Raw genomic sequence first — 57,127 nt, 5'->3', positions numbered from 1 at the left:
ACGGCCACAGCGGCGCCAGTGTGGTCAGCCATGTCGGCAGCAGTTGCAGCGGGATCCACAGCCCCGACAGGAACGCCATCGGCAGGTAGATCAGGTTGACCAGCGCCGGCGCACCGCTGCCGCCGGCATAGGCGCCCAGCGCCAGCCCGATCGCGCAGAACGGCAGCGTCCCGAGCACGTCCACCAGCAGCAGCCAGATCCGCTGGCCCGGGGTCAGCACGACCCCGCCGAGCAGCGCGGCCAGCGCCTGCAGCAGCACCCCGATCGCCAGGGCGAACAGCATCGCCAGCGCGGTGCGCGCCAGCAGCAGCGCCAGCGGCGGCACCGGCATCGCGCGCTTGAGCGCCAGCAGCCCGCGTTCGCGGTCCAGCGCCAGGCCGACCCCGAACCCGAACAGGGCCGGGGCCATCACCCCGAACACGCTGTAGCTGGCCATCAGGTACACCGCCGCATCGTGGCGCCCATGATTGAGCAGCACCCCGAACAGCAGGTAGAACAGCGGCGGGAACAGCAGCGTCGGCACGGCGAACGAGGGCGTGCGTAGCCAGCGCAGCACCTCGTAGCGGATCTCGCGCAGCAGCAGCGCGACCTGGTCGCGCAACGACCAGGCGGCCGCCGGCGGAGCAACGGAAACATCGATCCGGTTCATGCGGCCTCCGCACGGGTGATGGCGAGAAAGGCGTCGGCGAGGCCGGCGCGGCGGACTTCCAGCGCCTGCAGCGCCGGATCGCTGGCGAGCAGCCGCGCCACCACCGGCTCGGCCAGCTCGGCGACCACCTCCAGCACGCCGTCGCGGATGTCGGCGCGGCGCACCTGCGGCCATTGCGCCACCTGCGCCGCCGGCAGCGCGCTGCGGCAGCGGATGGTGCATTGCTCGAAGCGCGCCCGCAGCTCGGCGACGCTGCCCTCGGCGATCAGCGTGCCGCGCTGCAGCACCGCCACCCGGTCGGCCAGCGCCTCGGCCTCTTCCAGATAGTGCGTGGTCAGCAGCACCGCGCAGCCGTCGGCGACCAGTTCGCGGATCGCCCGCCACAGGCCCTGCCGCGCCTCGATGTCCAGGCCGGTGCTGGGTTCGTCCAGGAACAGCACCCGCGGCCGCCCGCAGATCGCCATCGCGAACTGCACGCGCCGCTGCTGGCCGCCGGACAACTGGCCGTAGCGGCGCGCCATCAGCCCGTCCAGCCCGGCCAGCGCCACGCAGTCGGCGACGCTGCGCGGCTGCGGGTAGTAACCGCGCGCCTGCAGCAGCAGTTCGCCCACGCGCAGCGTCTCCGGCAACCCGGCGGTCTGCAGCATCGCCCCGGCCTGGCGTCGCGCCGCCAGCGCCCGCGGATCCTGCCCGCACAGGCGCACGCTGCCGGCGTCGGGCGTCTGCAGCCCGAGCAGCAGGCTCACCGCCGTGCTCTTGCCGGCGCCGTTGGCGCCCAGCAACGCCAGCAACTGGCCGCGGCGCAGCTGCAGGTCGACCCCGTCCAGCGCGACCAGCGCCCCATAGCGCTTGTGGACGCCGCTGAGCTGCGCCAGCGGCAACGCATCGTGGTCAGGCATGGACAACTCCAGTGATGGCAGGCAGTGCCTAGGCTGCGCCGCGGCGGGGACGGCGCCCAGTGCGGCGCGTCAACTGCATCGAATGACATCTGTCACTGGCAGCCCCGGCACGATTGCCGCATGCTGCGATCCACGCCGAGGGGCGGCGTTCTCCCGCTACAGCGCATCGCAGAAAGTGACTTCCGGCCATGCCCACGGCAGCCGGCGGCTCGCACACTGCAGCGCGCCGACCGTTTCGTTCAAGGACACGATGAGTACTTCCTCCGACCTGCTCAAGGAACTCCGTATCGACCGCAAGGCGCCGCCGAGCGCGCCGCCGTCGCGGCGCGGGCTGTGGATCGCGTTGGTGCTGCTGGTGGTGCTGCTCGCCCTGGGTGCCGGCGGCTGGTGGCTGTTCGGCCGCAGCAAGCCGCTGGAAGTGCGCACCGCGGCGGTAGTGGCGATCGCCCCCGGCAGCAGCAGCGCCTCGGTGCTGGACGCCAGCGGCTACGTGGTGGCGCGACGTATGGCCACGGTGTCGGCCAAGATCACCGGCAAGGTCCGCGAGGTGCGCATCGAGGAAGGCATGCGCGTCGAGCAGGGCCAGGTGATGGCGACGCTGGACCCGATCGACGCCAACGCGCAGCGGGTGCTGTCGGCCTCGCAACTGGATGCGGCGCGCAGCCTGGTCGCCAACATGCAGGCACAGGTGCGCCAGGCCGATGCCGATGCGCAGCGCCTGCAGACCCTGGCCGGCCAGCAACTGGTCTCGCGTTCGCAGTACGAGCAGGCAGTGGCGCAGCGCGACGCCCTGCGCGCGCAGTTGCAGAACGCGCAGCGCAACGTCGCGGTGGCCGGCAACCAGCTGTCGATCTCCGATCTCAACGTCGACAACACCATCGTGCGTGCGCCGTTCTCCGGTGTGGTCACCGCCAAGGCGGCGCAGCCGGGCGAAATCGTCTCGCCGCTGTCGGCCGGCGGCGGCTTCACCCGCACCGGCATCGGCACCATCGTCGACATGGATTCGCTGGAGATCGAGGTCGAGGTGGGCGAGTCCTACATCGGCCGGGTCAAGCCGGGCATGCCGGTGGAAGCCGTGCTCAATGCGTATCCGGACTGGAAGATCCCGGCCGAGGTGATCGCGATCATCCCCTCCGCCGACCGCGGCAAGGCCACGGTGAAGGTGCGCGTGGCGCTGAAGCAGAAGGACGCGCGGATCGTGCCGGAGATGGGCGTGCGGGTGAGCTTCCTGGAAGCGCCGCAGCCGCAGGCGCAGAACACGCCGCAGGGCGTGCGGGTGCCGGGCGCGGCGATCGTCAAGCGCGCCGGACAGGACGTGGCGTTCGCGGTGAAGGAAGACAACACGGTCGAGCAGCGCGCGCTGAAGACCGGCATCGCCCTGGGCGACGACCGCCAGGTGCTGTCCGGCCTGGCCGCAGGCGACACGGTGGTCCTGGATCCGCCGGAGGCCTTGCATGCCGGCATGCAGGTAAAGATGGCGGAGGCCGCGGCACAGTAGCGCAACGCACAGGGGCGCGCGGCGCACTGCACCAGCGCCTCGACGTCGCAGCTGTCTGATGTACTCAGTTCCAGCTGCGCCTGCCGCAGCCGAACCGCTCAAGTTCCAGTTGTTGCAGTTGCTGTTGCTGTGTTTCTGCTTCTGCTTTCTCGATCCCCTCGGTGCAGTTGCCAGGGGGAACGAGTACCTAAGTGTTGCGTTGCTTCTGCTTCTGCTTCTGCTGTTGCTTCTGTTTCTGCTTCTGTTTCTGCTGTTGCTTCTGCTGTTGCTTCTGTTTCTGCTTCTGCTGTTGCTTCTGTTTCTGCTGTTGCTTTACCGCTGTTGCGGTTGCTTTTGATTTACCGGGTTCCCTTCCGCAGCGGCGGATGGATCGGGGAAACACCCGAAGGGCGGCGTACATGGATGTACGCCGTTCGCGGCAGGGGCAGGATGCCCCTTCCGCGAATCCCCGGTGCATCCGCGGACCCGGAGCGCGCAGCGCGGAGGGCGCAAGGCAGGGCGCGCTTTCTTTTGGTTAGCTTTTCTTTGCGCGAGCAAAGAAAAGTAACTCGCCCGAAAGGGCGAAAGCCTTTGCTGTTGCTTCAAGTTTTCGTGTCGGACAAGAAGAACTGTAGGAGCGGCTTCAGCCGCGACCAACGTACTCGGTCATGCATGTCGCGGCGTAAGCTGCTTCTAAAATCCAACCGTCGCAGCAGCAAGAGCAGGAGCAAAGGCTTTCGCCTTGCGGCGAGTTACTTTTCTTTGCTTGTGCAAAGAAAAGTAACCAAAAGAAAGCACACCCTGCCTCGCGCCCTCCGCGCTAACGCGCTCCGGGTCCGCGTCCAGCCCAGGGATCCGCGGAAGGGGCATCCTGCCCCTGCCGCGGACGGCGTACATCCATGTACGCCGCCCTTCGGGTGTTTCCCCGCGCTGGCCGCCGCTTCGGAAGGGAACCCGACAAGTCAAAAGCAAGAACAAAGGCAACGGCAGAAGCAACAACAACAGCAAAAGCAAAAGCAACAACTGCACTTGCAACCGCAACCGCAACGGTCATCCCTCGCCGCCACCGGCGACCGCATCGCCTCCACCTCGTCCACCGCCAGGAACACCACCATGTCCACCCTCGTCACCCTGCGCAACGTCACCAAGACCTACCAGCGCGGCCCCGAGAAAGTCCAGGTCCTGCACGGCATCGACCTGGATATCGCCCGCGGCGACTTCGTCGCCCTGATGGGACCGTCCGGCTCCGGCAAGACCACCCTGCTCAACCTGATCGGCGGGCTGGATTCGCCCAGCGGCGGCGAGATCGAGATCGAAGGCCAGCGCATCGACCGCATGAGCGGCGGGCAGCTCGCCACCTGGCGTAGCCACCACGTCGGCTTCGTGTTCCAGTTCTACAACCTGATGCCGATGCTCACCGCGCAGAAGAACGTCGAACTGCCACTGCTGCTGACCTCGCTCGGCGCCGCCCAGCGCAAGCGCAACGCCGAGATCGCGCTGACCCTGGTCGGCCTGGCCGACCGCCGCAACCACAAGCCCAGCGAACTGTCCGGCGGCCAGCAGCAGCGCGTGGCCATCGCCCGCGCCATCGTCTCCGACCCCACCTTCCTGATCTGCGACGAACCCACCGGCGACCTGGACCGGCGCTCGGCCGAGGACGTGCTGGGCCTGCTGCAGGAACTCAACCGCAGCCACGGCAAGACCATCGTCATGGTCACCCACGACCCCAAGGCCGCCGAGTACGCCACCCATACCGTGCACCTGGACAAGGGCGAGCTGGCCGACGCGCCGGCCGCGCACTGAGCGAGGCGATGCCATGAAGTATTTCTCGTTGATCTGGGCGCAACTGTTCCGCAGCAAGACGCGGACGCTGCTGACCCTGTTCTCGGTGATCGTCGCGTTCCTGCTGTTCGGCCTGCTCGACTCGGTGCGCGTGGCGTTCACCGCCGGCGGCTCGGTGGAAGGGGTCAACCGCCTGGTCGTGGCCTCGCGCCTGTCGATCACCCAGTCGCTGCCGGTACGCCTGGAATCGCAGATCCGCAGCGTGCCGGGCGTGCGCGACGTGACCTATGCGATGTGGTTCGGCGGCATCTACAAGGACCCCAAGGACTTCTTCCCCAACTTCTCGGTCGCGCCGAACTTCTTCGACGTGTACAGCGAATACGCGATGCCGCCGGAGCAGCTCAAGGCCTTCCGCGACACCCGCACCGGGGCGGCGGTGGGCGAAGCGCTGGCGAAGAAGCACGGCTGGAAGGTCGGCGACGTGATCCCGCTGCAGGCCACCATCTTCCCGCGCGGCGGCAGCAACGACTGGCCGCTGGAGCTGAAGGCGATCTTCCGCGCCAAGGACCGCGCCAACGTGCAGGCGGAGAACCAGTTGATGATGAACTGGAAGTACTTCGACGAGAGCAACGACTACATCAAGGGCAAGGTCAGCTGGTACACGGTGCGGCTGGACAACCCCGAGCATGCCTCGCGAGTAGCGCAGGCGATCGATGCGCTGTCGGCCAACTCCGACCACGAAACCAAGTCGCAGACCGAGTCGGCGTTCCAGCAGGCCTTCGTCAAACAGTTCGCCGACATCGGCCTGATCGTCACCTCGATCATGGGCGCGGTGTTCTTCACCCTGGTGCTGCTGACCGGCAACACCATGGCGCAGGCGGTGCGCGAACGCATCCCGGAACTGGCCACGCTCAAGACCCTGGGCTTCCAGGACCGCACGGTGCTGACCCTGGTGATCGTGGAGTCGGTGCTGCTGATCGTGCTCGGCGGCCTGCTCGGCATGGCGCTGGCGGCGGCGGCGATCCCGGTGCTGGCCAGCGCCAGCCGCGGCGCGCTGCCGGTGCACGCGGTGCCGGCACAGACCTGGCTGATCGGCGCGGTGCTGATGCTGGTCATCGGCGTGGTGGTCGGCCTGCTGCCGGCGCTGCGCGCGCAGCGCCTGAAGATCGTCGACGCCCTGGCCGGGCGCTGAGCCCACGCCTTCTCTCCAGCACAGCGATGCCACGGACGGCGACGCAGACCCGAGGAACAACGCAATGAAGATGCAATGGTTATGGAATGTCCTGGCGATCGTGGCGCTGGCGCTCGGCCTGGGAATCTGGATCGCCCTGCCCTGGTTCCTGGTGCTGGCGCTGGTGGCGGTGCTCGCCGTACTGCTGCTGGCCACCCGCAGCGGCCGGCTGTCGCTGGCGGCCGCGCGCATCGGCATCGCCAGCCTGCCGCAGCGCTGGGGCGCCAGTTCGGTGATCGTGGTCGGCATCGCCGGCGTGGTCGGCGTGCTGGTGGCGATGCTGGCCATGGGCCAGGGCTTCCAGGCCACCCTGGACAGCACCGGCGACGACACCACCGCCATCGTGCTGCGCGGCGGCTCCCAGGCCGAGACCAACTCGGTCATCATCCGCGACCAGGTGCCGCTGATCGCCAGCCTGGCCGGCGTGGCGCGCGGTGCCGACAACCGTCCGCTGGTCTCGCCGGAACTGTCGCAGGTGGTGAACCTGCAGTCCAAGTCCGACGGCACCGACGTCAACGCGCAGTTCCGCGGCGTCGGCGAGCAGGGCTGGGCGGTGCACGACAAGGTCAAGATCGTGCAGGGCCGTCGCTTCACCCCCGGCCTGCGCGAGATCGTGGTCGGCAAGGGTGCGCAGTCGCAGTTCCGCGGCCTGCAGCTCGGCCAGACCCTGACCCTGGGCAACCAGGCCTGGACCGTGGTCGGCGTGTTCGCCAGCGGCGACGCGCACGACTCGGAGCTGTGGACCGACACCCAGACCCTGGCCACCACCTACAACCGCAGCGCCTACCAGTCGATCAGCGTGCGCACCCAGGGCCAGGACGGCTTCCGCCAGTTCAAGGCGGCGATGGACGCCGACCCGCGGCTGAAGCTGGACGTGTTCACCACCCGCGAGTACTACCGCAAGCAGGGCGGCAACCTCAGCAAGGTGTTGGAGGTCCTGGGCACCTTCATCGGCACCATCATGGCGATCGGCGCGGTGTTCGGCGCACTAAACACCATGTACGCCGCGGTCGCCACCCGCGCCCGCGAGATCGCCACCATGCGCGCGCTCGGCTTCCGCGGGCTGCCGGTGGTGGTGGCGGTGATGCTGGAGACCATGCTGCTGGCGCTGCTCGGCGGGGTGCTGGGCGGGCTGATCGCCTGGGCGATCTTCAACGGCTACAGCGTCTCCACGCTGGGCAGCAACTTCAGCCAGGTGGTGTTCCAGTTCAAGGTCTCCCCGCCGCTGCTGTGGACCGGGCTGAAGTGGGCGCTGGGCATCGGCCTGGTCGGCGGCCTGTTCCCGGCGCTGCGCGCCGCGCGCCTGCCGATCACCACCGCCCTGCGCGCGCTGTAGCGCCAGGGCGGAACGCGCCGGGCCGGGACCGCCGTCCCGGCCCGGCCCAATGGCCGCTGACGCGTCATCGTTTCGTCATCGAAACGCGGTAGAACGGCCGCCGCCGAGGCGCTAGCCTGCGCGGCCATTTGGTTCCACGCCGCCAACCGCCCATGTCCTCGCGCCTGCGCCTGTTGCTCGTCCTCTGCGCCAGCCTGTGGCTGAGCGCCTGCTCCTCCACCTCGCTCAGCGACCGCCTGGTCGCGCCGGGTGGCGTGTCGCCGCTGATGGACGAGGAACGCATCCAGAGCCTGCTGGCGACCCTGCCCAACCGCAGCGGCCACGTGGTGGTGCCGGGCGGCATCCCGATCTTCTGGCGCGCCATCGACCCGGGCGACTACCACATGCGGTATCGCTACGAACACGCAGGCCGCGACGCCGGCGGCCACGAGCATGCCGACTTCGCCATGGACGTGGCGACCCCGGTGCCGGCCACGCATGCCGCGCCGCGCGGCACCGTGGTGCTGCTGCACGGCTGGATGATGGACGGCGACTCGCTGCTGCCGTGGTCGCTGGACCTGGCCCAGGCCGGCTACCGCAGCATCAGCATCGACCTGCGCAACCATGGCCGCTCCGGCGGCGGCCCGGCCGGCTACGGCACCCGCGAGTCCGACGACGTGGTCGCGGTGATCCGCGCCCTGCGCGCCAGCGGCGAGGTGCAGGGCCCGGTGTACCTGTTCGGCGTGTCCTACGGCGCGGCCACCGCGCTGTTCGCCGCGCAGAAGCTCGGCGACCAGGTCGACGGCGTGGTCGCGATGGAGTCCTTCGCCAACGCCGGCCGCGGCATCCGCGACATGATCCCGCACATGCTCGCCAGCCGCCCGCGCGGCTGGATGGCCAGCGCGGCGATGGACCTGGCGCGCTGGCGCTACGGCGGGCAGAACCTGGACGCGGTGATCGCCAACGCCAACCAGCGCCTGGCGCTGAACCTGGACCAAGTGGACGTCACCGCCGCCGCACGCGCCGCACCGGCCTGCGTGCTGCTGCTGCACGGCAGCGCCGACCAGCACATCCCGGTGGCGCACGGCCGCCTGCTGGCCCTGGATGCGCCGCGCGCGCACTACCTGGAGATGCCCGGCGAGAACCACCTGAGCCTGCCGATGCGGCTGGACCTGCTGGCGCCGACCGTGGAGGACTGGTTCGCCGACCTGCCGGCGCAGCGCCACGACGGCCGCTGCCCGCAACCGCTGCCGCCGCGCGCAGACCCCGAGCTGCAGCTGACGGTGAAACGGGATTCGGGAGTCGGGATTGGGGATTCGTAACAGCGGGCTGCGCTGCTTCTGCTCTTGCCAATCTCCAATCCCTAATCCCGACTCCCCGCTCGTCGCCAAAGACTCTCACCGGCGAACAACAGCAATCCGATCCAGATCGCGGCGAAGCCGATCGCCTTGCCGGCGTCGAACGGCTCGCGGAAGAACCACACCCCCAGCAGCAGCTGCAGGCTCGGCGCGATGTACTGCAGCAGCCCCACCAGCGACAGCGGGATGCGCCGCACGCCGTAGGCGAAGCCGATCAGCGGCACCGCGGTGACCACGCCGCCGAACGCCAGCAGCAGGTCGTTGCGCCAGCCCCACGCGCCGGCGAAGCCGCCGCCGTGACCGGCCTCGCCCCACAGCACGAAGCCCAGCGCCGGCAGGAACAGGTACAGGCTCTCCACGCCCAGCCCGGCCACCGCGTCCACCTGCACCAGCTTGCGCAGCAGGCCGTACAGGCCGAACGAGCCAGCCAAGCCCAGCGCGATCCACGGCAGCGTTCCGGCGTCGACGGTGAGCCAGGCCACGCCCAGCGCGGCGCAGGCCACCGCCAGCCACTGCAGCGGGCGCAGCCGCTCGTGCAGTACCAGCACGCCGAGCAGCACATTGACCAGCGGATTGATGAAGTAGCCGAGGCTGGTCTCGATCACATGGCCGGCATTGACCGCCCAGATGTACAGGCCCCAGTTGAAGGCGATCGCCAGGCTGCTCAGCGCCAGCGTGGCCAGCGCGCGCGGCTGCGCGGCGATGCGCCGCCACCACTGCAGGCGTGCGCTGTACACCAGCCAGGCCACCACCAGCAGCGTGCTCCAGACGATGCGGTGGGCGATGATGTGCGGCGACGGCACCGCCTGCAGCAGGTGCCAGTACACCGGCACCACGCCCCACAGCGCGAAGGTCGCGGCGGTGATCCACAGGCCGCGCCGCGCTTCCTGCCCGGCGGCCGCGGTCATCGCCGGGTCCTCGCCACGGTGATCACCACCACGCCGGCCAGGATCACCGCCATCGCACCGAAGTCGCTGGCGCTGAAACGCTCCTGGCCGAGCCAGCTGCCCAGCGCCACCGCGATCACCGGATTGACGTAGGCATAGCTGCCCGCCAACGCCGGGCGCACGTGTTGCAGCAGCCACACGTAGGCGGTGAACGCGACGATCGAGCCGAACACGCACAGGTAGGCGACCGCCAGCATCCCCTGCGTGCTCGGCAGGGTGTGCAGGCGCTCGCCGCTGAGCAGGCCGATCGCCACCAGCATGACCCCGCCGCACAGCATCTGCCCGGCGGCGGCCATGAACGGCATCGGCAGGTCGCGCCCGCGCGACCACACCGAGCCGAACGCCCAGCCGACCGGCGCGATCAACAGCAGCACCAGGCCCAGCGGGCTGGCATTGAGGCTGCTGCCGGCATTGAGCCACACCACGCCGGCGAAGCCGACCACGATCCCCAGCCATTCGCCGCGGCTGGCGTGGTGGCCGCGCAGCGTGCCGAACAGCGCCATCCACAGCGGCACCGAGGCCACCGCCACCGCCGCCAGCCCCGAGGACACCTGGCGCTCGGCCAGCACCACCAGGCCATTGCCGCAGACCAGCATCAGCGCACCGAGCAGGGCCAGCGGCCGCCATTGCGCGCGCGTGGGTGCGGCCACCCCGCGCCAGCGCAGCACCGCGTACAGCACGCTGCCGGCGATCACGAAGCGGGTCCCGGAGACAACGCTCAGGGGCGGCGCGCCGCCTTCCAGGGCGAAGCGGATCGCCAGATAGGTCGAGCCCCAGACGACATAGACCAGGAACAGGGCGAGAACGACGAAGCCACCGCGCGTAGGTGCGGCGGCGACCTTGGAAGAAGGGGAAGACATGCGTGCACGCGGAACGGGTATGGCGCAATTCTAGGGCAGCGGCCACGGGCGGCGACAGCCACGCGCGGCGCCGCCGGCGGCACGCTGTTTTGCGCAATCCCGATGCGGGACGGCTACCCATGCTTCGTCCAGTCCTCGGCGGCAGCCGCGTTCACCCCATCAGGTCGTCCCATGCCCATGCCACGCGCCGGCAGGGAACTGGAATCGACTTCGCGTCCGCAGCGTGCCGGGGGATGCGGTTTGGATGCTTTCGCGCCGACTGCGCCGGGACGTCCATGGCAGCACAGCCGTCGCCGGTGCAGGCACGTCGCGACACACGGAAAACACCTAAGAGTCCGTTCAGCCGGATGGGCGTATCAGTGCGCCAATACCTCTGCGCGCTGGGCCCCACCATGGCCATCGATACTGCACTGTCGCCGCTCGGCACCGTCAATCCTTACGGCGCATCGCCTTATGGTTTTTCTGCGGCGGGCGCCTCCAGCGACGCGGGTCAGGCCGGCAATCCGGTCGTGAGCAGCAACGACCCGGCAGCCGTGCAGCAGGCCGTGGAATTGTCCGGCGAGGCCTCGGTGATCTTCAGCCTCGGCGGCCTCGCGGGAACCACCCCGGCCGACACGGGCTTGACCTACAACGCAGCCGGCCTGTTCAACAGCATCGTCAGCGCCGGCCCGACCGATGCGGCCTCGGCCAACGGCACCGCCGGTTCCACCACCGGCTCTTCGACGCCGACCACCGGCACCCGCACGTCGACCTCGACGGCCACCTCGCCGTATCCCACCCTCGACCAGGCCACCCAGACCTACGACCAGGGCCTGCTCGGCACCATCACCGCACCGCCGTCGACCCCGGGCCTGTACAACGCCTCCGGCGTCTTCAGCAGCCAGGGCCTGACCCCGCAGCTGTCGTCGCTGCTGCAAGCCAATCCCAGCCTCAGTGGCACGGTGACCGGCGACCTGCTCAACCAGGGCATCATCGGCGGGTTGATCGACGCCACCGCCTGAGCAGTGCTGCATGGTCGCCTTGCGGCGACCGCATGCGCCTGGCTCGTAGAAACGGCGCCAGTGCACTTCTGGCGTGCGCTTTTCGCGGCCTCGCCGAACAGCAGGTTGTTCTCTTGTGGGCGCGGCTTCAGCCGAGACAGGCATTACCGGTAACGCTCCGTCGCGGCTGAAGCCGCTCCTGCAGGGCCTTGATCCGCCAACAGAGACCCTTCTACCGCAACGCCCAGCGTAGCCGCATGCACCACCGGCCATCGCCACCAAGCGCCGGTGCTACGCAACCAACCTGCCGTGGTGGCACGTCATGCCGCGGCACCACCTCCCCGGCGCCGCTCAGCCGGGCATCGCCGGACCACAGGCCTCGGAGGGATCGCAGGACGCCGGCAATGCGTGCCGCTCCAGCGCGTCGGCATCGCCGCCCGCATCGCCGGCCAGCGCATCGTTGGCCGCCTGTGCCGCACCTCCCATGAACAGGGAAGCGGACAGCAGCAACATGCGCATCGGGTTCACGGTCACGACCTGGCAACAAGCGGGCCGCACAGTGTAGAGAATGACGTCGTGCCGAGACAGCGCGGCGACGCAGCCGCGTGCGTGGGATCGAAGCGCCGTTCAGCGCGCGGGACGATCCAGCCAGCAGGCCAGGCCCTGCGCATTGAGCTCGATATCCATGTGCAGCACGCGCTCCACGCCGGCATCGTCCAACGGGCAGCCATGCAGCCGCGCCCGCTCCAGATACAGCGCGGTCAGCGCCGCGACAAGGCAGCGATGGCGGTCGGAGCGGCCGTCGCAGCCGCGCGCGATCGCCACCATCGCCTCCAGTTGCTCCAGCAGTTCCGCCGCCAGCGTGTCGGCGCCCTCCACCGGACCGTAATGGGTGAGATACAGCGTCTGCGGCGCGTAGCCGAGCATGCGCTGGATCGAGGCCTGCATCGCCTCAGGCTCGAACTGCACCGGCGACGAGGTCGGGATCGCGAACGCGCCGCGCGCGCTGTCCAGTTCGCGGTAGGACAGGCCGAAGGTGTCGCCGCTGAACCAGCTGCGGCTGCGTGCGTCCCACACGCACAGGTGATGGCGAGCGTGCCCGGGTGTGTCGATGCACAGCAGTTCGCGCCCGGCCAGCGCCACGCGATGGCCGTCCTCGGCTACCACCACACGCTCTGCCGGCACCGGCTCGATGCTGCCATAGCTGCGCGCCATCTCCGCTTCGCCGTACACCGCGGTCGCGCCGGCGATCAGCCGCGCCGGATCGATCATGTGCGGCGCGCCGCGCGGATGCACCAGCAGCCGCGCGTTCGGCAGGTGCTGCAGCAGCGCCCCGGCGCCGCCGGCGTGGTCCAGGTGCACGTGGGTGAGGATCAGCCAGTCCACGTCGCCCGGCGCCAGGCCGGCGCGCGTCAGCGCGTCCAGCAACAGCGGCACCGCATGGCTGGTGCCGCAGTCGACGAAGGCGCCACGTCCGTTCTCCACGACCAGGTAGGCGGCATCGAACTGCGCGCGCTGGAAGCCGGTATCGACGAGATGGATGCTGGGATCGCGTGGCATGGCGCAGAGCGTGGCTGGGCGAGGCTCCATTCTAGGCGGTATGGAGGGCGCTGCCAGTGCTGCGCGGCAAGGGCCGGACAAGGGCGGATGCCGGAACCGCCGGAGACCGCAACAGTCCACTGTGGGAGGGACTTCAGTCCCGACTGCATGCGGCCGGCAAACACACGCGCTTCGGATGTCGCGATAGAACGCGTCATTTGTCTGTAGGAGTCAACTGTCATGCAGCCGCGACAAGCGGAGCCGAAAGCCGACTGACACACTCCGTCGTCGGGACTGAAGTCCCTCCCACAGTGCAGTCCTCCGACAAGGCGAGTGCCGCACCTGTGGGAGCGGCTTCAGCCGCGACAGGCATTCCTAGGCGACAAGCATTCCTAGGAATGCCTGTCGTGGCTGAAGCCGCTCCTACGAAAAACCGCCGAGCGAGCGCTCAGCCCGCCTCGCGCAGCCGCGCCAGCGCTGCCAGCACCGTCTCGGCCGGTGCTTCCAGGGCCACCGGCGCCGCCTGCAGCACGTCCGCCCGCGCGGCCTGCTTGAGCGCGGCGATGGTCTGCCCGGCGTCGCGCGGCGAGGCGAAGCCGCCGCTCTGCAACAGCAGCACGCCCTCGCCATCGAGCAGCTTGAAGTAGAACTGGCCGTCGGCCTCGCGGTACTGCTTGAAGCTCGGCAGCGCCTGCTTGGTCGCCGCCGCTGCGGTGGCGCCGCCAGCCTGCGCCGACAGGTCGCGCAGGCCCACCGCGTGCCGCAGCTCGGCCAGGAACGGGATCGCATAGCGTTCGCGCAGGCGCTGCGCGTTGTCGCGCAGGATCGCCTCGATGTCCTGCGGGCGCGCCATCAGCGCTTCGTAGCGCACCCGCATCGGCGCGATCTCGGCATCGATGCGCTCGAACAACTGCTGCTTGGCCTCGCCCCAGCCGATGCCGGCCGCGAACGCCTGCGCGAACGCGGCCGTCTCCTCGGCGTTGGCGAAGGCCTGGTACAGCTGGAACAGCGCCGAGCCCTCGGTGTCCTTCGGCTCGCCGGGGGCGCGCGAATCGGTGACGATGGCGAACACCCGCTTCTTCAACTCCTCGCGCGGGGCGAACAGCGGAATGGTGTTGTCGTAGCTCTTGCTCATCTTGCGCCCGTCCAGCCCGGGCAGCGTCGCCACCTGCTCGTCGATCAGCGCGTCGGGCAGGACGAAGTGCTCGCGGCCGTAGACGTGGTTGAAGCGCTGCGCGAAATCGCGCGCCATCTCGATGTGCTGGATCTGGTCGCGGCCGACCGGCACCTGCTGCGCCTTGAACAGCAGGATGTCGGCGGCCATCAGCACCGGGTACATGAACAAGCCGGCGGTGACCCCGGCATCGTCGTCCTCGCCGTCGGCGCGGTTCTTGTCCACCGCGGCCTTGTAGGCGTGCGCACGGTTGAGGATGCCCTTGCCGGCGACGCAGGTCAGGAACCAGGTCAGTTCGTTGGTCTCCGGCACGTCCGACTGGCGGTAGAACCACACCTGCTTCGGATCCAGCCCCGCCGCCAGCCAGGTCGCCGCGATCTCCAGGGTCGAGCGCTGGGTCCGCGCCGGGTCCTGCGCCTTGATCAGGCTGTGCAGGTCGGCCAGGAAGAAGAAACTCTCGATGCCAGGGCGCCGGCTGGCCTGCAGCGCGGGACGGATGGCGCCGACGTAGTTGCCCAGGTGCGGCGTGCCGGAGGTGGTGATGCCGGTGAGAACGCGGGTGGTCATGCGGAATGGACGGCTCGGGGGAAACCCGGCGAGTTTACCCGCTGCGCGACAACCCCGTTCCGGCGCGTGGTGCGTTCAATCCGGCGTCCCCGTCCTGGAGTCACCGCGATGCATGCTCTTGCTCCGTCCTTGCCCCGTCGTTCCCTCGCCGTGCTCGCCTTCGCCCTGGTGTGCATCGGCGGGCTGTGCGGCTTCCGTCCATGGCCTGCGCCGCCGACCTCGGCGCCGGCGGTGCAGCTGCAGGTGATCGATCGCGATGCCGGCGACGACCCGCTGCCCGCGCATGCCTGGCGCGGCGAGCGCTGGATCGCCGCCACGCCCGGCCACCGCTATGCGCTACGCCTGACCAACCTGACCGGTGCGCGGGTGCTGGTGGTGCTGTCGGTGGACGGCGTCAACGCCGTCAGCGGCCAGACCGCGGCCAGCGACCAGCGCGGCTATGTGCTTGCGCCGTGGCAACAGACCGAGATCGCCGGTTGGCGCAAATCGTCCGAGGACGTGGCGCAGTTCGTATTCACCGACCTGGAGGACAGCTATGCGGCACGTACCGGGCGCCCGCGCAATGTCGGCGTGATCGGCATGGCGGTGTTCGACGAAGCGCGGGCGTGGCCCGAGACCGCCTTGGGCGAACCGGGAATCGACGCCGCGAAGGTCGCCGCCGAGACCGCGCGCGCGGCAAGGCCGAGTGTCCCCGCTTCGGATGCCATGCCTGCACCGACATCGGCCGCCGACGTCCCGCAACGCAGTGCGGCCGCGCCGCTCGCGGCAGCGCCGGCGGCCGACGCGCGGGCATATGCGCGCGAGGAAAGCGCCACTCCTTCCGTGCAGCAACGTCTGGGCACCGGCCATGGCGCGCGCGAGTGGTCGCCCTCGCGCGTCACCGAATTCGAGCGCGCCAGCGACGTGCCGATGCAACGGACCGAGCTGCGCTACGACAGCCGCGCGCGGCTGATCGCACGTGGCGTCCTGCCACGCGGGCCGACGCCGCGCGTGGCGGTCGCGCCGAACGCCTTCCCCGGCGACTACGTACCGGATCCGCCGGCGCGCTGAATCGGCAGGCCGCAAAAAAACACGGGCCGCAAGGCGGCCCGTGTCGCGGACGCTGCCGCGGCGGGCGCCTCAGTCGTGGTATTCCTTGCCCAGGCTGTCGCGGAATGCGTGCACTTCCTTCTCGGCGCGATCGCGCGCCCAGCCGTAGCGCTCCTGCAGCTTGCCGGCCAGGTACTGGGTGTTGCCTTCGGCGACGTCGAAGTCGTCGTCGGTCAGATCGCCCCACTGCGCCTTGATCTTGCCCTTGAGCTGGGTCCACTTGCCGGCAATGATGTCTTTGTTCATGGCATCTCTCGTGATGTGTGAGCGGCGCCGTACGCCGCCCGCGCAGCATCGCGCGGCGCTCGTCGCGAACCGATCAACGCAATGTCAGCGATGCATGAGCATCGTGAACCGTTACGCCGTGGACGGTAGCCGCGCAAAAAAACGGGCCGGCAAGCCGACCCGTTTTTCGCAGCTGAGACGAGGCTCAGTTCTTGGCGGCGTCTTCGACCTTCTCGCCCGCCTTCTGCACGTCCTTGCCGGCACCGGCAACGGTGTTGCAGCCGGACAGCAGGCCCACCGAGAACATCGCCAGCAGCATCCACGCAAACGTACGCTTCATAGGTTCACTCCTTCATGGTCATGGAACGCGGCCACCACGGCCGCACGAAACTCGTGGATCGGTCGTGCGCGGGGCGTGTCGCCGCCGCGATCGACCGGGGCGCTCAGCACTTGCCAGCGCTGCAATCGTCCGCCTTGTTTTCCACCTTCTGGCCCGCCTTCTGCATGTCCTTGCCGGCGCCGGCAACGGTGTTGCAGCCGGTCAGGACGCCAGCGCAGAACAGGGTCAGCATCAACAGGGTGGTCAGTCGCTTCATCGTGGTCGTCCTCGGCAATCGCAGGTGGTCGGGTGGGCGGCGATAGGCGTCGCCGCGCTACCGTCTGGCGGTGAATCTGCCGTCACGACTGTGGATTTCACGTGAATGAACCGGCACTCCATTCAGGCAAAGAGCAAGCGGCGCAGGCCGGCCGGCGCTCAGTCCCGCATCAACGTCGATTTGCCGAACAGGCTCTCCACCAGGTCCACCGCCAGTTCCGCGGTCAGGTTGCGGTGGTCCAGCACCGGATTCAGCTCCACGATGTCCAGCGAGGCCATGCGCCCGCTGTCGGCGATCATTTCCATCACCAGCTGCGCCTCGCGGTAGTTGGGGCCGCCCGGCACGGTGGTGCCCACGCCCGGGGCGATGCTGGGGTCGAGGAAATCCACGTCGAAGCTGACGTGCAGGTGGGTGTCGGCGTCGAGCCCGTCCAGCGCCGCCTCCATGGTCCGCTTCATGCCCATCTCGTCGATGTAGCGCATGTCGTACACGTCGACGCGGTGCTGCTTGATCAGGCGCTTCTCGTCCGGGTCGACCGAGCGGATGCCGATCTGCCGCACCTGCTCCGGCCGCAGCGCCGGCGCGCTCCCGCCGAGTTCGGTCAGCGCCTGCGGCCCCAGCCCGCACAGGCAGGCCACCGGCATGCCGTGCACGTTGCCCGACGGGGTGACCTCGCTGGTGTTGAAGTCCGAGTGCGCGTCCAGCCACAGCACGCGCAGCGTGCGGCCCTGCTCGCGGCAATGCCGCGCCACCGCGGTGATCGAACCGATCCCCAGACAGTGGTCGCCGCCAAGCACGATCGGCATGCGCCCGGCGCGCAGCTCGGCATAGCTGGCCTCCATCAACGCACGGTTCCAGGCCACCACCTCGTCCAGATGACGGTAACCGTCCACCGGCGCCTGCCAGGGATTGCGCGGGCCATCGATGTTGCCGATATCGCGCACCTCCACGCCGCGATTGGCTAACGCCTCGTGCAATCCGGCGATGCGCAGCGCTTCCGGCCCCATGCGCGCACCGCGGTGGCCGGCCCCGATGTCGGTGGGAACGCCGATCAGGGACACTGGCAGAAAAGACGACTTCATGCGCATACGCTCCAGCCAAAAAAGTGACCCAGTCTAGCGGGACAGGCATGACACGACCCGCCGCGTCGCAGCAGTGCGGTGCGCATGTGTGCGGCAACCGCCGTGCTGGTTCGACGTACGAGCAAAAGCCGACACCGTCATTGCGCCTCAGACGAGAAACCAGAGCCAGCGCCTGAAGAAGCACGCACAGGTCCACGCGCTACCGACGCATCCATGAATGTGGCGCGTCCCGCGCACGCAGCTTCGCTCGCTCCTCTCCGCGGAGGGCTACGCCAGCCTGGTCGGATCTCCCGGCAAAGGACGCGCACACGCGACCAGCGCTGCATCTGCCCGAAGCGCACGGTTGGACGTCGACGGCGCTGGCTGGCTAAGCTCCTTCGCCGTTTCTGGAGATTGCCTTGGAAAAGCCCTTGATCGTGACCCTGGAGGCCGCGTTCGCCGGGTTCACGTTCCTTCCCTGGTTCGCGTGGGCGCACAACAGCCTCAACCCCGCGCTGATCCTGCACGCGGACCACGTGGAGTATCGCGTCCTGCGCACGCGCACCCGTCCGTACCATGAGATCGCCAGGGTGGACTATCGGAAGGCGTGGGGAACCGAGAACGTCGTGCTGGAGTTCCAGGGAGCGAAGACGACCTTCATCGCGAACACCGGGCTGCTCCGGCGCACCAGAGAGGCCATCGCCTTCTTGCAGCGGCAGGGTTGTCCGCTTTCCGCGCGCGCGCAGTCCTTGCTCATACCGCGAAGCCCCTAGCGCAGCTCGCGACAACACGCGGCGACCCAACCGCGCTTCGGTTGGCCGGCTGTTGCTTCGCGGGTTTGCTGCTGCGTGCGCCCCATCCGCCACGCCACCTACCCCGCTCGCGTAGCGCGCAGTTGCTCCCTGCTCGAATGAAGGCTCGTGAAAACTCGCAACAGAAAGCAAAAACCCGCTATTTCAGCGGTTGATTGCATACCGCGGACATCTGCGGATGCCGGCGGATCGAAAGATGGTGCCGCTTATCCGAATCGAACGGATGACCTACTGTTTACAAGACAGTTGCTCTACCGACTGAGCTAAAGCGGCAAGGTGCATGACGCCTGCGGGCGGGCCGGGGCAGTCTACCTGCTGACGCGGGCCTCGACACGTCCAAAGGCGAGGCGCTGAACACCGGCAGGCGCGGCATTCTAGCGCAGCGTGGCGCAGTCGACGCTGCGCTGGCGCGCCGCACCGAGCTGGCGGCGCAGGGCGGTGGCCTGCGCCGCGGAGTCGGCGCGCAGGTCCAGCCACCAGCGCGACTGGCCATTGCCGCCGCTGGGGATCAGGTCGGCGTTGAAGCCGGCACGGGCCAGTTCCTGGCGGCGGCGCTCGGCGCCTTCGCGGCTGCGGTACTGCCCCAGGGCAATGGCATTGCCGGCCTCGCCCTGGCGCAACGGGTAATAGTCGCGGATGCCGGCGGCGACGATGCGCTCGGTGGCCTGCCTGAGGCCATCTTCGCCGCCGATGGTCGGCAGCACCACGCGGAAGCTGGTGACGCCGCTGTCGGCGTCCTCGCGCAGGCGCGGACGCGGCCCCCCGGGCGCCAGCGCGGCGACGACCGCCTGCGCCGCATCGCGGTCCGCGTACGGTCCCACGCTCAGGCACACCGCCGCGTCGGCGGCGGGCTTGGCCGCAGGATCGGTCTGGGTCTGGGTGGGAGCGGGCGCAGGGGCGGCGGCGGCGGGTGGCGTGGGCGCGGTTTCGGGTGCGACGGTGGTGGGAGCCGCTGGTGCGCTGGCCGGTGCCGGGATGGACATGGAGTCGGCCGCATCAGCGGCGACGGCGCTGTCCTGCGCCTCGGCAGGCGCGGCCGCCGGTGGAGACGGCGTAGCGTCCGGTGCCGGCGCCTCGTTGACCAGTTGCAGCGTCGCCACCCCGGCCAGCACGGCCGGCATCGGCACCGCTGGCGGGGTCGGCGGCTGCATCGCCCACCACACCGCGACGCCGAGGTTGAGGATGGTCAGGACGACGAGCAGGGCGCGAACGAGCATGGCCGGATTCTAGAGCGTGCGATGCAGCTTGGGAGAGACAGTGGCGTCTGCGTGGGGCCTGACCAGCTCGGCGCACTGTCTGCCTCGGCCACGCCGCGCCGCATCGCGGCAACCAGCGCCGGTCCGCTCAGGCGGCACCGGCACCGGCCGCAGCGTGCGCCTGCGCCCACAGCGCCAGCCCGTCCAGGACCAGCGCGGGGCGCTGCTCGGCAGCCGGCAGCGCGTGCAACAGCGGCGGCACGCCACCGCCATGCAGCAGCAGCCGCGGTCGCCGTCCCAGCAAGGCCTCGCCCTGCTGCAGGCTGCGCTCGATCAGCGCCACCGCAGCGCCGTCGCAGCCGGAGGCCAGCGCGTCGCCGGTGTCGGCAGCGAACTCGTGGTAATCGCCGCCCTCGGCCGGCAGCTGTGCCGCCTTCTGCTGCAGCGCCTGGCGCATGACGGTCGGCGACGGCGCGATGCGGCCGCCGTGATGCAGCCCGTCGCGATCGAGCAGGTCCACGGTCAGCGCCGTTCCCACGCCCACCACCAGCACGTCGCCGCCACCATGGGCGGCGAGCAGGGCCAGGAACCGGTCCACGCCGAACGCCTGCGGTCGCGCATAGGCGATCCGCACCCCGGCGCACACGGCCTCGGTGCGCACCACCTGCACCTGCGCGAAGCGGCTGCGCAGCGCCTCCAGCACGGTGGCGGTCAGCGCCGGCGCGGCGACGCTGGCGACGTAGGCGGTGCCGCCCTGCGGCAGCGCCGCGACCGCCGCCGCGTCCATCGCCTCGGCACCATGCGGCCAGGCCTGCACCGCGCCCACCTTTCCGTGTTCCAGCGCGGCGAACTTGAAGCGCGAGTTGCCCAGGTCGAACAGCCAGTCACTCATGCCGGCCTCACGCTGACGTCGCCCGCATGCACCGGCTGCTCGCCGTCGGCGAAGGCCACCCGCAGCGCGCCGTCCTCGGCCAGCCCCAGGGCCGTGCCTTCGCGCACCTGGCCGCCCTCGTCGATGCGCACCGCGCGTCCGGCCAGCAGATCCAGCGCGGCGTAGCGCGGCAGGAACGGCGCCAGGCCTTCGGCGTCGAACAACGCCAGCGCCGGCAGCAGGTGCGACAGCACCGTGGCGGCGATGGCGTTGCGCGACACCGGGCCACCGGCCAGCCGGGTCAGGTCGGTCCACGGCTGGTCGATGTCCGCGGCGCTGGCCGCCGGCATCGTCACGTTCAGGCCCAGGCCGATCACCGCCCGCGCCGGTCCGGCGAACTCGCCGCCGCCTTCCACCAGCAGGCCACCCAGCTTGCGCCCGTCGGCCAACAGGTCGTTCGGCCACTTCAGCCCGACCGTGGCGAAGCCGGCCGCGCGCAGGGCTTCGGCCACGGCCACGCCGGCGGCTAGGCTCAGGCCGCCCAGTCGGCCCAGCCCACCCTGGAAGCTGCGCGCCACCGATAGGTATAGATGCGCCGCCAGCGGCGAGGCCCAGACCCGGCCCCGGCGGCCGCGGCCGCCGGTCTGACGCTCGGCCAGCAGGACCTCGCTGCCCTGCGCCGGCGCCGGCCGCTGCAACAGCGTGGTGTTGCTGGAGACCAGGCTCCAGGCGATCTCCAGCCCGGCCAGCTCGGCAGCGGCCGACCCACTCAGCCCGGCCCGGATCGCCGCGGCGTCGAGCAGTTCCAGCGGCCGCGCCAGGCCATAGCCCTCGCCCGCCCGGCCCTCGATCTCCACCCCGGCCGCGCGCAGTGCCTGAATGCGCTTCCACACCGCCGCCCGGGTCAGCCCGCAGGCGCGCGCCAGGGCATCGCCGGACAGGGGCCCCTTGCTGAGCCTGGCCAACAGTTCGCGCTCGTCCAACGCCGGTTCCATCGCCTCGTTCCGCCCCTGGGCGTGCGGTGGCGCGCCCTCGTGAACCGAAAAGTATGCGGCAACGCCCGCCGGGCGCCCAGGGCCGGGGCCCTGCATTGGGTGAAAACCGCGTTAGAATCGGGATTCACCGCCGCTCGCCCTGGATGCCGACGATGCGCCGCTCCCTGCCCTGCCTGCTCCTGTTGCTGCTGCCACTCGCCGCCGCCCACGCGTCCAACGTGCTGGCGGAGAAGCCGCACACCGACTGCACCTACGGCGACGCGGCCGATGCCGACAGCACGCCGACGCGTGCGCCGGCGACACATGCGCCATCCTCCACCAAGCCGGCCTCGACCACCACCGGCGGCGGTAGCGACAGCGACCTGGTGCCGCGCATGCGCATGCCGAAGTGGCACAGCTTCCTGCCGGGGATGTTCCGCTGATTCCACGCTGGCTGCGCGGGCTGTGGTCCAAGCCTGCTGCCATCGATGACGCCACCTGGCACGCCGTGCGCCGCGACTGTGCCTGGGTCGCCGCCCTGGATGCGCCGCGCGAGCAGCGCCTGCGTGCGTTGGCCAGCGAGTTCCTGCACCGCAAGACCATCTCGCCGCTCGGCGGCCTGCAGCTGAATGCCCGACAGTGCGGCCTGCTCGCCGCACTGTGCTGCCTGCCGCTGCTGGAATACGGCGTCGGCGGCATGAGCGGCTGGTCGCAACTGCTGGTCTACCCGGACGCGTTCCGCGTGCAGCGCAGCCATGTCGACGCCGCCGGCGTTTTGCACGAGTGGGAAGACGAACTGATTGGCGAATCCTGGGACAGCGGCCCGTTGATCCTGTCCTGGGCCGACGTGCAGGCCGACTTGGACGATCCGCGTGCCGGCTACTGCGTGGCGGTGCACGAGATGGCGCACAAGCTCGACGTCCTCGACGGCGCCCTGGACGGCACACCGCTGCTGCCGCGTGCATGGCAGCGAGCATGGGCAACCGATTTCCAGCGCAGCTACGACGCCTTCTGCGCGCGCGTGGATCGCGGCCGCGCCAGCGAGATCGATGCCTACGCCGCCGAGGCGCCGGAGGAGTTCTTCGCCGTGGTCAGCGAATACCACTTCTCCGCGCCAGAGCGGCTGCAGCGCGAAATGCCCGAAGTGGCCGCGCATTTGGCTCGGTTTTACGGGCCGTCGCCGTTCGCTGCGGCCTGAACCGCGCACGCCTCTGGCGACACTGTGTCAGCGACATGGTCTCCGCCGCAATGGACGCGCGATGAAGCATCGCGATACGGCAAGCAGAGCGCGGAAAGCGTCGGGACTGAAGTCCCTCCCACAGTGCACTCTTCGCACAATCGGCGCACGCCTGTAGGAACGACTTTGGGCACCTCTATGCGGCGCCTCGGCGTGATACATCGTCGCGATTGCAGGAGCGGCTTCAGCCGCGATGGGCGTTACCGAGAGTGCTCGTCGCGGCTGAAGCCGCTCCTACAATTGCCTTTCGTCGCTGTTGGAGTTGCCCTGAAGCCGCGACGAACGACGTTGGGAACGTCGCCAGTTCGGAACGGGACGGCTAAGCACCTGCCGTGCGTGCACAGGCTTGGCGCACGTCCCTTGCGAGAGCGGACTCCAGTCACCTGGACGCTTCCACTCATCACAGCGCATGACGCGGCGATCCGAAGCAAGGGTCTCAGACCAACTTCAAATCCCGCGCATGCGCCTGCGGGAACACCTTCTGCAGTTGCGTCGGCGACAGGCCCCACATGCGGCCGAGCAGGCCGGCGAACATGTCGCGGTAGTTGGTCAGCACCGGGTAGTCGCGGTCCTGGAACAGCTTGTCCTTGCTCACCGCCACCTGCTCGCCGGCGATGCGGCCGCCGTTGACCCCGCCGCCCAGCACCCAGTACGTGGTGCCGTGGCCGTGGTCGGTGCCCTTGTCGCCATTCTCGCGGAAGGTGCGGCCGAACTCGGACAGCACCACCACCACGGTGTTGCGCCACTCCGGCCCCAGTGCCTCGGCATAGGCCGACAGCCCTTCAGAGAGATTGGCCAGGTTGTTGGCCAGCGCGCCGTCGGTGCTGCCCTGGTTGACGTGCGTGTCCCAGCCGCCGACATCGACGAAGCCGAGCCGGTAGCGCTCGCGCATCAGCGTGGCGATGCGGCGGGTCTCGTCGGCGAAGGTGCGCGCGCTGGCGGCGCCACGGTTGGCCTGCTGCATCTCGTCGCGCAAGGCCTGCGAGACCTGCTGGCGCAGCGCCAGACCGTCGTGCGCGGCGCTGGCCAACTGGGTGCCGTGGTACATGCCGGCGAGAATGTCGGCCTGGCGCTGGTCGAAGGCCGGGGTCGGATTGCGCTTGAGCGAGAGATTGGGAATGTCGCCACCGCCCTGGAAGCTCAGCGGCAGCGAATCGGTGAAGGCGATCGATGGGGTGCCGGTGGCCACCTGCGACAGCCGCGCCAGGAAGCCGGTGCGATAGTCGCTGCGCTGCCCGGCCGGCTGCCCGGCCTCGATGCTGTCCTGGGTCTCGAAGTGGCTGCGCGACAGGTCGTCGGTGCCGGCGAAGGGCACGAACGCCAGCTGCTTGTCGCTCCACAACGGCATCAGCGTCTCGCGCAGCCGCGGGTTCAGGCCCCACTGCGTGTCCAGCGCAATGGCGCTGTTGGGATTGGCCGGATCCGGCTTGGCGATCGCCAGGCTCGGCCGCGAGGCGTAGTAGAAATCGCTGGCGTACGGCACCAGCAGGTTGTTGCAGTCGTAGCCGCCGCGCAGGAACACCACCAGCAGACGCGGCGACGGCGCAGGCGCAGCGAACAGGCGCCCGGCGAACGGCAGGCTGGCCGCGGCAGCGGCGGATGCGAGCAGGAAGCGGCGACGGTGCATGACGGATCTCCGTGCGGCAAAGGCCGCGGTCAGCGGTAATTGAAGTCGGGGGACGCCAGCAGGTAGCCGTTCCACTCCTGCTGCGAGCGCGCCTGCGCCAGCGCCTGGCGCGTGGTGTCGCTCAGTTGCGGCTCGATCGCGTGGTAATACAGCGGCGTGCTCAGTTGCGGGAAGCCGCCGCGCTGTTGTCCGTCGACGGTGAACAGCTGGGTGTTGCCGTTGCCGATCGCACGCGCGATCTCGAAGCGCTGCGCCATCTGCCCGGAGCTGTTCCAGGCACTGGACTGCAGCGACCAGCCATCGGGGGTGATCCGCCCGAAGCTCGGCTCGCCCATCTGGTTCAACCAGCCCAGCAGCGGCTGCGGATTGACGATGGTCTGTCCGTCGTAGGCCAGGCGCAGCGCCGAGACCAGGAACCGGTACGGATCCTTGAACTTGTGCGGCGCGCCGGATGCCATCTCCGGGGCAGTGAACATCACCTGCAACACTGCGGCAATGTCGCCATCGCTGCGCTGGAAGGTGCGCGCCATCTTCTCCACCAGCGCCGGCGGCGGATCGTCGGCGACGAAGTATTCGGCCAACTGCCGCGAGATGAAGTGCGCGCATGCCGGCTGGCGCACGATCAGTTGCACCGCGCGCTCGACCTCGTCGAAGCCGCCGCCGGCGATGCGCTGGCCGAGCAGGGTCTTGTCGCCAGGCTCGTGCCGTGCCGGATTGAACTCGAATGCGCCGCGGCGCACATACTGCCCCTGCAATGCCGGCGGCAGCTTCGGCGGCCCGTCGCGGTCGACCGGTGCGATGCCGACGCCGGTGAGGATCAGCGCCAGTTGCTGCACGTCCTTCTGCGTGTAGCCGGCATCGACCCCGAGGGTATGCAGCTCCATCAGTTCGCGCGCGTAGTTCTCGTTGACCTTGCCCTTGGCGTTCTGCGCGTTGTCCAGGTACTCCAGCATCGCCGGGCTCTCCAGCGTCGCCATCACCAGGTCGGAGAACTTGCCCAGCGCGTGCGGGCGGATCGCATTGTCGGCGTAGTCGGCCACGGTCCAGTGCAGGCGGCCCTTGTCGGCAAACACGCTGAAATGGTTGAGCCAGAACCACACCATCTGCTCGCGCAGTTGATCTGGCGCATAGATGGACCGCAGCAGTTGCGCCTGGCGCGCCTGGTTGAGCAGCAGATCGCCGCGCTGCTGCGCGGCCTTCTTCGCGGCGACCTTGGCATCGCCGTCCGGCATTGCCTTGATCGCCTGCTGCGCGGCGGCCTGCTGCTTGAGCAATTCCTGCACCGGCGTATGCAACGCCGCGTAGCCGTCCAGCTGCGCGCGCACCGGCGCCGGCAGGGCGGCATCGCCCGTATCGGCCTGCAGTTGCTCGCGCAGGAAGCGCTTGCGGCCATCGCGCTCGAACTGCGCCACGCTGGCGCTGTCCAGGCCGAGGGTCATCGACTGCAGCCAGCGTGCGTCGTCGCGCTTGATCACCTTGTCGGTGGCGGCGATGGCGCCAACGGTGAACAGCACCAGCAGCAACGACAACAACAGTCGCTGGGTGTTGCGCAACACACGCCGGCCGCGCACGCGCAGACGCGTTGCTGCAGGACGATGCCGGGATGCGGACATGCGGGGCTCCTGGACGAAAAGCGGCGTGAAGACCGGCGCAGTATCGCCAGCTGGGCGCCGGTCGCGTTAAGCCACTGTCGGAAACCTCCCGGTCATTTGCACGGGATTCACCTGCTGCTGCGGCGCAGCGGCGCCAGCGGCGGCTCGATCCGTGCAGGTAGCCGCTGGCGTGGCGGGATGCCGGTCCCAGACCGGCGCAGGAGCGCTGCTGGGCTCAGAGCCCCGGCGGCAGGGTGACCAGGAAACGCGCCCCGCCCAGTTCCTCGGAGCGGCTCACCTGCAGCTCGCCGCGGTAGCCCTTGACCAAGTCCTGCACGATCGCCAGGCCGATGCCGTGGCCGTGCACGCGCTCGTCGCCGCGCACGCCGCGCTGCAGGATATGGGCGACCTCGTCCGGCGCGATGCCGGGGCCGTCGTCCTCCACCGAGATGATAAGGCCTGCGCGGCGGCTGCCGGCGGCCGGTTCCGGGCGCACGCTCAACAGCACCCGCCGGCGCGCCCACTTGAAGGCGTTCTCCAGCAGGTTGCCGAGCAGTTCCTGCAGGTCGCCGGGTTCGCCGTGGAAGCGCGCGCTCGGCTCGATGTCGAACTCGCACAGCACGCCCTTGGCCGCGTAGACCTTCTCCAGGCCGCGCACGATCTCCTCGGCGTTGGGCTCGATCGGCAACGGCGCGGCGAACAGTTTGTGGCCGCTGGAGGCGGCGCGGGCCAGCTGGTAAGACACCAGGTTGTTCATGCGCCGCAGCTGCACGTCCAGTTCCTCGCGCAGCTCCGGTCCCTGCGCGCCGCTGTCGAGCTGGGTGCGCAGCACCGCCAGCGGCGTCTTCAGGCTGTGCGCCAGGTCGGCCAGGGTATTGCGCTGGCGATCCAGGTTCTCGCGCTCGCTCTCGATGAAGGCGTTGATGCTGTCGGTCAGCGGCTCCAGCTCGCGCGGATGGCGATCGCCCATGCGCATGGCTTCGCCGCGCTGCACCTTGGTCAGTTCGTTGATCACCCGGCGCAGCGGGCGCAGGCTCCATTGCAGGATGAAGGCCTGCAGCACCAGCAGGATCAGGCCGGCGCCGCCGAGGTTGAACCACACCCGGCCGCGGAACACGCGCAGCTGCGCGCCCAGCGCGCGGGTGTCCTCCATGATGTAGATGGTGACCGGGGTTTCCTTGTCGCGGCGCACGTAGGCAAGGCCGATGCCGTAGCGGTAGACCTCGCCCTCGCTGCCGTCGATCTGAGTCATCGGCCAGGGCCCGTCGAAGGTTTCCTGGCGCGGTTCGAGCATGCCACCGCGCGGCGGCAGCGGGCCCTCGCTGGACATCGAGATCCAACGCTCGTTGGGCATCACGATCTGCGCGTACAGGCCGCTGCCGGGCCGGTCGAAATGCGGGTCCGGCGGCGGCTTGTCGTTGTTGATGTACAGCGAACCGTCGCGGGCGACGTCGATGTTGTTGGCGTAGGCGGTGGCGTAGCTCTTCAGGCGCTCGCGCAGGTTGCTCAGCGCGGTGTCGGCGAACGCCTGATCCAGCGCGTAACCGGCGGCGGCCAGGAACGCCAGCAGACTGAGGCTGGCGGCAAGCAGCTGGCGCGCCTGCAGCGAACGCGGGCGCCAGCGCTTGTACCACCTGGGTCGTGCCGCCACGCGCTCGCTTCCTCGGTGTGCTCGCCGGCGCCTGCGATCAGCCTTCGGTGCGCGGAATCGCGAACCGGTAGCCGCGGCCGCGCACGGTCTCGATCGGCTTCAACTCGCCATCCGGGTCCAGCTTCTTGCGCAGGCGGCCGATGAACACTTCCAGCACGTTGGAGTCGCGGTCGAAATCCTGCTGGTAGATGTGCTCGGTCAGGTCAGCCTTGGAGACCAGTTCGCCGGCATGCATCATCAGGTACTCGAGCACCTTGTACTCGTAGCTGGTCAGGTCGACGTTGCTGCCGCTGACGCTGACGGTCTGCGCCGCCAGATCCAGCGCGACCGGACCGCATTCCAGGGTCGGCTTGCTCCAGCCGGCGGCGCGGCGCAGCAGCGCGTTGACGCGCGCCAGCAGCTCTTCGACGTGGAACGGCTTGACCAAGTAGTCGTCGGCGCCCTGCTTGAGGCCTTCGACCTTGTCCTGCCAGCTGGAACGCGCGGTGAGGATCAGCACCGGAAACTTCTTGCCTTCGTCGCGCAGCGCCTTGATCAGCTCCATGCCCGACATCTTCGGCAGGCCGAGATCGATGATGCCAACGTCGAAGGGCACTTCGCGGCCCATGTACAGGCCTTCCTCGCCGTCCTGCGCCGCATCCACCGCAAAGCCTTCGCGCTTCAGGCGAGCGGCCAGGGTCTCTCGCAGCGGAGCTTCGTCTTCGACCAGAAGGATACGCATGAACTCTCCCTAGTAACTTACAGGTGGCCGGTGGCCGGGGCGGTGTGTGGAACCTGAACCGAACTATCCGGACTCACGGGTGATCGTCGCGTGGTGGCTCTGGAGGCTCGCCCGACCGCGGCGCCCGCGGCGGTGCCGCACGGCCAGGCTGCGGATCGTCCATGTAGCGTACCCGCCCACGGCCGTCCATGTACTTGACGCGGTTGATATCGCGTCCGTCGAACGGCACGCGCTCGGCGCCCAGGATCTGCCCGCCGGTGGAACGCTGCACCCGGCGCACCGCGTCGGACAGCGAGCTGCCGGCATAGTCGCGATTGCGGCCCGCGTCGCGCTCTGGCGGCGCCATCGCGCCCGGCATGGGCGGCTGCTGCGCACGGCCATGCCCAGCCGCGACCGACGCCAGCGCGAGCGCGAATACGGCGGCAAAGCGGTAGTGGCGGGAAGCGGGAGAAGTCACGACGGGCATCCTAACGGACTGATCGGAAACGTTCAAAACTTGTGAAGCGCGACACCTCGTGGAAACGAAGACGACCTCGAGAAATCGAGGCAAATTCTTGATTTTTCGGGGTGAATCCGGTCTGAACTTTTCCGGACGCCACGGGCGACATTCAGTCAAATGAACCTGTGGAGAGCCGATGCAAGGGCCGCGCCAGTGGCCTGGAGAGGCCTTTCGGCAGGTGCTTCGCAGCGTCTCTTGACGGCTAGAGACTAGCGCCCAGATCCTGAACGGCTTCCCTGAACGATGTGGCGGAATCGGGAGACAGATCCGTCGCCGATCAAGCCAATACCCCCAAGCGCGCTCGTCAGGAAGCGCTATCCAGCCGACTAAGACCAGAGCACGGCGCCCCGCTAGTTTCCGACTGAACCCGCCGGATCACGCGGCCGCGCGCGCCGCCCCGTCGGTGACCGCCAGCGCCCGCTCCAGCAGCGCCCAGTCCGCGCCCGGCCGGTGCGCGCCTTCGCTGAGCACCTGGCGGAAGGCACGACCGCCGGGCTGACCGTGGAACAAGCCGAGCAAGTGGCGGGTGATGTGCTTGAGCGCCAGGCCCTCGGCCAGGCGCGCCTCCACGTAGGGCCGCAGAGCGCGCAGCAATTCGGCGCGCGGACGCAGCGCAGCGCCGGTCAGGGCCGCATCCAGCCGATGCAGGACGTAGGGGTCGTGGTAGGCGGCGCGGCCCAGCATCACCCCATCCACCGACTGCAACTGCGCCTGCGCCGTCTCCACCGCGGCCAGGCCGCCGTTGAGCACCACCTGCAGTTGCGGCCGCTCGCGCTTGAGCCGGTGCGCCCAGTCGTAGCGCAGCGGCGGCACCTCGCGGTTCTCCTTCGGCGACAGCCCCTGCAGCCAGGCGTTGCGCGCATGCACCACGAACAGCCCGCAGCCGGCGGCGGCGACCTGGTCGACGAAGGCCAGGAACACCGCGTAGTCGTCGTCCTGGTCCACGCCCAGCCGGCACTTCACGGTCACCGGGATGTCGACGGCCTCGACCATCGCCGCCACGCACTCGGCGACCACCGCCGGCTCGCGCATCAGGCAGGCACCGAAGCGTCCGGCCTGGACCCGGTCGGACGGGCAGCCGCAATTGAGGTTGACCTCGTCGTAGCCCCAGTCCTGGCCGATCCGCGCCGCCTGCGCCAGCAGCGCCGGCTCGCTGCCGCCGAGCTGCAGCGCCAGCGGATGCTCGGCCGCATCGAAATCCAGCAGCCGCGCGCGATCGCCCAGCACCACCGCATTGGCGTGCACCATCTCGGTGTACAGCCGCGCCGACGGCGCCAGCAGCCGGTGGAACACCCGGCAATGGCGGTCGGTCCAGTCCATCATCGGGGCCACGGACAGGCGGATTTCGTGAGTGTTCGGCGTATGCATGCGCTGGTGGGGTTGGCGGCGCGTTCACGGCCGCCGCATCGATAACAAGGGCCATTATCCCGCAATGCGGCGCCGGTGGCGTTCAGGTCAGGCGGACATTCGCCCGCAGCCAGCCCGCGGCATCCTGCAGTCGGGCACCGACCATGTGGTTGAAGGTCCGCTCGACCTCCCATGAAACACCCTTGCCCTGGGCGAACGCTGCGCGGTACTTCTTGATCATGTTCGCAGGATCCTGCGCCAGTTCCTGCATCAACTGCGGGACGCTCCAGACCGACAGGTCGACATGTAGCCCGAGCGCGCGCTCCAGGATGCCCGGCAGTTCGCCGTAACGAATCGTGTCGCCAGCGAGGTAGACGATCGCGTTGCGAATCAACGGCGAATGGAACACGATGCGCGCGGTCATCGCGCCGATATCGTCCGGGGTGGTCAAGGTGACGCGATTGTCTGCGGACCCCAGCGCATGGATTCGCTTTGCCGCGAAATCGACCACACCGAAATCGGGTTCGAACAGGTAGCTGGTGAACATCCCGGTGGAAATGATCACCCAGTCCACCGCCGACTGCGACCGCAAATACTCCCGCACATCCAGTTGAGCGTCGAACAGATCCTGCGGTCCACCGCGACCGATGGCGTCGAAGTCCACGCCGAATTGCCAGGGGAAGTAGCGCGAAATCCCCGATGCGACTGCGGCACGGGCGACCTTCATCGGCGTGTCGCGGCCAGCGGCATATCCGGTACAGCCGATGACGGTGTCGAACCGGGAGAACATGGCGGCCAGTTCGTCCACGGAGGCAGCGACCAGATCGCCGGCGATGGTCTCGACGCCAAGCGCGCGGATTTCTTCCACCACCGCGCGTTTTTCGGGTCGTTGGGCGTCGATGGACGCTTGGCGCAGCATGACGCTGACGCGTGTTCCGAGGTGCTGTCCGGCGAGTTGGGCGAGGTTGCGAATGACCGGCAAGCCAAGCTCGCCGGCGCCAAGGACAAGAATGGACCTGGAGGGTGCACTGTGCTGTTGGGAGGACATCGGATGACCACGTGTGTGTACGATGGCGCCGATTCTGCCTCCCGTGCAGACAGCGCATAAGAAGGCACACGCATGATACCGATCGCTCCAGTCATGAGTTCCGAGGCACTGCTGCAACATTCGCAGTCGATATGCGATGGCATGAGCGCAGACGACGACGGCTTGCGGCGCGAGGTGCTGTCGCATGCGGGCAATCGCTGGTCGCTCGGCATCATTCACGCGCTTGGCGTTTACGGAACGCTGCGTCATGCCGATGTGGCGCGCCGAATGCGGGGAATCACGCAGCGCATGCTGACGCGAACCCTTCGTCACCTGGAGCGGGACGGATTGATCAGCAGGCACGATTTCGGAGAGGTCCCGCCCCGCGTGGAGTACACCATCACGCCCCTGGGCAAGGACCTGCTCATCCTGATGATTCCCATGTGGACCTGGGTCGTCGAGCGGGCCGAAGACTTCCATACGTGTCGCCAAGCGTTCGATGCGGCGCACGCGGACAACGGAGCTGCTCACACGTCAGCCGGGAAAGACGTAGCGTAGCGCTGACGTTGTGCGCACGGTCATTACCGTTGGTGTGTGCACTCTGACGCTCGTACTCGCCGCATTGGCGGCGCGTGCCACGGCAACAGCGCGGGAGCACGCCGCCGCCAGGGATCAGCGTCCACGTGCGCGGATCGGCGTGCCTCAGCCGATCTGACCCAGGGTGTTGATGCCGAACTGCAGCAAGATCAGGTTGGGGATTTGACGACGTTGTTGGCGGGGACGCCCGGGCATGGGCGAAGATCACCAGCACGCTGGCCGGCGGCGGCCCGCCGAGGCTGGCCAGTACCGCGGCCACGTCACAGCTTCCATCGGTGGCACTGGGCCGGGCGCACGTCGGACCGGAAAGCGACGGGGCGCGCAGACAGTGCGCCGGCCCATCAAGCGCGAAGCCGGCCCCGGCCGGGAATCGTGCGCTCTCCTGTGCGACCTGGCGCCTCCGCGAAAAGGCGGCCGCACGATGGCCGTTCTTGGGTCGCGCCGGCTACCTGCGCAGATAGAGCGTCTTGCCGCCGAAGTCGATCACCGCACCGGCGTTGGTCAGGAAATCCGCGCCCAGCATTCCGCCGTTGGCCTCGCCGTCCGGACGTGGCTGGCTCGCATAGGCGTAGACATCCTCGATGGCGGCATCGCTCACCGGTTTGGACGACCACGTGCCGATCCCCACGACGACCGGCTGCTTGGTGCGATAGCGGTGGAGCTGTGCACCTTTCGGACCGTACATCTCCCCGGCGACCGCGCCCTTTTTCACGCCGGCCTGGTGCGCGAACGCCTCGTCGACGACGACATTGCCGACCGTGCTGACGACCATCGCGCGCTCTACCCGCCCATGCGTCGCTCTGACGACGTAGCGGTTCGCCTTCTCGTCGAACTGCATGGGCAGCGCCACATAGCCGACACCAAGCAAGCGCGTGCGCAAGTTGGAGGTCTGCGTCGCATCCGGGCTGACCAGGATGCGCTTGCCGGGATAGTCCAGGACCACGCGGTTCGCGCGGAGCCAGCCGATGCCGAGCATGCCCACGTCGGCGTCGGGTTCCGGCGTCTCGAAGACCGACACCGGCACGTTCGTCACGGTGGCGCCGCCGATCGTAAGCCGATCCAGAACGCCCTCGTCGCGTCCGAGCGTGCTGACCTTGCCGGGCGACTCGATGCCGAACGCGCCCTGATGACGCAGGTCGCTGACGCCGACCTGGCTGGCGATGCGATGGATCACCTGCACATACAGCGACGCGTTCGCGTGCACCATCATCTTGCTGGGGTGACCGTTCAACTGCACCTCGATGATCGGGCGTGTGGCTTCGCCGATCGTCGCGGTGGAAAAGGGCACCGTCGCGGAGGTGGACGCACCCGGACCCGGCGGGCCGACCGGATCGGCAGACACGGCACCTGCAGCAAGTGCGAGCCCGAGCAGCGAGGCGCGCAACGACGAACGGAACGGCGGGATTCTGGACATCCAGGCTGACCTTGGCGAAGCAATGGCGGGGGCAACGCAGCGCATCGGCACGCCGTGCCATGTCTGCGTCGGAGAACGCGCCAGAGTCTATCGGGGAAACATGGCCAGCAAGCAGCGACGCAGTCGCCGCGACGGACCGCACGCACCTGCGCAGCCACGCACCTCCCCACGGCGAGACGGCAGGAAACGCTGCGCCCCCTCGCCGCATGCCCCGGCCGGCGCTCGCCACCACGCGGCGAGTGTGCAACGCCCTTGACCGCCCGCCGCATCCGGCCTATCGTGCGCTCGCCGAAGGTATTCATCGCTTCATTCGGATGAAGGGATGAATTTAAACGGGAATCCGGTGACGGCCGGCGCCGCAAGCGCCTGCCCATTCCGGAGCTGCCCCGCAGCGGTGAATGGAAACGACCTCCGTCAATGGCACTGGGCCGGCGCATGCCGGCCTGGGAAGCGACGGACAGTAGGTGCGCAGCCGGCACGGTGCGCGTGTCCATCAGCCCGAATACCGGCCCCGGCCGGAGGACCGTGCGTCCTCCGATTCGACCTGGCGCCTCCGCGGGGAGGCGGCCGGACCGCGACCCGGCCGTGCGCCGCGCCGCGCCGTCCGCCTGCCCGCGCGGTACCGGTTCGCCCGCGGGGGCGAAGGTCGCTGGCGTGGCGGGCGGTCCGTGCGAACGGGACGCGCGGCGCGCGGTTCCTTCGTTCCTCAATGCCCTTGAACGCAATGAGGAAACGCAACATGACGATCGTGACCAACCTGGGCTTCCCGCGCATCGGTGCGCGGCGCGAGCTCAAGCAGGCGCTGGAACGCTACTGGCGCCGCGACATCGACGGCGCGCAACTGCAGGACACCGCACGCGACCTGCGCCTGCGCCACTGGCAACTGCAACGCGAGGCCGGGGTGGACGTGCCGCCCAGCAACGACTTCAGCCTGTACGACGCGATGCTCGACACCGCGTTCCTGTTCGATGCGATCCCGCAGCGCTACCGCGCGCTGGCCGATGCCGATCCGTTGGCCGGCTACTTCGCGATGGCACGCGGCACGCAGGAACACGGCCTGGACCTGCACGCGCTGGAAATGACCAAGTGGTTCGACACCAACTACCACTACCTGGTGCCGGAGCTGGCGCGGCGCCAGCACTTCCGCCTGCGCGGCGACAAGCCGGTGGTGGAGTTCCTGGAAGCCAAGGCGCAAGGCATCCAGACCCGGCCGGTGCTGATCGGGCCGGTGACGTTCCTGGCGCTGTCCAAGACCGTGGACGGCAGCGACCGCTGGGCACTGCTGGAGAGCCTGCTGCCGGTGTACGCCGAACTGCTGCAGCGCCTGCATGCCGCCGGCGCCGGCTGGGTGCAGCTCGACGAACCGGCGCTGGTGCTGGACCTGGACGACGCCGCACGCGCCGCCTATCGCCGCGCCTATGACGTCCTGGCGCAGGCGCCACGGCCGAAGCTGCTGCTGACCAGCTACTTCGGTGAGCTGGGCGACAACCTGGAACTGGCGATGGCGCTGCCGGTGGACGGCGTGCACGTGGACCTGGTGCGCGGCGTGGCGCAACTGGACGCGGTGCTGCAGGCGCTGCCGGCCGGGCGCGTGCTCTCGGCCGGCCTGGTCAACGGCCGCAATGTGTGGCGCACGCCGCTGGACAACGCGCTGACCCTGGCCCGCTACGCCGCCGGCCATGTCGGCCGCGAGCGGCTGTGGCTGGCACCGTCGTGCTCGCTGCTGCACGTGCCGGTGGATCTGCAGCAGGAGACCAAGCTGGACCGCGAACTGGTCGGCTGGCTGGCCTTCGCCAGGCAGAAGCTGCAGGAACTGCGCACCCTGGCCGACGCGCTGGACGACCAGCCGCAGGCGCAGGTCGCACTGGCCGAAGCGCGCGATGCGCTGGCCAGCCGCCGCGCCTCGGCGCGCGTGCACCGCGCCGAGGTGGCGCGGCGGGTCGACGCGCTGACCGACGACGCCGGCCGCCGGCAGTCGCCGTACGCGCAGCGCCACCAGGCGCAGCAGGCGGCGCTGCGGCTGCCGCTGTATCCGACCACCACGATCGGCTCGTTCCCGCAGACCGAACAGGTGCGGCAGGCGCGTGCGCAGCACAAGGCCGGCAAGCTCGACGATGCCGCGTACGACGCGTTCCTGGCGGCCGAAACCGAGCGCTGCGTGCGCGCGCAGGAGCAACTGGGCCTGGACGTGCTGGTGCACGGCGAGTTCGAGCGCAACGACATGGTCGAGTACTTCGGCGAGCAACTCGACGGCTTCGCCTTCACCCGGCACGGCTGGGTGCAGAGCTACGGCTCGCGTTGCGTGAAGCCGCCGATCATCTACGGCGACGTGCGGCGCCCGGCGCCGATGACGCTGCGCTGGACCCAGTACGCGCAGTCGCTGACCGAGCGGCCGATGAAGGGCATGCTGACCGGGCCGGTGACGGTGCTGCAGTGGTCGTTCGTGCGCGACGACCAGGAGCGCGCGCAGACCTGCCGGCAGATCGCGCTGGCGCTGCGCGACGAGGTGCGCGACCTGGAGGCGGCCGGCATCGGCGTGATCCAGATCGACGAGCCGGCGATCCGCGAAGGCCTGCCGCTGCGCCGCGCCGACTGGCAGGCGTACCTGGACTGGGCGGTGCAGAGCTTCCGCATCGCCGCGGCCGGCGTGCGCGATGCCACGCAGATCCACACCCACATGTGCTACTCGGAGTTCAACGACATCATCGAGGCGGTGGCGGCGATGGACGCGGACGTGATCTCGATCGAGACCTCGCGCTCGCGCATGGAACTGCTCGATGCCTTCGTGCGCTTCCGTTACCCGAACGCGATCGGGCCGGGCGTATACGACATCCACTCGCCGCGCGTGCCGAGCACGCAGGAGATGGTGGCGTTGCTGGAGAAGGCGCGTGCGGTGCTGGATCCGCAGCAATTGTGGGTCAACCCGGATTGCGGGCTGAAGACTCGCGGCTGGGCGGAAACCCGCAATGCGCTGCAGGCGATGGTAGCGGCGGCGCGGCAACTGCGTGCACAACCGGCACAGGCGGCGTAATCAGCCGCTTGCGCACACGATGCCCGGCATGAACAACGCCGGGCATCGTGTTGCAAGACGGCGATGCAGGCTCGCCCGCAGCACGGGCACCCTTCGCCATGCCTGCGGGCGACATGGGCGGGATGCGTTGACCCGCTACACCAGCCGGCGCCACGCCGCGTCCGCTGCGGCATGGGAGGACCAGCATGGCTGCCGCACACGCCGTGCGTGGCGACCAGGTCTACTGGGCAGCCGGTGCCGTCGCCACTGGCGCAACACCTGCCGGAAACACCACGCTCAGCACGTGCTCGCGGCGATCGCGCCACAGCTTCACCGGCACCGGAACATCCGCAGCCGCCGCAGCGACCAGCCGCGGCACGTCCTCGAAGCCGACGACCGGTTGGCCGGCGATCTCCAGCAGCACGTCCATCGGCTTGATGCCGGCACGGGCGGCGATGCCATCGAACACCTCCACCACCCACGCCCCGCGCGGCGAAGGCAGGCCGGCCGCCAGCACCAGTTCCGCCGTGACCGGCACGATGCGCACGCCCAGCAGCCTGGGCGCTGCAGGCGCTGCGGCGTGCGGCGCGGACACCGCCGGCGTGACCGGGGGCGCACCCGGTGCGACTTCGCTCGGCCGCCATGGCACCTCGGCGAACTTGGTGTTGAAGCCACCCATCAACTTTCGATAGTCGCGGCTGGCCTTGTCCGCTTCGCCTTGGGTATCGTACGCCGTACACGACGTGCCGTCCTCCGGCTGTCCATGCGCACCCACGACCTGCTTGAATGCCTCGGCATAGGCCTGGCTCTGGGTGTAGACCGCCATCGGATCGGCACCGCTCGGCATGGCGAAGACCTGGCTGGCGACGGTGCGCGCGCGGTCGCTGCGATCGGGAATATCCACCTGGGTGGCGTAGCAGTAGAAATAGCGCGTGCGCTGCGCCGGCGCTTGGGCGACGGCATCCTCCGGCGACGGAGTCCAGTCCACGTCGCGCCAACTGCCGGCCTTCATCAGGAACAGACGTTTATCCCATAGCGCGCGCTGCTGTTCGCGCAACGCCTGGACGTCCTCGCGTCCGGCAGCGAGCGCGCATTCCTTGTTCCCGGCACCGCCGAGGGTGCCCACGTGGCGCAGAAACGCACCCGCCAGCGCGTTGCTGCGCTGCAGTTGGCTGCCGACGTCGGCAGGATAGGACAGCGCGAACACCGGCGAGACCCAGATCTTGGCCGGCACGCTGCCGGTATCGGTCACGCTGCAGAAGGCGAATCCGGACTGGCTCGGCGCGGGCGATTGCGCGCGGGCCACTACCGGCGCCAGGCCGGTGAAGAACACGACAGCGAGATACACCGCATTGCGCAGCATCTGCAATCCCCCTAGACACTCTGCATTGCCATCGGCGCCGCGGCGCCGCCCCGCTGTGCACACTATCCCATCTCCGTGCTGGCCGCAGCCCGCAGTGGCCTGAAGTGCTGCAGCGCAGAGTGGAACTGTCATCGCAGCGGGGTATAACGCACGCACGTCGTAGCGAGGGGGCGCTGCATCCGCTGTCCAGGCGGCCGGCCGCGATGGCCTTGCCTGTTCGGCTTCCGCTGTTCAAGGAGAGAGCCGTCATGTCCACGCTGCCGACATTGTCCCTGCTGTCCACGCTACTGTTGTCGCCGCTGCTCGCACACGCAGCCGAACTGATTCCCAAACAACTGGCCGGACCGCCGGAGGAATTTGCGCAGATGCGCGCGCCCGCTCCGGCGGAAGCAGCGATCCTGTCAAAGAGTGCGCTTTTGCCGGTTGAGTTCTCCGCCGCGCGCAGCAGTGGCCCGGCGCAGTGGCACACCACCCTGCCGGTGGAGAATGGCAAGCTGCGCTTCGTGGTGCTGTCCGGCGACCACGATTGGCAGCCGCGCCTGAGCGCACCGGCCACCGCCAGCGCACGCATGGGTACCGCCGCCGCGACGCCGCTGCTCGCGCCCAGCGCCAAGGCCACCCAACTGGGCGCCGGCGGCGCCGCGCTGCCGGCGCGCGAGTACCGTGTGGACACAGCCGCCAACGGCGAGTGGACCCTGACCTTGCAGGCCGACGGCAGCAGCGCGGCGCAGCGCGGCTATGTGCTGATGGAGGGCGACCCGCGCACGCAACTGGCGTCCTACCCCAGCGACCGCGCGCAACTGCAGCGCGGCCAGCGTATCGGCCTGACCGCCCTGCTCGGCGGCATCGATGCGCAGGGTGGCGTGTCGCTGGCGCGCAGCGCTGGCAGCGGCCGCATCGACACAGCCCAGCTGCGGGTGATCGCGCCGGACGGCTCCGTCAGCCAATGGCCGATGGCCGACGACGGCCGCCATGGCGACGGCGCCGCGGGCGATGGCGTGTATGCCGGCGACTTCCCGGCCACCGCCACCGGCACCTATATCGCACAGGTGGTGGTGCACGGCCACGACGCCGGCGGCCAGGCCTTCGTGCGCACCAGCGAGCACGTGCTGCCGGTGCTGGACACCACCTTGCGCATCACCACCGATGCCATCGCCGCCAGCGCCCAGCCCGGCACCCGCCTGACCCTGCCGATCCCGGTGCGCATCGGTGGCGGCCAGGCGCCGGCGCACTACCGCGTGCTCGGCGAACTGTGGGGCACCGGCCGCGACGGCGGCGCGGTGCCGGTGGCCTGGCTCGGCGGCATGCTCGCGCCGAAGGACGGACGCCTGCCGCTGAGCGTGGACGAACGCTGGATCGTCCGCGCCGGCGCGCGCGCGCCGTTCACCCTGCGCAACCTGCGCGTGGAGGATCCGGACAACTTCATGCCGCTGGCCACGCGCGCGGCATTGCCGCTGACCCTGCCGGCACTGCGCCGCAGCAGCGTAGCCCGCAACACCGGCGCGATCGACGAGAGCATGCGCATGGGCGAGCGACCGGCGCAGCTGAGCGCCGCCTCCACCGACATGCAGGCGCAGGCCACCGGCAAGCGCCTGGTGCTGGTGCACGGCTACTGCTCGGGCGGGGTGTGGCCGGTGGCGCAGTTCACCAATGCGTCCGCGTTCCTGGACGTCAACCAGAACCGCAGCAACGACCAGTTCGCGCAGCGCCTGGCGCAGTTCGGCAGCCAGTGGAACTCGTTCGGCACGGTGGCGCACAGCCAGGGCGGCATGGCCGCGCTGCATCTGTACGTGTACTACTGGAGCGGCCTGGACAACGCCAGCGGCGGGCGGGTGATGCAGTCGGTGGGGACGCCTTACCAGGGCACCAACCTGGCCGGCATCCTGGCCACGGTGGGCTCGTGGTTCGGCGTGGGCTGCGGCACCAACAACGACCTGACCTACGACGGCGCCAAGGCCTGGCTGGCCGGCATCCCCAACTCGGCGCGAGCGCTGGTGAACTACTACACCACCTCCTTCGCCAAGACCAACTGGTACACCAACGACTACTGCAATGCGGCCTCGGACCTGGTGCTGAGCGACCCGGAGGACGGCACCGTGGAGCAGGTCAACGGCCAGTTGCCGGGCGGCGTCAACCGCGGCCACACCACCGGCCAGTGCCACACCACCGGCATGCGCGATCCGGCGCAGTACCTGGACGCCAACCGCAACGCGACGATGAACGCCAACGCGGCGCGTTGAGGGGCCGGGATTAGAGAATCGGGATTGGGGATTGGTAAAGCGCTGCCCGGGCATGTCAGCCTGGTGCAGCGCCGATCTTTCCCCAGTGCCGAAGCCGCCGCTGGTGCAATTCGCTCGGAGTGCGGTTTTTGTAGGAGCGGCTTCAGCCGCGACGGGCTTTATCGGGAATGCCGTCGCGGCTGAAGCCGCTGCTACGATCGTGCGGGGAACACGTTAACGCGTCGCGTCTGCCACAGACTCGCCGCTCTGTGCGTCGGCACCGCCGCCGAGCACCTTGTACAGGGTGACGCGGTTGCCGGCCTCGGTCAGCCGCAGCGTGATCAGGTCCTGCTGCGCCGAGTACAGCGAACGCTGTGAGTCCAGCGCATCCAGATAGCTGTCCACGCCATTGCGATAGCGGGCCTCGGCCAGGTCATAACTGCGCTGGGTGACCGCGACCAGGGCGCGTTGCGCATCCATGCGTTCGTCCAGTTGCGCGCGCGTGGCCAGCGCATCGGCCACTTCGCTGAAGGCGCTCTGGATGGCCTTCTCGTAGGTGGCGACGTTGACGTCGCGGGTGATGCGGGCCACGTCCAGTTCGGCCTTGAGCGCACCGGCGCGGAAGATCGGCACGCTGATGCTGGGCACGAACGACCAGGTGCGGTTGCCGGCATCGAACAGGCTGGACAGGGCGCTGCTGCTGCGCCCACTGGAGGCGGTCAGCGAGATGGTCGGGAAGAACGCCGCGCGGGCCGCGCCGATGTCGGCGTTGGCCGATTTCAGCGTGTGCTCGGCGTAGAGCACGTCCGGGCGCTGCAACAACACGCGCGATTCCAGCGGCGCCGGCAGCGACGCCAGCGCCACGCCGCCTTCCAGCGCGTCGGCCTGCGGCAGGGCATCGGCCGCCACCGGTGCGCCAACCACCAGGTCCAGGGCATTACGCGCAGTGGCCAGTTGCGTGATGTAGCTGGCCACGTCGGCACGTGCGCTCTCCACGCTGGTCTGCACCTGCGCCAGGTCCAGCCAGGAGGCGATGCCTTCGCGATGCCGCGCCTCGGTCAGTGCCAGGGTCCGCCGCTGGCTGTCCAGGGTCTGCTGTGCCAGCGTCAGGCGCTGCTGGTCGGCGGCGACGGTCAGCCAATCCGCGGCGACCTCGGCGACCAGGCTCAAGCGCGTACTGCGCTGGGTCTGCGCGGTGGCCAGGTAGGTTTCCAGGGCTTCGTCCTCGAGGCTGCGGATGCGCCCGAACAGGTCCAGTTCCCAACTGCTGATGCCGACGTCGGCCGTGTACGTGCGCGCCACCTCGGCGCGTCCGCTGAGGCTGGTGGACGCACTGCTGCGCGCGGCGCTCTGGCTGCCGCTCAGGCTCACCGACGGGAACAGGTCGGCACGCTGGATGCGGTATTGCGCGCGCGCCTTGTCGATGTTGAGCACGGCCACGCGCAGGTCGCGGTTGTTGTCCAGCGCCTGCGCGATCACCTGCTGCAGGCGCGGATCGAGGAACACCTGGCGCCAGTCCAGGGTCGCGATGCTGGCGCCGTCGCCAGCGTCGCCGCTGCCGCTGTCGGCGAAGGTCGCCGGCACCGGCGCGTCGGGACGCGCGTAGCTCGGCGCCAGGCTCGCGCAGCCGGCGAGCAGGCCGGCGCAGGCCAGCGCCAGCGCCGAGCGGGTCAGGCTCACGGGGGTCATGGGTTCTCCTCCTGCAGCTGCGCCGGTTCCGGTTCGACGCGCTTGCCGGGGAACAGGCTGCGCACGATCACGTAGAACAGCGGTACGAAGAAGATGCCAAGTGCGGTCGAGACCAGCGTTCCGCCCAGCACGCCCGTGCCCAGCGCGTGGCGGCCGCCGGAGCCGGCGCCGCTGCTGACCACCATCGGCAGCACGCCGAGCATGAACGCCAGCGAGGTCATCAGGATCGGGCGCAGGCGCAGGCGCGCGGCATGCAGGGTCGCTTCGAGCAGCGGCTTGCCCTTCTCTTCCAGTTCCTTGGCGAACTCCACGATCAGGATGCCGTTCTTGGCCGCCAGGCCCATCGTCGCCAGCAGGCCGACCTGAAAGTAGATGTCGTTGGACAACCCGCGCAGCCAAGTCGCCAGCAATGCGCCGACGATGCCCACCGGCACCGCCAGCATCACCGAGATCGGGATCGACCAGCTCTCGTACAGCGCGGCCAGGCACAGGAAGACGAACACCAGCGACACCGCGTACAGCATCCAGGTCTGCGCGCCGGCGGCCTGCTCCTGGTAGGACATGCCCGACCAGGCGTAGCCGACATCCTTGCCGATCTTGCCTACCAGCGCGGCAATGCCATTCATCGCCTCGCCGGAACTGATGCCGCTAGCGGCACTGCCGGTGATCTCCATCGACTCCACGCCGTTGAAGCGGCTCAGCACCTGCGGCGCATACGCCCACTGGCTGCTGGAGAAGGCCGAGAACGGCACCATCTCCGTGCTGCTGTTGCGCACGTACCAGCGGCCGATGTCGGCGGGCAGCATCCGGGCGGCCGGCTCGCCCTGCACATAGACGCGCTTGACCCGGTTGTTGTTGAGGAAGTCGTTGACGTAGCTGCCGCCCATCACCGTGGCCAGCGTGGCATTGATGTCCGAAGCGCTCAGGCCGAGTGCGCCGGCCTTGGCATCGTCGATCTGCACGCGGTAGGTCGGTGCGTCTTCCAATCCGTTGAAGCGCACCGCGCTCAGGTCCTTGTCGGCGTTGGCCAGCTGCAGCAGTTGCTGGCGGGCGGTGACCAGCGCGTCGTGGCCCTTGCCGGCCACGTCCTGCAGCTCCAGGGTGAAGCCGGACGTGGTGCCCAGGCCGTTGATCGCCGGCGGCGACAGCGCGAACACCTGCGCATCCGGCAGCGTGCCCATCATCGCGCCGGTGATGCGGCTGGCGATCTCCTGCGCGGACGCGTCGCGCTCGGCCCAATCCTTGAGCTTGATGAAGCCCATGCCCGAGTTCTGGCTGCTGCCGGCCAAGCTGAAACCGGTGATGGTCATCATCCCGGCCACCTCCGGCTGCTTGAGGATGAAGTCGGACGCCTGGTCGATCGACTGCTGGGTGCGTTGCTGGGTTGCGCCGGACGGCGTGGTGAACATCACCATCAGCATGCCCTGGTCCTCGTCGGGCAGGAACGAACTGGGCAGGCGCCAGAACAGCAGCGCCATCACCGCGAGCAACGCCAGATAGACCAGGCCGCCAAGCTTGCGGTGGCCGATCAGCTTGCCCACGCCGCGGCCGTAGCCGTCGGCGCCCCGATCGAAGCGGGCGTTGAACCAGCCGAAGAAGCGTCCGAGCGGGCCCTTGCGCGACACGTGCCCGCCTTGCGCGATCGGCTCGAGCAGGCTGGCACACAGCGCCGGGCTCAGGGTCAACGCCACCAGCAGCGACAGCAGCATCGCCGCGGCGATGGTCACCGAGAACTGCCGATAGATCTCGCCGGTGGCGCCGCCGAAGAACGCCATCGGCAGGAACACCGCGGTCAACACCAGGGCGATGCCGACCAGGGCGCCGGAGATCTGCCCCATCGAGGTATAGGTCGCCTGCCGCGGCGACATGCCGTCCTCGCTCATCAGGCGCTCGACGTTCTCCACCACCACGATGGCGTCGTCGACCAGCAAGCCGATCGCCAGCACCATCGCGAACATGGTCAACGTGTTGATCGAATAGCCGAGCAAGGCCAGCACGCCGAACGTGCCCAGCAGCACCACCGGCACCGCGATCACCGGCACCAGCGTGGCGCGCCAGTTCTGCAGGAACAGGTACATCACCAGCACCACCAGCACGATCGCCTCGAGCAGGGTCTTGACCACGTCCTCGATGGAAATGCGCACGAACGGCGTGGTGTCGTAGGCGATCTCGTACTTCAGCCCGGTGGGGAAATACGGCTTGAGTTGCTCGAGCTTGGCTTCCACCGCCTTGGCCGCATCCAGCGCGTTGGCGCCAGTCGCCAGTTCCAGGCCCATGCCGGAGGCGGCCTTGCCGTTGTACTTGGAACTGGACGCGTAGGACTTGGAGCCCAGCTCGACCCGCGCCACGTCGCGCAGGTACACGGTGGCGCCGCCGGGCTGCGACTTCAGCACGATCGCCTCGAACTGTGCCGGGGTCCTGAGCTTGCTGCGCGAGGTGACCGTGGCGTTGAGCTGCTGGCCCTGCACTGCCGGCAACGCGCCCAGCGCACCGGAGGAGACGTCGGCGTTCTGCGCCGAGATCGCACTGCTCACGTCCGACGGCATCAGCGCGTAGGTGCGCAGTTTCTCCGGATCCAGCCACACCCGCATCGAGTACTCGGAGCCGAACACGTTGACGCCGCCGACGCCGTTGAGCCGGCTGATCGGGTCCTGCAACGTGGACACCATGTAGTCGCCGATGTCGGTGCTGTCCATGCTGCCGTCTTCGGAGGTGAAGGCCAGCACCATGAACATGCTGCTGCCCATGGACTTGGTGACGGTCACGCCATTGCTCTGAACCGCCTCCGGCAGCATCGCCTCGCCTTGCGAAACCTTGTTCTGCACCTGCACCTGGGCGGTGTCCGGGTCGGTGCCGGAGTCGAAGGTCAGGGTGATCGAGGCGGTGCCGGCGGAGCTGCTGCTGGAGGACATGTACAGCAGATGGTCCAGGCCGGTCATCTGCTGCTCGAGGATCTGCGTCACCGAGTTCTGCACGGTCTCCGCCGAGGCGCCGGTGTAGGTGGCGCTGACGTTGATCGACGGCGGGGCGATGTTGGGGTACTGCTCCAGCGGCAGCGACAGGATCGAGAGCGCGCCGGCCAGAGTGATCACGATCGCGATGACCCAGGCGAAGATGGGACGGTCGATGAAGAAACGGGCCATAGCGGTTCCTCAGTCGACCTTCGGCGCCGCCGCGGCGTTGCCGTGGGAGCCTGCCGCTGCGGTGGTGGCGGCGTTGCCGGCCGCCGCGGTCCCGGTGACTTCCACCGCCTTGACCTCGGCGCCGACCGACACCTTCTGCAGGCCCTGCACGATGACCCGGTCGCCGGCCTTCAGTCCGCTGCGCACCACCCACTTGTCGCCGATGGCATCGCCCGTGGTCAGCACGCGCTGGGCGACCTTGTTGTCGCGGCCGACCACCATCGCCACCGCCTCGCCCTTGCTGTTGCGGCTGATCGCCTGCTGCGGCACGAGGATGGCCTGCTCGTCCACCGCCATCGGCAGCACCGCCTTGACGTACATGCCCGGCAGCAGCAGACGATCGGGATTGGGCACCACCGCACGCAGCTTGACCGTGCCGGTGGCGGTATCGACGGCGGCATCCACCACCTCCAGCGTGCCGCTGCGCGCATAGGTGCTGCCGTCCTCCAACTGCAGCGTCACCTCGGCCTTGCCATTCACCGCCTTGAGCTGGCCGGCGTCGAGCTGGCGGCGCAACTGCAGCAGCTGTGCGCTGGATTGGGTCACGTCCACGTACATCGGGTCGAGCTGGTTGATGGTGGCCAGCACCTCGCTCTGGCCGGCGCTGACCAGCGCGCCTGGCGTGTAGCTGGAGGTGCCGATGCGGCCGGAGATCGGTGCGGTGATGCGGGTGTAGTCGAGATTGATGCGCGCGGTCTGCAAGGCGGCCTTGGCCGCGACCACCGCCGCCTCGTTCGCGCGCAGCGTGGCCACTGCATCGTCGCCGTCCTGCTTGCTGACCGCATCCAGCCCGACCAGGGTCTGGTAGCGCTGCGCCTTGGGCCTGGCCGACAGCACCGCCGCCTCGGCCTGCGCCAGATCGCCCTTGACGGTGTCGTACGCGGCCTGGTAGCTGGCCGGATCGATCTCGTACAGCACCTGCCCGGCGTGGACGTCCTGGCCTTCGGCGAACAGCCGCTTGCGCAGGATGCCGCCGACCTGCGGACGCACCTCCGAGCTCATGTAGGCCACGGTCCGGCCGGAGAGGGTCTGGTCGAGCGCCAGGCGTTGCACCTTCACCGTCTGCACGCCGACCTGTGTCTGCGGCATCTGCGGCGGCGGCTTGGAGGAACACGCGGCCACCGCCGTGAAAACGACGGCGAGCAGCAGCCAGCGCGAGGGCGACATGGAGAAACGGCGGACGACGGGCAGCATGCGGCGCACTCACGGGATTTCCGAAGGTGGCCACGCTAGGCCGCGAATGTGCAGCAAATTTGGAGATTGCCGACGACGGCGTGGATTGGCTTGCTTTCCCCTGCCGCGACGCGGCTAATACGCAGCATCTGTCGCTCCCGCGCCGTGCCTTGCCTCTCCGATGAAACTGGGCCTCACCGCCAAGCTGTTCCTCGCCATCCTCGCCGCATGCGTGACGGTGCTGCTGATCAACGGCCTGGCCGTACAGGCCTTCGTCAAACGCCAGTTCCTGGACTACCTCAACCAACAAGGGGTGGAGCGCATGCTGGAGACCTTGCCTCGGGTCAGGGCCGAGTATGCCCGGCACGGCAACTGGGACTTCGTGCGCGACAATCCCGATGTGTGGTTCGTGCTGATGCGCCCGGAGCATGGCCCCGGTACGCCGCCCAGGGCACCTCCGATTTCCGACCAGACCGGCGCGGTGTTTCGCTTCGCGCTGCTCGACCAGGACTACAGGCCGGTGATCGGCAATCCCGATGTCGGTCGGGACGACATCCTGCGCCCGGTGGTGGTCGGCGGCCGTACCGTCGGCTGGATGGCGATGCTGCCATTCCAGAAGGCGCTGGCGGCGGCAGACGCACGCTTCTACGCGGCGCAGCAACACGCATGGTGGATGATCGGCAGCGCCTCGCTGGTGGTCGCCGCGCTGCTCGGCTGGCTGCTGTCGCGCGCCTTGCTGCGACGCATGCGTGGCCTCACCGGCGCCACCCACCGCCTGGCCGCCGGCGACTACGCCACCCGCATCGACGCCAGTGCGCGCGACGAACTCGGCCAGCTGGCGCGCGACTTCAACCTGCTGGCGCAGGCGCTGGAGCACAACGAACGCGCGCGGCGCGACTTCATGGCCGACATCTCGCACGAGCTGCGCACGCCGCTGGCGGTGCTGCGCGCCGAACTGGAAGCGCTGCAGGACGGCATCCGGCCGATGACGCCGGACTCGCTGGGTTCGCTGCACCAGCAGATCGGCCAGCTCGGCAAGCTGATCGAGGATCTGTACGACGTGTCGCTGACCGATGTCGGCGCGCTCGCCTACCGACGCGCGCCGGTCGACCTGGCGGTGATCCTGGCCGCCGTGCTGGACAGCATGCGCGCGCGCTTCGTTGACGCGCAGCTGCAGGTGCAGGTGCAGATCGACGCCGGCCCACTGCAGGTGGACGGCGACGAGCGCCGCCTGCAGCAACTGCTCGGCAACCTGCTGGAGAACACCCTGCGCTACACCGACGCCGGCGGCACGGTGCAGGTGCGCTGCATGCGCTGCGACGCGATGCTGGAACTGGTGGTGGAGGACAGCGCACCGGGCGTGGAGGCGGACAAGCGCGCACGCCTGTTCGAGCGCTTCTACCGTGCCGAGGCCTCGCGCAACCGCGCCAGCGGCGGCAGCGGCCTGGGCCTGGCGATTTGCCGCAACATCGCCGAGGCCCATGGTGGTGCGATCGACGCCGAGGCCTCCGCGCTGGGCGGATTGCGCGTGGTGGTGCGTTTGCCGGCGCAGGCGGCATGAGCGGCCTGGACCCGATCGGGCACGTGCTGATCGTCGAGGACGAACCGCGCCTGGCCGCGGTGATGCGCGAGTACCTGCACGCCGCCGGCTATTCGCACGACTGGATCGCCGATGGCGCGCAGGCGCTGGGCGCGTTCCGCGCGCAGAAGCCGGACCTGGTGCTGCTGGACCTGATGCTGCCCAACCGCGACGGGCTGGAGATCTGCCGCGACCTGCGCAGGGAAAGCGCGGTGCCGGTGATCATGGTCACCGCGCGCGTGGAGGAGATCGACCGCCTGCTCGGCCTGGAGATCGGCGCCGACGACTACATCTGCAAGCCGTTCAGTCCGCGCGAGGTGGTGGCGCGGGTGCAGGCGGTGCTACGCCGCCATCGCCACGATCCCAAGGGCGCGCCGGCGCCGGGCCTGCAGATCGACGAGGACGCCTGCCGCGCCAGCGTGCACGGCCGCGACCTGGACCTGACCCAGGTCGAGTTCCGCCTGCTGCGCACCCTCGCCACCGCACCGGGGCGCGTGTATTCGCGCGAACAACTGATGGACCGTCTCTACGTCGACCACCGCATCGTCACCGACCGCACCGTCGACAGCCACGTCAAGAACCTGCGCCGCAAGCTCGCCGATGCCGGCGTGGAGGACTGGGTGCGGTCGGTGTATGGGGCCGGGTATCGCTTTGAGCCGTGATTGGGGATTGGGGATTGGGGATTCGCAAGAGCCGGCAGCGCCACGGCTGAAATGCAATCGGTCAAGCCGCTTTTGCGAATCCCCAATCTCGAATCCCCACTCCCCGCCTCACCGAAACACCACAGTGCGATGCCCGTTCAACAGGATGCGATGCTCGACGTGGCGGCGCACCGCGCGGGCCAGCACCTGCGATTCGGTATCGCTGCCCAGGCGCACCAGCTCGCGCGGGGTCATGGCGTGGTCCACGCGGGCCACGTCCTGCTCGATGATCGGGCCTTCGTCCAGGTCGCCGGTGACGTAGTGCGCGGTGGCGCCGATGATCTTGACCCCGCGCGCGTGCGCCTGGTGGTACGGCTGCGCGCCCTTGAAGCTGGGCAGGAAGCTGTGGTGGATGTTGATCGCGCGCCCGGCCAGTGCCGCGCACAGGGTGGGCGACAGGATCTGCATGTAGCGGGCCAGCACCACCAGGTCGATGCGCTCGCGTTCGACCAGCGCCAGCAGCTGCGCTTCCTGTTCGTCGCGATTGGCGGCGCTCACCGGCAGGTGATGGAACGGCACGCCGTAGGAGCCGGCCAGCGCGGCGAAATCGGAATGGTTGGAGGCCACCGCGGCGATGTCCACCCGCAACTGGCGGCTGTGCGCGCGGAACAGCAGGTCGTTGAGGCAGTGGCCCTGCTTGCTGACCAGCACCAGCAGGCGCGCACGGCGGCGCGCGTCGTGCAGTTGCCAGTCCATCGCGTAGTCGGCGGCCAGGGGCTCCAATTGCAGCTTCACTGCGGCGGCGACGCCGTCGGCGGGTACGTCGAAGTGCACGCGCAGGAAGAAGCGGCCACTCTCCTCGTCGCCGAACTGCTGCGCATCGAGGATGTTGCAGCCGTGCTCGAACAGCAGGCCGCTGACGCGGAAGACGATGCCGGTACGGTCCGGGCAGGACAGGGTCAGGATGTAGTCGGGGCGCATCCGCTGATGATAGGGGACCCGTACCCCCACCCCAACCCCTCGGTGGGGGGAAGGGGCTTAGCAATCCAGCCGAAGCCGGCTTTTCCTTCTCCCCTCGGGAGAAGGTGCGCCGAAGGGGCGGATGAGGGTGCGGGCGAAGCCTCGTGCAGCTTAAACACCGCGTGCGCTGCGCGCCCTTACCCTCACCCCAACCCCTCTCCCGAGGGGAGAGGGGCTAAAAGCAATCCAGCCGAAGCCGGCTTTTCCTTCTCCCCTCGGGAGAAGGTGCCCCGAAGGGGCGGATGAGGGTGCGGGCGAAGCCTCGTGCAGCTTAAACACCGCGTGCGCTGCGCGCCCCGTACCCTCACCCCAACCCCTCTCCCGGGGGGAGAGGAGCTTAGGCATCCTTACCCTGAAATCCTGTCTCGGTTGATGCAGCGCCCAAGAGGTTGCTACTTTCTCTACTCACTCCGGGCGCAGGCGCAACGCCAGGCGGCGGTTGACCTTCTCCAGGCGCGCCAGCGAATCCTCCACCGACATGCCGACCGCTTCGTGGGTGGTGATGTGCGCGCGCAGATGCGCCGGGTCGTCCAGGTCGCCGCGCACCAGGAACACGTTCTCGCCATCCTCCACGTCGCCGATCTCGCGGCTGAGCACCACGTGGTCGACCTGGTCGAAGCCGTACTCCTTGGCCAGCGGCAGCAGCCGCGCCACCATGCGCTCGCTGATCGCGTCCGGTGCACGGCCGCAGGCGGCGTCCAGCGCATGCACGCCCTCGCGGATCTGCGCGTACAGCAGGTGATCGGGATGGTCCGGATGATCGGGGCCGGGCACGGCCTCGCGCACGACCGCGCGCGGCGGCTGGATCGGCACTCTGTCGCCGGGATCGGACGAATTCGGACTCATGGCATCCTCCTGTGATGCGCCAGCAAATCGCCGCACCTTAGCGGCAAGCGCGCGCCAGGCTCAAGCGGGCACGCAGTGTGCGGCATCCGCCGCCAAGGTCCGCTGAAGATCGTCCCGCGACACTCAGGCCTGGCCGGCGCGGCGCGCGGCGACCTTGGCCAGCGCCGCCCAGTCCAGGTCGCCGTCGCCGTGCGCGATCGCCTCGATGAAGGCATCGCGCAGCACCGCCGCCAGCGGCATCGGCACGTGCCGGGTCTCGCCGGCGTTCAGCGCCAGACGCACGTCCTTCAGACCCAGCGTGGCCTTGAAGCCGGCTGGGCTGTAGCGCTGTTCGGCGATCATGCCGCCGTAGGTCTGGTAAGCCGGTGCGGCGAACACGGTGCTGGTGAGCATGTCGAGGAAATCGGCCGCTTCCACGCCATGCCCGCGCACCAGGGCCGACGCCTCGGCCATGGTGCCGATGGCGCTGGCCAGGCACAGGTTGGCGGCGAGTTTGACCGCGTTGGCCTGTTCCGGCGCGGCGCCGAAGTACCAGGTCTTGCGCCCGATGACATCGAGCAAGGGCTGCACCCGCGCCAGCGCCGCGGCATCGCCGGCGGCGAGCAGGTTGAGTTGGCCGGCCGCGGCCACCTCGACCCGCCCCAGCACCGGCATCGCCAGGTAGGCGACGCCGCGCTCGGCATGCAGCGCGTGCAGCTCGCGCGCCAACGCCACCGAGATGGTGGCCATGTTGACGTGCACGCTGCCGGCGGTGAGCGCGTCCAGCGCGCCGCGATCGAGCAGGGTCTCGCGCACCGCGGTGTCGTCGGCCAGCATCGAGAACAGCACCGGCCCGCGCACCGCATCGGCCGGTTGCGTGGCCTGCTGCGCGCCGGCCTCGAGCAGGGGCTGCGCCGCCGCGGCGCTGCGGTTCCACACCGTCAACGCATGGCCGGCACGCAGTAGGTTGAGCGCGATCGGCTGGCCCATCGTGCCCAGGCCGAGAAATCCAATCGTCGTCATTGCATGCTCCCTGAAGGAATCGAAATGGAGGCCGCCATGGACGCGCGCGGTGCGTCGGTCAGGCGTCGAACACGCCGCGCGCCGCAGGCGGCTCGCAGCGCAGGTATTGCGGCGCCGGCCGCAGCCGCGCGCCCAGCGCGGCCGCCGCATGCCAGGGCCAGCGCGGATCGTAGAGGATGCCGCGGGCCAACGCGATGGCGTCGGCGCGGTCCTCGGCGAGGATCGCCTCGGCCTGCTGCGGCTCGGTGATCAGGCCCACCGCGATCACCGGCATGCGCAGTGCGCGGTGCAGGGCTTCGGCCAGCGGCACCTGGTAGCCGGGCGCCACCGGAATGCGCTGACGCCGGTCCAGCCCGCCGCTGGACACGTGCAGGTAATCGCAGCCCTGCGCCTGCAATGCCTGCGCCAGCACCTCGCTCTGCGCCAGGTCCCAACCGCCGTCGACCCAGTCGGTCGCGGAGATGCGCACGCCCACCGCGATGCCCGGAGCCACCGCGGCGCGTACCGCCGCATGCACGCGCAGCAACAGGCGCATGCGGTTCTCCAGGCTGCCGCCATACGCATCGGCGCGCTGATTGCTCAGCGGCGACAGGAACTGGTGCAGCAGGTAGCCGTGCGCGGCGTGCAGTTCGATCAGCGCGAAACCCAGGCGCTCGGCGCGCCGCGCCGACGTCACGAACGCCTCGACGATGGCGTCGATGCCGGCCAGGTCCAGCGCCTGCGGCGGCACGCCGTCGGCGGCGAATGCCTGCGCCGACGGCGCCATGGTCTGCCAACCGTTCGGCTGGTCGGGCGCGATCGCGCCGCCGCCGTCCCAGGGCTTATGCGTGGACGCCTTGCGCCCGGCATGCGCAAGCTGGATGCCCAGCGGCATCGGCGACCAGCGCCGCACCGCGCGCAACACCGTGCCCAGTGCCGCCTCGGTGGCATCGTCCCACAGGCCCAGGTCGGCGTAGCTGATGCGCCCGCGCGGCTCCACCGCCGTCGCCTCCAGGATCAACAGCCCGGCGCCGGACTGCGCCAGCTGGCCCAGGTGCTGTACGTGCCAGTCGCTGGCACGGCCGTCCTCGGCGGAGTACTGGCACATCGGCGCGATCACGATGCGGTTGGACAACGACAGCGGCCCCAGTGCGAGGGGCGAGAACAACTGACTCACGATGCGGATCCGTGGAAACGCCGCGCGCGGCGCGGGAGGCGACCATTGCACTCCTGCCGCGCAGCGCGATCAACCACTGCCGGTGGATCAGTTCGTGCCGGGATTGGGAACGCGCGCCGCCGCCGGCAGCAGAAAGGCCAGCGCCTGTGCGCACGGCTGCTCCACCTTCAGGCTCAGCAGGTCGTCACCACGGGTGCGGCCCAGGTTGACCGCGGCGATCGGCAGCCCGGCCTTGGCCGCGGCCTGCACGAAACGGAAGCCGGAATAGACCATCAGCGACGAACCCACCACAAGCACCGCGTCGGCGCGCTGCAGATGCGCGAAGGCACTGGCCACGCGCTCGCGCGGCACGTTCTCGCCGAAGAACACCACGTCCGGCTTCAGCACCCCGCCGCAGTGCATGCAGCCCGGCACCACGAAGCTGGCGAAGTCTTCTCCCTCCAGGTCGGCATCGCCGTCGGGCGCCGGCGCGGCCTGCAACGTCGCCCACTGCGGGTTGTGCTGCAGCAGGTGCTGCTGGAACGCCTCGCGCGGCAGGCGCCGCTCGCAGCCCATGCAGCGCACCACGTCCAGGCGCCCGTGCAGGTCGATGGTGGCGCGACTACCGGCGGCCTGGTGCAGGCCGTCCACGTTCTGGGTCAGCAGCACTTCGACCTGGCCGCGCGCTTCCAGCTGCGCCAGCGCGGCATGGGTGGCATTGGGCCGCGCATGGCCGAGGCGCGGCCAGCCGAGCAGGCTGCGCGCCCAGTAGCGCTGTCGCGTCGCCAGCTCGCCCATGAAGGCCTGGTAGGTCACCGGCTGCGCACGTTTCCAGTCGCCGGCGGCGTCGCGGTAGTCGGGAATGCCCGAGTCGGTGCTGCAGCCGGCACCGGTCAGCACGAACAGGCGCCGATGGCGCTCGACGAACGCTTCCAGCGCATCCGCCATCGGATACACAGAAGCCGGCTGATCCTGCAGCGACGATGGCATCGTACGACTCCGGAGCTGGCATATGGGTGAGCGCATTGGGGTATGCGCCACTCCTTGTTTAAGGGACCTGGGCCGGCAGCGCAAGGCCTGCGGCCGCCGAATGGAACATCCTGCATGCGCTGCGCGATCACTGGATCGGGCAGCATCCGCAGCCTGAACATGCCCACGCTGGCATCGCGCTCGCGGTGCGGTCCGATCCTCCTCGCCAGCAGCGGGCGCAGTTCGCCGCATCCTCGCTACGTCGCAACGCAAGCGATGCGGTCCGAGCCGCGCATCCGCAGGCGAACAGACCTCTCGGCAACCCTCGTTGCATGCGGGCGCCCGCACCGCGAACCAGTTTCAGCCAGTTCCTGCAGACCAACGCATGGCACGCCTGGCGACTTCCGCGCCCCCATCGCCTTCGTGTCATCACCCATGGCGTTTTGGGCGAGTACCCATGCTGGATTTTCGACGGATGCGGACACTGTACGGAAGCAGTCGCATTCACCCGCACCGACCGATGCCATCGTCCGGATCACGACCGCGACGCAAGGCTTCCATGGACGCGGCGCCATCCGCCTGTGTCGCGCTCGGTTGCCAACACCAATCGCGTCGATCTCGCGATTCACTCCCAGGAGCTTTAACTTGACCACTCTTCATCCGCATTGGCGGGGCTTCGGCGCTCAGCTGCTTTTCCTTGCGTCCGCAGCGCCGCATTTTCGCTCGCGGGATGCTGCGCCGCATCGGTGCACCGTCACGTCGCGCATGGGCCGCGCTCCATTGTTCCCGATGCTCATGCTTGCGGCGGTCCCGCTGGGTGCAGCGGCTTCCACCAGCGTTGATGGCGATGGTCCGACATCGGCCCCCATCGCCGCAGCCGCAACGGACGACGCCCCGAGACAATCCGACGAAAGCGCGAGCGAGCAGCCGCTGAATGCGCAAGATGCCGTCGTCCTGGGAACGGACGCCTTTGCCAATGGCGATCAGAGCGTGTCGATCGGCAGCAGGAGCGCTGCATGGTCGAACTACAGCGTCGCAATCGGCTCGGAGTCAAGCGCCGAGGCTGATGGTGCAGTGGCGATTGGCGCTGCGAGCAGTGCTCGCGCCATCGTCAGCATCGCGCTCGGCGCGAAAGCGAGCGCCAACGGCGCCGCCGCGCTGGCGATCGGCCCATCAAGCAGCGCACAGGCCAGGACCAGTGTCGCCATAGGCGAAAGCGCAGGCGCCAGTGGCGAAAGCGCCATTGCCATCGGTAGCGGAAGCGCTGCGCGCTCCGACTTCAGCGTTGCGCTCGGCGCGCAATCGAGCACCGATGGCGTCAGTGCACTGGCGATCGGTCCATCAAGCAGCGCACTGGCCGACTCTAGCGTTGCGCTCGGCACGCAATCGAGAACCGATGGCATCAGTGCACTGGCGATCGGCCCATCAAGCAGCGCACGGGCCGACTCTAGCGTTGCGCTCGGCACGCAATCGAGCACTGACGGCATCGGAGCACTGGCGATCGGCGAACTCAGCAATGCAGAGGCCGACTCCAGCATTGCCATAGGCCAACGCGCGCGCGCCAGCGGCGGCAGCGCCACTGCGCTCGGCTTCGGCTCGGTCGCGGGCGGCGAAAGCGCCATTGCCATAGGTACCGGTAGCGGCGCTGGATCCGACTACGGCATCGCGCTCGGTTTCGAAAGCAATGCCCAAGCGGACAACGACGTTGCGCTCGGCGCGCAGGCCTTGGCAGGCGGCGAGAACGCAACGGCAATCGGGGCGCAAGCATATGCCAATGGCAAAGACGCCAGCGCCTTCGGCAGCATCGCCAGCGCCAACGGCGCCGGCGCCATTGCACTGGGCAGTGGCGCCACCGCGTTCGGCGCGACAACCCTGGCGCTTGGTTACAACAGCGCCGCGACCGGCACCAACAGCGTGGCGATCGGCGCCGGTTCGGTGGCCGATCGCGACAGCACGGTTGCGTTCGGCAATGCGACCGCGCTGCGGCAACTCGCCTATGTCGCCGCCGGTACCTCCGATACCGACGCGGTCAACGTGCTGCAACTGCGCAGCATCGCCAGCGTACTCGGCACCAGTGGCGCTGTCGGCAACGACGGCACAATCGGAAGTGGCGCCTATCTGGTCCAGGGCCGCACGTACGGCACCGTCGGCTCTGCCCTGTCTGCATTGGATGGCGCGCTGTCCTCGCTGGATCATCGCGTCGAGGCGCCGATCCAGAGCAACCAGGACGTCGCGGTTGGTAGCGGCGCCAGCGGCGGTGCCAGCGCAGGCACTGGTACCAATGCGGTGGCGGTCGGCGCCCAGGCCAATGCCAATGGCCAGAATGGCACTGCCATCGGTTCCAACACTCTGGCGTCCGGCGCCAACGACACCGCGCTCGGCGGCAACGCGCGAGTCGACGCAGACGGCAGCTCCGCGGTTGGCGCCAACGCCCGTGTCGCGGCTGGTGCCACCAACGCGGTAGCGGTGGGCGAAAGCGCCACGATCACGGCCGCCTCGGGCACCGCGCTTGGCCAGGGCGCTTCGGTCTCGGCGAACAATGCGGTGGCGATCGGCCGCGGCGCCTCCGCCACCCGCGCCAACACCGTCTCGGTGGGCAGCGCCGGCAACGAACGCCAGATCAGCAACGTCGCCGCCGGCAGCGCGGCCACCGACGCGGTCAACGTCGCACAGATGCAGGCCGGCGACAGCGCCACCCTGAGCAGCGCCAACGCCTACACCGACAGCCGCATGGCCGGCTGGGACGACAACCTGACCCGCCTGCGCACCGACACCGAGCAGCGCTTCCAGCACCTGGACCGGCGCATCGACCGGATGGGCGCGGTCAGCGCCGCCTATGCCGGCATGGCGGTCAATCTTTCAGGGTTAGCGGGCCTCAACCGCGTCGGCGTCGGAATCGGCTCGCAAGGCGGCGAGAACGCACTGGCGGTCGGTTATCAGCGCGCCATCGGCAGTCGCGCCAGCGTCTCGCTCGGCGGCGCCTTCTCCGGCAGCGAAGCAAGCATCTCCGCTGGCGCCGGCTTCAGTTGGTGACGCCGCGGGCCATCGGCACCATCGGCCCCTCCACAGGCCAGCCCATGAGGCAGGCTTCCACTTATCCAGCTTTCGCAGCCCCTAAAACATGACGCACACTTCCTTGTATTCCCGAAACTTCCTGGCCGTTGCGCTCGGCATGGCAATCGCCAGCACGGCGCAGGCCCAGCCGGTGTCCCGCTTCTCCACGCTGGAGATCCGCGAGCCCAACCAACCCATTCGATCCGTTCTCTACGATGGTGTGATCGTGACCTACCGCGACGGCAGCAGCGAACGCCGCGATGTCGACGCGGCGATGCGCACGCTGAAGCAGCTCACCTCCTCGCCCAGTGTCGCCGCCTCCTGGTCGCGCGGCTATCGGCAGAGCGTACCGCTCCTGCACCATGTGCGTCGGCTGGCCACTGGTGGAGATCTGATCCGACCCAGTCGCAAGCTGAGCCAGTCGCAACTGGAATCGCTGATGAAGAGCCTGCGCGCCGACCCGGCGGTGGCGCACGTCGAACCCAACCTGATCCTCAAGCCGGTGCGCAGCACCGTGCAGGCCACGGCCAGTGCCGTCGCCGCCCCCAACGATCCGGACTATGAAGTGCAATGGCACCTGCGCACGCCCGACGGCCACCTGGAAACGCTGGCGCCGGAGACCACCGGCTATGCCAACCGCGGCGGCATCGACCTGCTGCCTGCCTGGCAGTACGGCACCGGCCAGGGCGTGGTGGTAGCGGTGATCGACACCGGCATCACCGCGCACCCGGACCTGGATACCTCGCTGGCCGGCGCCGGCTACGACTTCATCAGCGATGCGCTGATGTCCGGCCGCGCCAGCAACGGCCGCGTGGCCGGCGGCTGGGACACCGGCAACTGGACCACCGACGACAAGTACCTGGTCGCCAACGGCGGCTGCGCGCAGCCGGGCCAACAGAGCGACAGTTCCTGGCACGGCACCCACGTCGCC

49 protein-coding genes, 1 tRNA gene and 1 riboswitch (1 of these 51 cut by a window edge) are annotated in these 57,127 nt (G+C 69.2%); of the genes, 17 read left to right on the top strand and 33 right to left on the bottom strand.

Translation table 11 applies throughout. The features are described from left to right. Together GGR71_RS17945 and GGR71_RS17940 are read right to left on the bottom strand one after the other, a co-directional pair. On the bottom strand, positions 1–649 hold the 5' portion of the coding sequence (locus GGR71_RS17945) for an ABC transporter permease (RefSeq protein ID WP_160958110.1). It extends 137 nt beyond the left edge of the window; 649 of the gene's 786 nt are visible here — the first part of the coding sequence; the start codon lies at positions 647–649; its stop codon lies beyond the left edge, outside the window. Further along, entirely contained in the window at positions 646–1,548 is a 903-nt protein-coding gene (locus GGR71_RS17940; RefSeq protein ID WP_160958113.1) for an ABC transporter ATP-binding protein, read from the bottom strand. Before GGR71_RS17940 ends, GGR71_RS17945 begins: the two co-directional genes overlap by 4 nt. A 250-nt stretch (positions 1,549–1,798) precedes the next feature. Between GGR71_RS17940 and GGR71_RS17935 the strand changes: the two genes are divergently transcribed. After that, positions 1,799–3,046 (top strand): efflux RND transporter periplasmic adaptor subunit, encoded by a 1,248-nt coding sequence (locus tag GGR71_RS17935; RefSeq protein ID WP_160958115.1) that lies wholly within the window; start codon positions 1,799–1,801, stop codon positions 3,044–3,046. Between the two features lie 187 nt (positions 3,047–3,233). Here GGR71_RS17935 and GGR71_RS17930 read toward each other — a convergent pair whose 3' ends face one another. Then, a complete protein-coding gene (locus tag GGR71_RS17930; RefSeq protein WP_160958117.1) occupies positions 3,234–3,446 on the bottom strand; it encodes a hypothetical protein in 213 nt (70 codons plus the stop codon). Between the two features lie 692 nt (positions 3,447–4,138). Here GGR71_RS17930 and GGR71_RS17925 point away from each other — a divergent pair. From GGR71_RS17925 to GGR71_RS17910, 4 genes are all read left to right on the top strand, one after another. Beyond that, complete coding sequence (locus GGR71_RS17925; protein ID WP_048489272.1) at positions 4,139–4,828, top strand: ABC transporter ATP-binding protein; 690 nt, start codon at positions 4,139–4,141, stop codon at positions 4,826–4,828. 13 nt (positions 4,829–4,841) lie between these two features. Continuing rightward, the gene (locus GGR71_RS17920) at positions 4,842–5,999 is read left to right on the top strand and encodes an ABC transporter permease (RefSeq protein ID WP_160958120.1); all 1,158 of its coding nucleotides are present in this window, start codon (positions 4,842–4,844) and stop codon (positions 5,997–5,999) included. A 64-nt stretch (positions 6,000–6,063) separates the two neighbouring features. After that, the gene (locus GGR71_RS17915; protein ID WP_160958122.1) at positions 6,064–7,374 is read left to right on the top strand and encodes an ABC transporter permease; all 1,311 of its coding nucleotides are present in this window, start codon (positions 6,064–6,066) and stop codon (positions 7,372–7,374) included. 152 nt (positions 7,375–7,526) lie between these two features. Continuing rightward, on the top strand, positions 7,527–8,675 hold the full coding sequence (locus tag GGR71_RS17910; RefSeq protein ID WP_160958125.1) for an alpha/beta fold hydrolase: 1,149 nt from the start codon (positions 7,527–7,529) through the stop codon (positions 8,673–8,675). A gap of 41 nt (positions 8,676–8,716) precedes the next feature. Here GGR71_RS17910 and rarD read toward each other — a convergent pair whose 3' ends face one another. Both rarD and yedA read right to left on the bottom strand, forming a co-directional pair. Continuing rightward, positions 8,717–9,619: an EamA family transporter RarD gene (gene rarD, locus GGR71_RS17905; protein WP_160958128.1), complete on the bottom strand. Its 903-nt coding sequence runs from the start codon at positions 9,617–9,619 to the stop codon at positions 8,717–8,719. Beyond that, positions 9,616–10,518, bottom strand: a complete 903-nt coding sequence (yedA, locus tag GGR71_RS17900) for a drug/metabolite exporter YedA (protein ID WP_160958131.1) — start codon at positions 10,516–10,518, stop codon at positions 9,616–9,618. Before yedA ends, rarD begins: the two co-directional genes overlap by 4 nt. A gap of 392 nt (positions 10,519–10,910) precedes the next feature. Here yedA and GGR71_RS17895 point away from each other — a divergent pair, with 392 nt between their 5' ends. Further along, positions 10,911–11,519 carry a hypothetical protein gene (locus tag GGR71_RS17895; RefSeq protein ID WP_160958134.1) on the top strand — a complete coding sequence of 203 codons (609 nt, stop codon included), beginning with the start codon at positions 10,911–10,913 and terminating at the stop codon, positions 11,517–11,519. 330 nt (positions 11,520–11,849) lie between these two features. On the opposite strand, the gene GGR71_RS17890 is transcribed toward GGR71_RS17895, so the two are convergent. From GGR71_RS17890 to GGR71_RS17880, 3 genes are all read right to left on the bottom strand, one after another. After that, complete coding sequence (locus GGR71_RS17890; protein ID WP_082143359.1) at positions 11,850–12,017, bottom strand: peptidase; 168 nt, start codon at positions 12,015–12,017, stop codon at positions 11,850–11,852. 108 nt (positions 12,018–12,125) lie between these two features. Beyond that, the gene (locus tag GGR71_RS17885; RefSeq protein WP_160958136.1) at positions 12,126–13,058 is read right to left on the bottom strand and encodes an MBL fold metallo-hydrolase; all 933 of its coding nucleotides are present in this window, start codon (positions 13,056–13,058) and stop codon (positions 12,126–12,128) included. 427 nt (positions 13,059–13,485) lie between these two features. Then, positions 13,486–14,778 (bottom strand): tryptophan--tRNA ligase, encoded by a 1,293-nt coding sequence (locus GGR71_RS17880; protein ID WP_160958138.1) that lies wholly within the window; start codon positions 14,776–14,778, stop codon positions 13,486–13,488. Positions 14,779–14,907: 129 nt separating this feature from the next. Here GGR71_RS17880 and GGR71_RS17875 point away from each other — a divergent pair, with 129 nt between their 5' ends. Continuing rightward, entirely contained in the window at positions 14,908–15,828 is a 921-nt protein-coding gene (locus tag GGR71_RS17875) for a hypothetical protein (RefSeq protein WP_237474265.1), read from the top strand. 69 nt (positions 15,829–15,897) lie between these two features. On the opposite strand, the gene GGR71_RS17870 is transcribed toward GGR71_RS17875, so the two are convergent. From GGR71_RS17870 to rocF, 4 genes are all read right to left on the bottom strand, one after another. Next, complete coding sequence (locus GGR71_RS17870) at positions 15,898–16,113, bottom strand: CsbD family protein (protein ID WP_010341025.1); 216 nt, start codon at positions 16,111–16,113, stop codon at positions 15,898–15,900. Positions 16,114–16,297: 184 nt separating this feature from the next. Next, positions 16,298–16,432, bottom strand: a complete 135-nt coding sequence (locus tag GGR71_RS17865) for an entericidin A/B family lipoprotein (RefSeq protein WP_010341024.1) — start codon at positions 16,430–16,432, stop codon at positions 16,298–16,300. 103 nt (positions 16,433–16,535) lie between these two features. Beyond that, entirely contained in the window at positions 16,536–16,688 is a 153-nt protein-coding gene (locus tag GGR71_RS17860; RefSeq protein WP_048489261.1) for an entericidin A/B family lipoprotein, read from the bottom strand. Positions 16,689–16,846: 158 nt separating this feature from the next. Then, positions 16,847–17,770 (bottom strand): arginase, encoded by a 924-nt coding sequence (gene rocF, locus GGR71_RS17855; protein WP_160958143.1) that lies wholly within the window; start codon positions 17,768–17,770, stop codon positions 16,847–16,849. A gap of 398 nt (positions 17,771–18,168) precedes the next feature. Here rocF and GGR71_RS17850 point away from each other — a divergent pair, with 398 nt between their 5' ends. Beyond that, the gene (locus GGR71_RS17850) at positions 18,169–18,522 is read left to right on the top strand and encodes a hypothetical protein (protein ID WP_237474266.1); all 354 of its coding nucleotides are present in this window, start codon (positions 18,169–18,171) and stop codon (positions 18,520–18,522) included. Between the two features lie 236 nt (positions 18,523–18,758). Here GGR71_RS17850 and GGR71_RS17845 read toward each other — a convergent pair. The 4 genes from GGR71_RS17845 to birA form a co-directional block, all read right to left on the bottom strand. After that, positions 18,759–18,834: transfer RNA gene (locus GGR71_RS17845), tRNA-Thr, on the bottom strand. Between the two features lie 101 nt (positions 18,835–18,935). Beyond that, positions 18,936–19,778, bottom strand: a complete 843-nt coding sequence (locus GGR71_RS17840; protein ID WP_184452180.1) for an SPOR domain-containing protein — start codon at positions 19,776–19,778, stop codon at positions 18,936–18,938. A 127-nt stretch (positions 19,779–19,905) separates the two neighbouring features. Further along, complete coding sequence (locus GGR71_RS17835) at positions 19,906–20,649, bottom strand: type III pantothenate kinase (RefSeq protein WP_160958146.1); 744 nt, start codon at positions 20,647–20,649, stop codon at positions 19,906–19,908. After that, positions 20,646–21,623: a bifunctional biotin--[acetyl-CoA-carboxylase] ligase/biotin operon repressor BirA gene (birA, locus tag GGR71_RS17830; RefSeq protein ID WP_184452178.1), complete on the bottom strand. Its 978-nt coding sequence runs from the start codon at positions 21,621–21,623 to the stop codon at positions 20,646–20,648. The genes GGR71_RS17835 and birA overlap by 4 nt, the downstream gene beginning before the upstream one ends. 143 nt (positions 21,624–21,766) lie before the next feature. On the opposite strand from birA, the gene GGR71_RS17825 reads away from it, so the two are divergent. Both GGR71_RS17825 and GGR71_RS17820 read left to right on the top strand, forming a co-directional pair. After that, entirely contained in the window at positions 21,767–22,045 is a 279-nt protein-coding gene (locus GGR71_RS17825; protein WP_160958149.1) for a hypothetical protein, read from the top strand. Continuing rightward, on the top strand, positions 22,012–22,800 hold the full coding sequence (locus tag GGR71_RS17820) for a zinc-dependent peptidase (RefSeq protein WP_160958152.1): 789 nt from the start codon (positions 22,012–22,014) through the stop codon (positions 22,798–22,800). The genes GGR71_RS17825 and GGR71_RS17820 overlap by 34 nt, the downstream gene beginning before the upstream one ends. 475 nt (positions 22,801–23,275) lie before the next feature. Here GGR71_RS17820 and GGR71_RS17815 read toward each other — a convergent pair whose 3' ends face one another. The 7 genes from GGR71_RS17815 to GGR71_RS17785 all read right to left on the bottom strand — a co-directional run bounded on the left by GGR71_RS17815 (position 23,276) and on the right by GGR71_RS17785 (position 31,324). Then, positions 23,276–24,466, bottom strand: a complete 1,191-nt coding sequence (locus tag GGR71_RS17815; protein WP_160958155.1) for a DUF1501 domain-containing protein — start codon at positions 24,464–24,466, stop codon at positions 23,276–23,278. 29 nt (positions 24,467–24,495) lie between these two features. Next, a complete protein-coding gene (locus GGR71_RS17810; RefSeq protein WP_160958157.1) occupies positions 24,496–26,079 on the bottom strand; it encodes a DUF1800 domain-containing protein in 1,584 nt (527 codons plus the stop codon). A gap of 214 nt (positions 26,080–26,293) precedes the next feature. Continuing rightward, complete coding sequence (locus GGR71_RS17805) at positions 26,294–27,664, bottom strand: ATP-binding protein (RefSeq protein ID WP_184452194.1); 1,371 nt, start codon at positions 27,662–27,664, stop codon at positions 26,294–26,296. An 82-nt stretch (positions 27,665–27,746) separates the two neighbouring features. After that, entirely contained in the window at positions 27,747–28,430 is a 684-nt protein-coding gene (locus GGR71_RS17800) for a response regulator transcription factor (RefSeq protein ID WP_003469280.1), read from the bottom strand. A 73-nt stretch (positions 28,431–28,503) separates the two neighbouring features. Next, positions 28,504–28,896 (bottom strand): hypothetical protein, encoded by a 393-nt coding sequence (locus GGR71_RS17795; protein ID WP_407137025.1) that lies wholly within the window; start codon positions 28,894–28,896, stop codon positions 28,504–28,506. Between the two features lie 408 nt (positions 28,897–29,304). After that, the gene (gene dusA / locus GGR71_RS17790; protein WP_160958162.1) at positions 29,305–30,297 is read right to left on the bottom strand and encodes a tRNA dihydrouridine(20/20a) synthase DusA; all 993 of its coding nucleotides are present in this window, start codon (positions 30,295–30,297) and stop codon (positions 29,305–29,307) included. Positions 30,298–30,379: 82 nt separating this feature from the next. After that, positions 30,380–31,324 carry an aromatic alcohol reductase gene (locus GGR71_RS17785; RefSeq protein WP_160958165.1) on the bottom strand — a complete coding sequence of 315 codons (945 nt, stop codon included), beginning with the start codon at positions 31,322–31,324 and terminating at the stop codon, positions 30,380–30,382. 93 nt (positions 31,325–31,417) lie between these two features. Here GGR71_RS17785 and GGR71_RS17780 point away from each other — a divergent pair, with 93 nt between their 5' ends. After that, entirely contained in the window at positions 31,418–31,861 is a 444-nt protein-coding gene (locus GGR71_RS17780; protein ID WP_184452176.1) for a winged helix-turn-helix transcriptional regulator, read from the top strand. A gap of 484 nt (positions 31,862–32,345) precedes the next feature. Here the strand turns inward: GGR71_RS17780 and GGR71_RS17775 are convergent, their stop codons facing one another. Continuing rightward, on the bottom strand, positions 32,346–33,314 hold the full coding sequence (locus tag GGR71_RS17775) for a pepsin/retropepsin-like aspartic protease family protein (RefSeq protein ID WP_160958170.1): 969 nt from the start codon (positions 33,312–33,314) through the stop codon (positions 32,346–32,348). 274 nt (positions 33,315–33,588) lie between these two features. Next, positions 33,589–33,842, top strand: a riboswitch (cobalamin riboswitch). A 211-nt stretch (positions 33,843–34,053) separates the two neighbouring features. Between GGR71_RS17775 and metE the strand changes: the two genes are divergently transcribed. After that, positions 34,054–36,345 (top strand): 5-methyltetrahydropteroyltriglutamate--homocysteine S-methyltransferase, encoded by a 2,292-nt coding sequence (metE, locus tag GGR71_RS17770; protein ID WP_160958172.1) that lies wholly within the window; start codon positions 34,054–34,056, stop codon positions 36,343–36,345. Between the two features lie 220 nt (positions 36,346–36,565). Here the strand turns inward: metE and GGR71_RS17765 are convergent, their stop codons facing one another. Next, positions 36,566–37,687, bottom strand: coding sequence for a PDZ domain-containing protein (locus GGR71_RS17765; protein ID WP_160958174.1), 1,122 nt, complete (start codon positions 37,685–37,687; stop codon positions 36,566–36,568). Positions 37,688–37,944: 257 nt separating this feature from the next. On the opposite strand from GGR71_RS17765, the gene GGR71_RS17760 reads away from it, so the two are divergent. Further along, on the top strand, positions 37,945–39,927 hold the full coding sequence (locus GGR71_RS17760; protein ID WP_160958398.1) for a choice-of-anchor X domain-containing protein: 1,983 nt from the start codon (positions 37,945–37,947) through the stop codon (positions 39,925–39,927). Positions 39,928–40,140: 213 nt separating this feature from the next. On the opposite strand, the gene GGR71_RS17755 is transcribed toward GGR71_RS17760, so the two are convergent. From GGR71_RS17755 to GGR71_RS17745, 3 genes are read right to left on the bottom strand one after another with little or no spacing between them, the layout of a single operon-like run. After that, the gene (locus GGR71_RS17755) at positions 40,141–41,595 is read right to left on the bottom strand and encodes an efflux transporter outer membrane subunit (RefSeq protein WP_160958176.1); all 1,455 of its coding nucleotides are present in this window, start codon (positions 41,593–41,595) and stop codon (positions 40,141–40,143) included. Beyond that, on the bottom strand, positions 41,592–44,738 hold the full coding sequence (locus tag GGR71_RS17750) for an efflux RND transporter permease subunit (protein WP_160958179.1): 3,147 nt from the start codon (positions 44,736–44,738) through the stop codon (positions 41,592–41,594). Before GGR71_RS17750 ends, GGR71_RS17755 begins: the two co-directional genes overlap by 4 nt. 9 nt (positions 44,739–44,747) lie before the next feature. Beyond that, entirely contained in the window at positions 44,748–45,971 is a 1,224-nt protein-coding gene (locus tag GGR71_RS17745) for an efflux RND transporter periplasmic adaptor subunit (protein ID WP_304951785.1), read from the bottom strand. Between the two features lie 160 nt (positions 45,972–46,131). Here GGR71_RS17745 and baeS point away from each other — a divergent pair, with 160 nt between their 5' ends. Both baeS and GGR71_RS17735 read left to right on the top strand, forming a co-directional pair. Further along, positions 46,132–47,511 carry a sensor histidine kinase efflux regulator BaeS gene (gene baeS, locus GGR71_RS17740; protein ID WP_160958181.1) on the top strand — a complete coding sequence of 460 codons (1,380 nt, stop codon included), beginning with the start codon at positions 46,132–46,134 and terminating at the stop codon, positions 47,509–47,511. Then, complete coding sequence (locus GGR71_RS17735) at positions 47,508–48,191, top strand: response regulator (protein WP_160958183.1); 684 nt, start codon at positions 47,508–47,510, stop codon at positions 48,189–48,191. The genes baeS and GGR71_RS17735 overlap by 4 nt, the downstream gene beginning before the upstream one ends. A gap of 108 nt (positions 48,192–48,299) precedes the next feature. On the opposite strand, the gene purU is transcribed toward GGR71_RS17735, so the two are convergent. The 5 genes from purU to GGR71_RS17710 all read right to left on the bottom strand — a co-directional run bounded on the left by purU (position 48,300) and on the right by GGR71_RS17710 (position 53,163). Next, on the bottom strand, positions 48,300–49,151 hold the full coding sequence (gene purU / locus GGR71_RS17730; RefSeq protein ID WP_160958186.1) for a formyltetrahydrofolate deformylase: 852 nt from the start codon (positions 49,149–49,151) through the stop codon (positions 48,300–48,302). Between the two features lie 444 nt (positions 49,152–49,595). Next, the gene (locus GGR71_RS17725) at positions 49,596–50,036 is read right to left on the bottom strand and encodes an XVIPCD domain-containing protein (protein ID WP_160958188.1); all 441 of its coding nucleotides are present in this window, start codon (positions 50,034–50,036) and stop codon (positions 49,596–49,598) included. Positions 50,037–50,159: 123 nt separating this feature from the next. After that, on the bottom strand, positions 50,160–51,038 hold the full coding sequence (locus GGR71_RS17720; protein ID WP_160958190.1) for an NAD(P)-dependent oxidoreductase: 879 nt from the start codon (positions 51,036–51,038) through the stop codon (positions 50,160–50,162). 58 nt (positions 51,039–51,096) lie between these two features. Beyond that, a complete protein-coding gene (locus GGR71_RS17715; RefSeq protein WP_160958193.1) occupies positions 51,097–52,194 on the bottom strand; it encodes an oxidoreductase in 1,098 nt (365 codons plus the stop codon). An 87-nt stretch (positions 52,195–52,281) separates the two neighbouring features. Further along, positions 52,282–53,163 carry an NAD-dependent protein deacetylase gene (locus tag GGR71_RS17710; protein ID WP_160958196.1) on the bottom strand — a complete coding sequence of 294 codons (882 nt, stop codon included), beginning with the start codon at positions 53,161–53,163 and terminating at the stop codon, positions 52,282–52,284. A gap of 744 nt (positions 53,164–53,907) precedes the next feature. Between GGR71_RS17710 and GGR71_RS17705 the strand changes: the two genes are divergently transcribed. Both GGR71_RS17705 and GGR71_RS17700 read left to right on the top strand, forming a co-directional pair. After that, a complete protein-coding gene (locus GGR71_RS17705; RefSeq protein ID WP_160958403.1) occupies positions 53,908–56,175 on the top strand; it encodes a YadA-like family protein in 2,268 nt (755 codons plus the stop codon). Between the two features lie 88 nt (positions 56,176–56,263). After that, positions 56,264–57,127, top strand: an 864-nt coding sequence (locus GGR71_RS17700; protein WP_184452174.1) for a S8 family serine peptidase, incomplete at its 3' end; no start/stop codon positions are given.

It is taken from the genome of Xanthomonas sp. F1 (genome assembly GCF_014199855.1).
This window is presented reverse-complemented; position numbering and strand designations above follow the sequence as displayed.

Coding starts and splice junctions, on each gene's coding strand:
- GGR71_RS17725 (WP_160958188.1), bottom strand. CDS start 50,036: ATGAGTCCGAATTCGTCCGATCCCGGCGACAGAGTGCCGATCCAGCCG.
- GGR71_RS17750 (WP_160958179.1), bottom strand. CDS start 44,738: ATGGCCCGTTTCTTCATCGACCGTCCCATCTTCGCCTGGGTCATCGCG.
- metE (WP_160958172.1), top strand. CDS start 34,054: ATGACGATCGTGACCAACCTGGGCTTCCCGCGCATCGGTGCGCGGCGC.
- GGR71_RS17840 (WP_184452180.1), bottom strand. CDS start 19,778: ATGCTCGTTCGCGCCCTGCTCGTCGTCCTGACCATCCTCAACCTCGGC.
- birA (WP_184452178.1), bottom strand. CDS start 21,623: ATGGAACCGGCGTTGGACGAGCGCGAACTGTTGGCCAGGCTCAGCAAG.
- GGR71_RS17925 (WP_048489272.1), top strand. CDS start 4,139: ATGTCCACCCTCGTCACCCTGCGCAACGTCACCAAGACCTACCAGCGC.
- GGR71_RS17930 (WP_160958117.1), bottom strand. CDS start 3,446: ATGTACGCCGCCCTTCGGGTGTTTCCCCGATCCATCCGCCGCTGCGGA.
- GGR71_RS17940 (WP_160958113.1), bottom strand. CDS start 1,548: ATGCCTGACCACGATGCGTTGCCGCTGGCGCAGCTCAGCGGCGTCCAC.
- GGR71_RS17785 (WP_160958165.1), bottom strand. CDS start 31,324: ATGTCCTCCCAACAGCACAGTGCACCCTCCAGGTCCATTCTTGTCCTT.
- GGR71_RS17720 (WP_160958190.1), bottom strand. CDS start 51,038: ATGACGACGATTGGATTTCTCGGCCTGGGCACGATGGGCCAGCCGATC.
- purU (WP_160958186.1), bottom strand. CDS start 49,151: ATGCGCCCCGACTACATCCTGACCCTGTCCTGCCCGGACCGTACCGGC.
- rarD (WP_160958128.1), bottom strand. CDS start 9,619: ATGACCGCGGCCGCCGGGCAGGAAGCGCGGCGCGGCCTGTGGATCACC.
- GGR71_RS17755 (WP_160958176.1), bottom strand. CDS start 41,595: ATGACCCCCGTGAGCCTGACCCGCTCGGCGCTGGCGCTGGCCTGCGCC.
- GGR71_RS17920 (WP_160958120.1), top strand. CDS start 4,842: ATGAAGTATTTCTCGTTGATCTGGGCGCAACTGTTCCGCAGCAAGACG.
- GGR71_RS17810 (WP_160958157.1), bottom strand. CDS start 26,079: ATGTCCGCATCCCGGCATCGTCCTGCAGCAACGCGTCTGCGCGTGCGC.
- GGR71_RS17885 (WP_160958136.1), bottom strand. CDS start 13,058: ATGCCACGCGATCCCAGCATCCATCTCGTCGATACCGGCTTCCAGCGC.
- GGR71_RS17915 (WP_160958122.1), top strand. CDS start 6,064: ATGAAGATGCAATGGTTATGGAATGTCCTGGCGATCGTGGCGCTGGCG.
- rocF (WP_160958143.1), bottom strand. CDS start 17,770: ATGAAGTCGTCTTTTCTGCCAGTGTCCCTGATCGGCGTTCCCACCGAC.
- baeS (WP_160958181.1), top strand. CDS start 46,132: ATGAAACTGGGCCTCACCGCCAAGCTGTTCCTCGCCATCCTCGCCGCA.
- GGR71_RS17865 (WP_010341024.1), bottom strand. CDS start 16,432: ATGAAGCGTACGTTTGCGTGGATGCTGCTGGCGATGTTCTCGGTGGGC.
- GGR71_RS17765 (WP_160958174.1), bottom strand. CDS start 37,687: ATGCTGCGCAATGCGGTGTATCTCGCTGTCGTGTTCTTCACCGGCCTG.
- GGR71_RS17735 (WP_160958183.1), top strand. CDS start 47,508: ATGAGCGGCCTGGACCCGATCGGGCACGTGCTGATCGTCGAGGACGAA.
- GGR71_RS17710 (WP_160958196.1), bottom strand. CDS start 53,163: ATGCCATCGTCGCTGCAGGATCAGCCGGCTTCTGTGTATCCGATGGCG.
- GGR71_RS17795 (WP_407137025.1), bottom strand. CDS start 28,896: ATGCCCGTCGTGACTTCTCCCGCTTCCCGCCACTACCGCTTTGCCGCC.
- GGR71_RS17745 (WP_304951785.1), bottom strand. CDS start 45,971: ATGCTGCCCGTCGTCCGCCGTTTCTCCATGTCGCCCTCGCGCTGGCTG.
- GGR71_RS17825 (WP_160958149.1), top strand. CDS start 21,767: ATGCCGACGATGCGCCGCTCCCTGCCCTGCCTGCTCCTGTTGCTGCTG.
- GGR71_RS17800 (WP_003469280.1), bottom strand. CDS start 28,430: ATGCGTATCCTTCTGGTCGAAGACGAAGCTCCGCTGCGAGAGACCCTG.
- GGR71_RS17870 (WP_010341025.1), bottom strand. CDS start 16,113: ATGAACAAAGACATCATTGCCGGCAAGTGGACCCAGCTCAAGGGCAAG.
- GGR71_RS17880 (WP_160958138.1), bottom strand. CDS start 14,778: ATGACCACCCGCGTTCTCACCGGCATCACCACCTCCGGCACGCCGCAC.
- GGR71_RS17835 (WP_160958146.1), bottom strand. CDS start 20,649: ATGAGTGACTGGCTGTTCGACCTGGGCAACTCGCGCTTCAAGTTCGCC.
- GGR71_RS17935 (WP_160958115.1), top strand. CDS start 1,799: ATGAGTACTTCCTCCGACCTGCTCAAGGAACTCCGTATCGACCGCAAG.
- GGR71_RS17705 (WP_160958403.1), top strand. CDS start 53,908: ATGGGCCGCGCTCCATTGTTCCCGATGCTCATGCTTGCGGCGGTCCCG.
- GGR71_RS17890 (WP_082143359.1), bottom strand. CDS start 12,017: ATGCGCATGTTGCTGCTGTCCGCTTCCCTGTTCATGGGAGGTGCGGCA.
- yedA (WP_160958131.1), bottom strand. CDS start 10,518: ATGTCTTCCCCTTCTTCCAAGGTCGCCGCCGCACCTACGCGCGGTGGC.
- GGR71_RS17860 (WP_048489261.1), bottom strand. CDS start 16,688: ATGAAGCGACTGACCACCCTGTTGATGCTGACCCTGTTCTGCGCTGGC.
- GGR71_RS17775 (WP_160958170.1), bottom strand. CDS start 33,314: ATGTCCAGAATCCCGCCGTTCCGTTCGTCGTTGCGCGCCTCGCTGCTC.
- dusA (WP_160958162.1), bottom strand. CDS start 30,297: ATGCATACGCCGAACACTCACGAAATCCGCCTGTCCGTGGCCCCGATG.
- GGR71_RS17780 (WP_184452176.1), top strand. CDS start 31,418: ATGAGTTCCGAGGCACTGCTGCAACATTCGCAGTCGATATGCGATGGC.
- GGR71_RS17895 (WP_160958134.1), top strand. CDS start 10,911: ATGGCCATCGATACTGCACTGTCGCCGCTCGGCACCGTCAATCCTTAC.
- GGR71_RS17910 (WP_160958125.1), top strand. CDS start 7,527: ATGTCCTCGCGCCTGCGCCTGTTGCTCGTCCTCTGCGCCAGCCTGTGG.
- GGR71_RS17815 (WP_160958155.1), bottom strand. CDS start 24,466: ATGCACCGTCGCCGCTTCCTGCTCGCATCCGCCGCTGCCGCGGCCAGC.